The sequence below is a fragment of the Mesorhizobium sp. WSM4828 genome (assembly GCF_055811175.1).
In genome coordinates this window covers 1-55,852 of sequence record NZ_JBVVQK010000031.1, presented here as the reverse complement: position 1 = coordinate 55,852, position 55,852 = coordinate 1, and the positions used below count along the sequence as shown (strand labels likewise).

Below are 55,852 nucleotides of genomic sequence, written 5' to 3'. Positions count from 1 at the left end.
GACCATGGTCAGCACGTCCTTGACATATTGCACCGAGCGCTCGCGCTGGCCCTGATCCTTGGCGGCGAGATTGCGCTCGCCCAGCATCAGCGTCACCGCTCCCCAGCAGCGAATGCCGTACTCGTTCAACAGCGCGCGCGTCTCCTTGGGCTTGTACTGTTCGGGTTCGCCGGAGATCTCGATCGACTCGTAGCCGAATTTCTTGATGCGCTTGAGCGTCGTTTCCAGCGGCTCCGCCCGCATCCAATTGTGCGTCGAAAGATGCATGGTCTATCCTTCCCAGAATCGCCTGTACCAGTTCGCCTGCGGCGCACTCTGCCGAAGCGTGCCGCATGATTCCTCCCCAAGGCGTCCCAGCATTTTTGTCAAACTGGTTCGACCAATTGGGCCTGATGGGAGGTCTACAGTAATTTCATCTGGACGGCAAGAACTGCTGAAATCAAGCGTTTGTTCCTGGCTAGTTCATTGATTCTGCTTAAACATGTGGCCTAACTCGGTATGGTTGCAGGACTGCGGCAGCGCGTCAAATGGCTTGACCAGATTTCGGCATTTGGTAATACCAGAATAGCGGCGCCAAGCGCGCTGTGCAAAGAGACCAAAGCGGCTGGCCCTGTTTTCAATCGGCGCTATGCTTGGTCGTGAAACATAGGGAGATGCCGATGCCGACGACGATGAAGGGGCCTGGTCTGTTTCTGGCGCAGTTTGCGGGCGACGCCGCTCCGTTCAATTCGCTGGGCTCGATCACCAAATGGGCGGCCGGTCTGGGCTACAAGGGCGTGCAGATCCCGACATGGGACGCTCGACTGTTCGATCTCGAGAAGGCAGCCTCCTCCAAGGCCTATTGCGACGAGGTGAAGGGCATCTGCGCCGATGCCGGCGTCGAGATCACCGAACTGTCGACGCATCTGCAGGGGCAACTGGTGGCGGTGCATCCCGCCTATGACGCGCAGTTCGACGGCTTTGCGCCGGCTGCGGTGCACAACAATCCAAAAGCCAGGCAACAATGGGCGGTCGAACAGATGAAGTTCGCCGCCAAGGCGTCGAAGAATCTCGGGCTCAAGGCGTCGGTGTCGTTTTGCGGCGCCCTGGCCTTCCCATACCTCTACCCCTGGCCGCAGCGGCCGGCGGGATTGATCGAGGAAGCATTTGCCGAACTCGGCAAGCGCTGGAAGCCGATCCTCGACGTCTATGACGAGAACGGCGTCGATGTCGGCTACGAAATCCATCCGGGCGAGGACGTGTTCGACGGCGCGACGTTCGAGATGTTCCTCGAGGCGGTCGGCGGCCACAAGCGCTGCAACATCAACTACGACCCGTCGCATTTCCTGCTGCAGCAGCTCGATTATCTCGAATTCATCGACATCTACCACGAGCGGATCAAGGCGTTCCACGTCAAGGACGCCGAGTTCAATCCGACCGGGCGGCAAGGCGTCTATTCCGGCTACCAGAGCTGGACCAACCGCGCCGGGCGTTTCCGCTCGCTTGGCGACGGGCAGGTGGATTTCGGCGGCATTTTCTCCAAGCTCACCCAATACAATTACGACTCATGGGCGGTGCTGGAATGGGAATGCTGCCTCAAGCACCCGGAGGATGGTGCGGCCGAAGGCGCTCCCTTCATCCAGCACCACATCATCAGGGTGACGGAAAAAGCGTTCGACGATTTCGCCGGCGGCACGACCGATAAAAAGGTGCTGCGCGGCATGATGGGGATCTAGCACAGATATCCCTCCCCCTCGAGGGGAGGGTGGCCCGGAGGGCCGGGTGGGGTCGGTCCATGCCGAGCTTCATGGCCGCCAACCCCACCCCGACGCTACGCGTCGACCCTCCCCTCGAGGGGAGGGGTATCTCAGATAACGAGGGAGAAAATCATGGTTGGCGCATCGAAGACGGAAACGGGAGGCGGTCCGATCCGCTACGGCATGGTTGGCGGCGGACAAGGCGCCTTTATCGGCGCGGTGCACCGCATCGCGGCGCGCATGGATAACGAGTTCGTGCTGGTTGCCGGCGCCTTGTCGTCGAATCCGGAGCGCGCCAAGGCCTCGGCGGCCGAGCTTGGGCTCGATCCGGCACGCAGCTACGGCTCCTATGCCGAGATGGCCAAGGCGGAGGCCAAGCGGCCGGACGGCATCGAGGTGGTGGCCATCGTCACGCCGAACAATGTGCACGTGCCGGCCGCCAAGGCTTTTCTCGAGGCAGGCATCCACGTCATCTGCGACAAGCCGCTGGCGACGACGCTGGCCGAGGCAAGGAAGCTGGCGGCGCTGGTCGACAAGACCGGCAAGGTGTTCGTGCTGACGCATAACTACACCGCCTATCCGATGGTGCGGCAGGCACGCGAGATGGTGGCCAAGGGGCAGCTCGGCGACATCCGCATCGTGCAGTCGGAATATCCGCAGGACTGGCTGACCGAAGATCTGGCCGCCACCGGCCAGAAGCAGGCTGCGTGGCGCTCAGACCCCAAGCAGGCCGGTGCCGGCGGTGCGCTGGGCGACATCGGCACGCATGCCTACAACCTTGCCCGTTTCGTCTCCGGGCTGGAGCTCGATTCGCTGTCGGCCGATCTTGATGCCTTCGTGCCGGGGAGGCTGCTCGACGACAACATCAATGTGCTGCTGCGCTTCAAGCCGATCGGCGGGTCGCACCCGGCCAAGGGCATGATCTGGGCAAGCCAGGTGGCGCCCGGCCACGAGAACGGGCTGAAATTGCGCATCTACGGCTCGAAGGGCGGGCTCGAATGGGTGCAGGCCGATCCGAACTATCTCTGGTACACGCCGTTCGGCCAGCCGAAGCAGTTGATTACCCGAAACGGCGCCGGCGCACTTCCCGTCGCCGGTCGCGTCAGCCGCGTTCCGCCAGGGCATCCGGAAGGCTATCTCGAAGGTTTCGCCAACATCTACCAGGAAGCCGCGCGGGCTATTCGTGCGGCGCGCCGGAAGGGCGGCAAGCCGGCTAAGGATGTCGTCTTCCCGACCGTTCAGGACGGCGTCGAGGGCATGGCCTTCATCGAGGCCTGCGTGAAGTCTTCGAAGAAGAACGGGGCGTGGACAAGCCTCTAAACAAGCCTGCAGGCGAATTCATGCGGAGGGGCGTCGATGAAAATCGGCATGTGCATGCTGTTGTGGACGACCAGTGTCTCGAAAAAGCACGAGCCGTTGTTGAGGGACATCAAGGCGACCGGCTTCGACGGCGTCGAAATACCGGTCTTCTCCGGCACGCCGGACGACTACAGGAAACTCGGCGAGCTGCTCGACCATATCGGGCTGCAACGCACCGCCGTTTCTGCCATGGGCGATCCGGCGATGAATTTGATCTCGGCCGACGCCTCGACGCGCAAGGCCGGTATCGACTACATGAAATCGGCGATCGACTGCGCTCAGGCGCTTGGCGCGAACACGTTGAGCGGCCCGCTGCATTCGACACTTGGCGCCTTTTCCGGCAGCGGGCCGACGGCGGCCGAGAAGAAGCGCTCGGTAGCCTCGCAACGCGCCATCGGCGATCATGCCGGCAGCAAGAATGTCACCATCGGGCTCGAGGCGCTCAACCGCTTCGAATGCTATCTGCTCAACACGATGGACGATTTGTCGGAGCATATCGACGCGATCGACCGGCCGCACATCAAGGCGATGTACGACACCTTCCACGCCAACATCGAAGAGGCCGACCCGATCGGCGCCTATACGCGCAACCGCAAGAACATCGTCCATATCCATATTTCGGAGAACGACCGCGGCGTGCCGGGCCGCGGCCACGTCCCCTGGAAGGAGACATTCTCCGCCATCCGCAAGAGCGGCTATGACGATTGGCTGACGATCGAGGCGTTCGGCCGCTCGCTGAAGGAGCTGGCCGCGGCCACCAAGGTGTGGCGCGACTTTTCCGAAGGCCCGGAAGCGGTTTATCGGGAGGGATACAAGCATATCAAGGACGGCTGGAAGAGGGCGGCCACCTAGGCCGCGGTAGGCGCCTTTCGGCCGACGAGCGTCGGCGATCCTTCGCCCGCCCTTTGTCCTGCCGGACATCTCCCCCACGAGGGGGGAGATTGGTCGTCATCTCCTCTTTCGCCAATCTCGAACGGCGCAAAAGAGGGTGCCGAGGACCAAGCTGCCAATCTCCCCCCTCGTGGGGGAGATGTCCGGCAGGACAGAGGGGGCGCTGTCCCGCCGGCTTCTGGCGAGGGGATCACCCCTGCTCGGCCTGGATCCTGTTATAGTCGTGGATCGTCCTGCTCAAGCGGCGGCGCAGGAAATTGGAAATGTTGTCGAAGATGAAAACGACGAGCAGGACCAAGAGCACCATATAGAAGACATTGGCCCAGTTGGAATTGGTGCGCATCGCCTCCCAGAGCTTAAGGCCGATGCCACCGGCACCGACGGCGCCGATGATCGTCGCGCCCCTGGTGTTGGATTCCCACTGATAGAGTGTCTGGCTGATGAAGACTGGGATCACTTCCGGCAGCACGCCATAGCGCTGCACCAGCAAGCCGTTGGCGCCGGTCGACTGGATGCCCTCGCGTGGCTTGTCGTCGATGTTCTCGAGGCCTTCCGAATAGACTTTGCCGAGCGTGCCGATCTCGGTGAAGAAAATCGCGGCGCTGCCGGCAAGCGGGCCTGGGCCGAAGGCACGGGTGAAGAACAGCGCCCAGATCAGCATGTCGACCGAACGCATGAAATCGAAGAACCGCTTTAGCACCTGGCTGAGCAGGCCGCTCGGGGTGATGTTGCGGGCGGCGAAGAAGGCGAGCGGGAAGGCGGCCATGCCGCCGAGCAAGGTGCCGAGAAATGCCATGACGATGGTCTGGAACAGCTTCGTCCAGACATCGCCATGCTGCCATTGGGCGTTGTTCCAGATATTGTCGGCGGCCAGCGCAATGTTCGATGTGCCCGGCTTGAGCTGGGGCCCGGACACCAGCAACGAGACCACCTCGCCGGGCGATTTGCCGAAGAAGGGCGAGCGTGTGTCGAAGACGAAATTCGCCCAGCCGAGAAAGCGCTTGCGGACCTTGACGCGATCGACGGTGATGCGCACTTCGCCGGCAAAACCCATCCTGGCGACGATTTCGTCGTCATGCGCGGTGATCCAGTCCGGCACCGGGCCGGATATCACCGGCTTGCCGCTGGCCAACGACACCGGCACCGTCTGGCCATTGGCAACAAGGGTCGCCTCGGCCTTGTCGAAGGTGACGGATTTGGCCCGGCCGTCGATCAGGATGGTGTAGGAGCCGTTGGCATTGGTGATGACCCAATCGGGATGCGGATCTTCGCCGAGCGCCGAAAAACGCGGGTATTTGGGTGTGATCTGAGGCTGGTCGAGCCGGAATTCCGGCTGCAGGTCGTAGCTGATCCATTGCGTCAGGAAGAGCGGCAGCCGCTCCCAGTGCGATTCCCTCAGCACTTGCGGCAGGCTGAAGAACCACAAGGCGTAGACGAGGTAGAGCAGGATGCCGGCGAACAGGACCAGAGGGCCGAAGCGTTTGTACAGGGGCCGCCGGAACACTTGGGGAAAGCGCTCCTCGATCGCCTGCATCTCATCCGTCGTCAACGCGGCCATGGGCAGTCTTCTTGTCGATTTGCCATGATCTTTTCCAAAAACCGGAATCCACCCTCGGGTCAGGCCCGAGGGCATGCTTTTTGGGATCATGGTCAGGCACCCATCATGAATGCCTGCTCGCCGACGAGCTTGCGGCGAAGCCAGGCGGAGAACTGGTCGACGAGGAAGATCGTCGTGAACAGCAGCAGCACCAATGCCAGCGTCTTGGCGCCGAAGCCGCGCGAGATGGAGAGCTTCAGTTCCTCGCCGATGCCGCCACCGCCGACCGCGCCGATAATGGTCGAGATACGCACATTGATCTCGATCCTGAGCAGCGTGTAGGACATGAAATTGGGCAGCACCTGCGGCAGGCCGGCGAAGCGCACGCGCTCGAACCAGTTCGCGCCGACGGCGCGCAGGCCTTCTTCGGCGCGCATGTCGATGTTTTCGTTGATCTCGTAGAAGAGCTTGCCGAGCGCGCCGATCGAATGCAGGCCGATGGCGATGATGGCTGCGACCGGGCCGGTCGAGAGGATGGCTGCGAACAGGCCGGCAATGACGATCTCGGGGAAGGCGCGAAGCAGTTCCATGAAGCGCTTGACGACGAGCCTGAGCGCCGGACTGGGCGTCAAATTGCGCGCGGCGATGAAGGAAAAGGGCACCGCAAAGACAAAGCCGATGAAAGTGGAAACCAGCGCCACGTTAAGCGTGGTGAGCATCAGCTCGAAATATTCGGGTAGATAAAAGCCGCCCCAGAGATAGACGCGGCCAAGCGGGAAGTTGAACTCCTGGCTGCCCTTGTCGTGCGGCGATGCGATGTCGAACAGCGCCCGCCAGACGTCGTTCCAGTCCTTGGGAACAAGCCAGCTAAGAAAATCCAGTATGTGGGGCAGCCGATCGAAGAAATGTCCGGCATTGGCCTCGTCGGCGAACCACATGGCTGTGCACATGGCAATAAGCAGCAGGCCGATGCCGAGCGCCGTGTAGAACCGGCGCAAGGACGTCTGGCGTCGCCAGGCGTCTGCTGCCTGCCGGACCGCGTCTGAACGAATTGTAGCGGCGAAGGTCATACGGGGTCACGAGCGGACACGCAAAAAGGGCGGCGCTGCAGGACGCCGCCCTTTCCGCAATTGTCGTCAGCCGCCGATCGCGGCTTTGCGGGCTTCGACGATGACGCTGTAGAAGTCCGGCTTCACCGGAACGTAGCCGGTGAAATCGCCGCCTTCGATGGCCTCGAAGCAAGGCTTGTCCTTGGCCGGAAGGCTGGTGAAGAAGTTGGCGAGCTTGGCGGTCATATCGCCGCCGAGCGCGGTGCGCACGACCAGCGGGCCGTTCGGGATCAAGCCGGAGCGCCAGACTTCGACGAAGTCGTTGGGGTCGACGGCGCCCTTGGCGACTTCTTTGTGGAAGGTGCCGGAGGTGTAGCCGTTCTTGAAGTCGCCGATGCCCGAGGAGTCGTCAACCGCCACGTCGACCTTGCCGTCGCGGACGGCGAGGAGGTTGTTCTCGTGGCCGCCATTGAACTGCGTCGAGGCGAAGAAGGTTTCGTTCGAAGCGCCGGTGTCCTTCGGGATCTGGGTCAGCGGGATCAGATAGCCGGAGGTCGAATCCGGGTCGGCATAGCCGAGCTTCTTGCCCTTCGCCGACTTGATGTCGGTGATGCCGGACGACTTCAGCGCCAGGCCGATCGAATAATAGCCGGTCGCGCCGTCGGTCTGCTGGGTGGTGAGGATCGGGGTCACGGCGTTCGGATCCTTGAGGTAGACGCCGGCATAGCCTGACGCGCCAAGCTCTGCGAAATCGAGCGTGCCGCCGAGCAGGCCCTGGATGACGCCGTCGTAGTCGGCAGCCGGGAACAGCGAGACCTTTTCGAAACCGAATTCGGTCTTCAGATGATCGGCGAGGCACTGAAAGTTGCGCAGCCGGTCCGCTTCGTTTTCACCGCCGAGGATGCCGACGCGGAATTCCTTGATATTCTGGGCGTGAGCAGTACTTGCCGCGATGGCGAGCAATGAAACCGCGCCGAAAACCATCTTCCTGAACATTATCTCTCTCCTGTTGGTCCCGGCCTCGCGCCGGTAGCGTTCGAATTTTTGACGAGTGCCTTTGACGCGGGCGAGCGATCAGGCCGTTCTCAGTAACCAGGAAACGCGGGCTCGAGCGGTCCGGCGGATGCTGCGATTTTCTGTTTGATGGCGACACTGGTCGAGGTGATGGCCTCGGAGATTTCGTCGCCATTGCTGTCGGCGCCGTAGACCATGCGCACCGCCTCGCGGTTGAGGGCTTCGGGCGGGCCGTCGAAGACCACCTTGCCGGCGGCCATGCCGATGATGCGGTTGCAGTAGTTGCGCGCCGTGTCGAGCGTGTGCAGATTGGTGATGACGGTTATGCCTTCCCGCAAATTGATGTCCTGCAGCGAATCCATCACCACCTTGGCGTTGAGCGGGTCGAGCGAGGCAATCGGCTCGTCGGCCAGCAGCACCTTCGGCTGCTGCATCATGGCACGGGCAATCGCGACGCGCTGCTGCTGGCCGCCGGAAAGCGTGCCGGCAGGCTGCAGCGCGGTGCGGGCGATGTCGAGGCGCTCGAGTGCCGCAACCGCCTCGGCGCATTCGTTGCGGGAGAACATGCCGAACAGGTTGGACAGGGTCGAGCGGTGGTTGAGCCGGCCGAGCAGCACATTGGTTAGCACGTCGAGGCGCGGTACCAGATTGAACTGCTGGAAGATCATGGCGCAGTCGCGCTGCCAGCGCCGGAGTGGCGAGCCGCGCAACGCGGAGACCTCGACGCCGTCGAACAGGATGGATCCCTGGCTGGGGTCGATGAGGCGGTTGATCATGCGCAGAAGCGTCGATTTGCCGGCGCCGGAGCGGCCGATGATGCCGACCATCTGGCCTTGCGGAATCGAGATATGAACATTGCTGACGGCAGTGTTCTTGCCGAACCGGCGGGTGACGCCGCGGATTTCGAGCGTAGCTGACATGGTGCAGGCTCCAGTCCAGTCGCAAGTGAAGGTCTGTTAACCCTCGCTAGCGCAGCCACGTGAACCTGCGGTGTCGGAATGATGTCAGTTTTGTTACCGCCCACAGGCTGGCGCGGGGCGGAAATCAACTCGGAGCGAGAAGCTCGAATGGTGAATGGTGAATGGTGAATGGTGAATGGTGAATGGTGAATGGTGAATGGTGATAAGAAAGGCTTTCCTGAGCCTCGAAACCTATCCGCTGCCCCCATTCACTATTCACCATTTCACGACCCTCAGCCGCCATACTTCTCCAGGAAAGCCTCCGCCGGCAGCTCCCGAAAATCGTCGAGGGCGGCGCGCAGCCTTGCATGGTCCCAGTCCCACCAGGCGAGCGCCTGGTAGCGCTCCGCGGTGCGGCGGTCGAAGCGTTCGCGGATCGGCCTGGCCGGCACGCCGCCGACGATGGTGTAGGGCGCGACGTCCTTCGAGACGACCGCCCCGGCACCGACCGCCGCGCCATCGCCGACGGTAACACCGGGCAGGATGGTCGAGCCATGGCCGAGCCAGGTGTCATGACCGATGGTGACGCGTTTGGCGCGGCGCTGGGCGAAAAACTCGCTCTCGTGTTCGGCGTCGTCCCAATAGTCCGAAGCGCGATAGGTGAAATGGTGCAGCGTCGGCCGCCAGGTTGGATGGTTGGTAGCGTTGATGCGGACGCTTGCGGCGATGTTGGCGAATTTGCCGATCGTCGCGCACCAGACGCCGCAGTCCTGCATCATGTAGGAATAGTCGCCGAGCGTGCTTTCGGAAACCCGGCAGCGCTCGGCGATCTCGGTCCAGCGGCCAAGCGTCGAGTTCTCGACTTCCGCCGTCTCGTGGATCAGCGGCGCCTCCGACAGTTTCCTCGTCATGCGGCGATTTTCCCGGCGGCGAAGGCGGTCACGTCGATGACGCGGTCGGCCACCGTCTCGCGCACGTCGTGATCGTGGAAGATGCCGAGCAAAGCGACGCCCGCTGTCTTCTTGGCGGCGATCAGCGTTATCACCACGTCGCGGTTCCTGGCGTCGAGCGAAGCGGTCGGCTCGTCGAGCAGCAGGATCGGGTGCTCGGTGATGAAGCCGCGCGCGATGTTGACGCGCTGCTGTTCGCCGCCGGAAAACGTCGCCGGGGGCAGCGCCCAAAGCTTCTCCGGCAGGTTCAACTGCGCCAGCAAGGCGCGCGCCTTGTCGCGCGCGACCTCGCGCTCCTCGCCGCGCTCGACCAGCGGTTCGGCGACGACATCGAGCGCCGAGACACGCGGCACGGTGCGCAGGAACTGGCTGACATAGCCGATAGTAAGCCGGCGCACCGCAAGCACCGTCCGCGGGCTGGCCGTTGCGAGATCGATCAGCCCGCCCTCGTGCTGGACGATGATCTGGCCTGCGTCGGCGGCATAATTGCCGTAGAGCATTTTCAGGATCGAACTCTTGCCGGCGCCGGACGGGCCGCCGAGCACGGCGCATTCGCCGGCCCTGATCGCGAACGAGACACCGGCGACGACCGGCAGTTTGATACCGTCGCGCAGATGCATGGTGAAGCTCTTGGCGACATCGGAGACAACGAGCGGGGTTGCCACGGTCACACCTGCAATATCGAAGAAACAAGGAGCTGGGTGTAGGGCGCGCGCGGATCGTCGAGGACGCGGTCGGTGAGGCCGCTTTCGACGACGCGGCCGTCCTTCATCACCATCATGCGCTGCGACAACAGCCGCGCCACGGCGAGATCGTGGGTGACGACGATGGCCGCCAGGCCAAGGTCGGTGACGAGGCCGCGCAACAGGTCGAGCAGGCGCGCCTGCACCGAGACGTCGAGGCCACCGGTCGGCTCGTCCATGAACACCAGCCGCGGCCCGGTAACGAGGTTGCGGGCGATCTGCAGGCGCTGGCGCATGCCGCCGGAAAAGGCGCGCGGCTCGTCGTCGATGCGGTCCTCATCAATCTCGACACGCGACAGCCAGTCGACCGCCGTGGCGCGGATTTTTCCATAGTGACGGTCGCCGACCGCCATCAGCCGTTCGCCGACATTGGCGCCGGCCGATACCGTCATGCGCAGCCCGTCGGCGGGGTTCTGATGGACAAAGCCCCAATCGGTGCGCATCAGAAAGCGGCGCTCGGCCTCGCTCATGCGGTAAAGCTCGCGGAACTGGCCGTCGCGCATGCGGTAGCTGGCGGTGCCGGAGCTGGGCAACAGCCTTGTCGACAGGCAGTTGAGCAAAGTCGTCTTGCCGGAACCGGATTCGCCGACCACCGCCAACACCTCGCCCGGCCAGAGGTCAAAGGTGACGTTCTCGCAGCCGACGCGCGAGCCATAGAATTTGGACAGCGCCGAAACGCGCAGCAGCGGTTCGTCGGTCATTGCGCCGGCTCCGTTTTTTCTGGGGCAAGATGGGTTTCGGGCGCAAGATGGCCGCGGTGGCCTTCCGCGCGCCGCTTCTCGCAATGATCGGTGTCGGAGCAGACGAACATGTGGCCGCCATGGTCGTCGAGGATAACTTCGTCGAGATAGACGTTCTCGGCCGCGCACAGCGCGCATGGCTGGTCGAAGGTCTGCACCTCGAACGGATGGTCCTCGAAGTCGAGGCTGACGACATCGGTGAAGGGCGGCAGTGCATAGATGCGCTTTTCGCGGCCGGCGCCGAACAATTGCAAAGCCGGCGAACGGTGCATCTTCGGATTGTCGAACTTCGGTGTCGGCGACGGGTCCATCACATAGCGGCCCTCCACCTTGACCGGATAGGCATAGGTGGTGGCGATGCGGCCGTGCCTGGCGATGTCCTCGTAGAGCTTCACATGCATGAGGCCATATTCCTCCAGCGCATGCATTTTGCGCGTCTCCGTTTCGCGCGGCTCGAGGAAGCGCAGCGGCTCGGGGATCGGCACCTGGTAGACCAGCACCTGGCCGGCACTCAGCGGATACTCGGGGATGCGGTGACGCGTCTGGATGATGGTCGCCTTGGCCGTCTCGGTGGTGACGGCGACATTGGCGACCTTCTTGAAGAAGGCGCGGATCGAAACCGCATTGGTGGTGTCGTCGGCGCCCTGGTCAATGACCTTGAGCACATCGTCCGGGCCGATGATCGAAGCGGTGACCTGCACGCCGCCGGTGCCCCAGCCATAGGGCATCGGCATTTCGCGCGAGGCAAACGGCACCTGGTAGCCGGGGATGGCAATGCCCTTGAGGATGGCGCGGCGGATCATCCGCTTGGTCTGCTCGTCGAGATAGGCGAAGTTGTAGGTGGCGATGTCCGCTGGTTGTGCACTCATTCCGCTGCCTCCCTCTTTTCTTCGGCCTTGCCGGCATTTTCGCGGGCATCATGCTCGGCGCGCATGCGGCGCACGAGGTCGAGTTCGGCCTGGAAGTCGACATAATGCGGCAGCTTCAGATGCTCGACGAAACCGGTCGCCTGGACATTGTCGGAATGCGAGATAACGAATTCCTCGTCCTGCGCGGCGGCGACGACGTCTTCGCCGAGTTCCGAGGCGCGCAGCGCGCGGTCGCATAGCGCCATGGCCATTGCCTTGCGCTCGCTCTGGCCGAAGACAAGGCCGTAGCCGCGGGTGAATTGCGGCGGCGCCTTGGCCGAGCCCTTGAACTGGTTGACCATCTGGCATTCGGTGACGCGGATGCTGCCGAGCGGCACGGCAAAGGGCAGTTCCGGCACGTCCAGTTCCAGTTCGACCTCGCCGATGCGAACCTCGCCGACGAAGGGATGGTTGCGCGCATAGCCGCGCTGGGTGGAATAGCCGAGCGCCAGCAGAAACCCCTCGTCGCCGCGTGACAGCGCCTGCAGGCGGATGTCACGCGCCATCGGGAATTCGAGCGGCTCACGGGTGATGTCGCCGGGAACATGATCCCCAGGCATGTCGCCGTCGGGCTCGATCAGGTCTTCGCGGGCGAGGATGGCCGAGACGCGCGGCATCGCCTCCGCGTCGCTTGCACGCTGTTCCGGTTCGGCGACATCGCCGCCGGCGGCAAGCTCGGGATCGAGCAGCCGGTGGGTGTAGTCGAAGGTCGGGCCGAGCAACTGGCCGCCGGGCAGGTCCTTGTAGGTCGCCGACACCCGTCGCTCGACCAGCATCGTGCCGGTGTCGATCGCCCCGGTGTAGCCGAAGCGCGGCAGCGTGGTGCGATAGGCGCGAACCAGGAAGATCGCCTCGATCATGTCGCCGCGCGCCTGGACGATGGCGAGTGCCGCCAATTCCCTGTCGTAGAGCGAACCTTCGCTCATCACCCGGTCGACGCCGAGCGCCAGCTGCTCGACGATCTGGTCGAGGCGAAGTGCGGGCACCGAACGGTCGCCGCGCCGGCGGTCGGCGAGCAGTTTGTGAGCATTGCGAATGGCCGCTTCGCCACCCTTTACCGCAACGTACATGCTACGCCTCCATCGTCTTGATGCGCGTCGTGCGCGGCAGGCACGCAATCGCGTCGGACGTGGCGAGGATGATGTCGACGCCACGCGGAAAGCGCTGGTTGTTCTGCTTCCATTGCTCGACGAAATGACGCGGCATTTGCGCCGGCGCGATCGTCGCCGTCGTCTCGATGCCGGGGCCTTCGAGCAGCAGCGGAGCGCCGGAGACGAAATCGCCGACCTCGAGGATCAGCGTCGTCGAACGATCGGGATAATCCTGGGTGCCTTGCGAAAACCCGTCGAGCGCCATCATCTCCGCCGGCGTGGCGATCAGCGCAAAATGCGCGTCGGCCGGGGTGTTGGCCAGCGGTGCGCCGGTATGGAAGCCAAGCCAGGATTTCACCGCTGCCGATCCCTGCAAGACCGGGTCGAGCCAGAGCGGCGTGTCGTTATCGCACAGCGCCAGCGCAATGGCGCCGGCGGTGGCCGACAGCGGCGCCGGCGGGTGGGCGAGGGCCGGCAAGGGCTGCACGCTGCCCGGCCGCGCCATCGCGTCCATGACGGCGCGGAATACGGTCTGCGCGTTGAATACCGGATCGGCGAAGCCGCCTTCGATCGATTGCACAGCAGCGTCCATCAGTCTTCTCCGCGCACCATGGTGAAGAAATCGACCTTGGTCGCCGCCGTCTCGGCGCGGCGCTGGTCACGCGCCTTGGCCAGCGCCGCCTGCAAGGGCGCGACGAGCCTGGTCTCGACCTCGTTGCGGTGGGCCGGGTCCTGCCACAGCGCATCGGCGATTGCCGCCAGCCTTGCCTTCTGCTTGTCGCGGCCAAGCGCGTAGCAGTGGCCGACATGGCCGGACGCAAGCCGCACCGTGGCGCGCGTGACCGTCGCCTCGCCAACATTGAAGGGCGCGCCGCCGCCGCCAATGCGGCCGCGCACGGTAACCAGGCCGGTTTCGGGGCCACGCAGAAGCTCCGCTTCGGAAGGCAGGCCGGCTTCGTCCCACAGGCGGACGATATCGTCGCCGGCCGATTGTGCCAGCGTCGCCATCACGGCCTTGCGCTCGGCCTGCTCTCGCGCTTCCCGTCCTCGCATAGTTAACAGTCCCTTGTCACCAAAAACTTGTCTATTGATATAGACAACTATACAAATTATATCTATTTTCTAATGCGTGTCCATGACGAGTGCATGACACGAGGAAAATGTCTGGGGCAAAAAGATCGGGGGCGGAAATGATCGGGCAGCCCAGCAGCATCGAGCGGCGCAGCGGTGTCGCGCTGTGGCGACAGATCGCCGACCAGATCCTGCATTCAATCGCCGTCGGCGATTTTCCCGAGAATGCCGCGCTGCCGCCCGAGATCGCGTTGGCCGGACGCTATGGCGTCAACCGCCACACAGTGCGCAGCGCTATCGCAGCGCTGGTGCAGGAGGGCGTGCTCAGGGCGGAGCAGGGGCGCGGCACCTTCGTGCTGTCGCGCAGGCGGCTGTCCTATCCGATCGGTGCCCGCACACGCTTTTCCGAGGGATTGCAAGGACAGGCGTCCGAGCGGCATATCACTTTGCTGGCGTCGTCGGTCGAGCCGGCCAACCGTCGTGTCGCAGAGGGCTTGGGCCTTGCGACGGGGGCCGAGGTGATACGCCTGGAAACGCGCGGCGAAGCCGATGGAATGCCGGTGTCCCGCGCGGCCGGCTGGTTCGATGCCAGGCGCTTTGCCGGCATCGATGCCGCCATGGAGGAAACCGGTTCGATCACAGCATCGCTGGCACGTTTCGGCATTGACGACTATCTCAGGCAATCGACCGTGCTGTCGGCGCGCCATGCCGATGCCGCCGACCTTGCCGACCTCGACCTGCAACCCGGCGCCATCGTGCTGGTGACCGTCGCCGTCAACGTCACGCCCGACGGTCAGCCGATCCAGTTTTCGGAGTCGCGCTTCCCGGCCGAGCGGATCGAGCTCAATCTGTCGGCGCTGTAGGTAGTGCCGGCCGGTACGAGACCGTGATTTATCTGACTCACGCTGATATCATACCGGCTCGGTCGCGCTTACTTATCAGCGGCTTGGCGTTTGAGGACCGCCTTCCCCCACTCCGTCTCGGCTTCGCCGAGCCACCTCTCCCCCTCCGGAGGGAGAGGAAGGGAGCCCGCTGACGGCGGGAGAAGGAGGGAGTCTGGTTGAGGAGCGTTGGCTGCAATAGGCTCGCAGCCTTCCTCTACCCCGTCGATCGGGGGAGAGGTGGCTCGGCGAAGCCGAGGCGGAGTGGGGGTCGACCTGCGCGGGGCGTCGTCAATTCGGGCCGGGTTCACCGCCTGCCATGTTATGACCCCACCTCGATCACAGCCTTGATCAGGCCGGACTTCTCATGCGCCCAGCGGGCGAGGTCGTGCGGCGTTTCGCCAAGCGTAGTGCGATGGGTGACGAGCTTCGCCAAGGGCACCGCGCCGTTGCGGATCGAGGCAGCGACATGGTCGAAATCGGCGCGCAGGGCGTTGCGGCTGCCGATCAGCATCATCTCGCGCTTGTGGAATTCGGGATCGGAAAAGGCGATGTCGTCCTTGACGACGCTGACCAGGACCAGCGCTCCGCCATGCGCGACATGGGCGAAGGCCGACTGCACCGACTGGGTGTTGCCGGTGGCATCGAAAACCACGTCGAAGCCGTCGCCGCCGGTTGCGTCCCGCACCAGGTCGGCAGCGGTGCCTCGCGAGCCGTCGAGGGTCGCGAAGCCGAGTTCGCTTTCGGCGAAACCCAGCCTCTCCGCACTCATGTCGAGCAGCGTCACGTCGAGCCCGGCGATGCGGGCGAACAGCGCCGTGCCGAGCCCGATCGGGCCGGCGCCGATGACCAGCGCGCGCGCACCTGGATCAGCCAGCGAGCGCCGCACGGCATGGGCGCCGATCGCCAGGAATTCGATGGCGGCGGCATCGGCCAGCGACAGGCCGTTTGCCGGATAAAGATTTTGCGCCGGCACCAGGATCTGCTCGCACATGGCGCCGTCGCGGTGGACGCCGAGCACCTCGATCCTGACGCAGCAATTGGGCTTGCCTTGCCGGCAGGCGATGCATTTGCCGCAGGCGAGATAGGGATTGACGATCACCGCTTCGCCGACGGCGAGATCGACGCCCTCGCCAATCTCGATCACGGTGCCGGAAACCTCGTGGCCCATGATGCGGGGGTAGGCGAGGAACGGGTGCTTGCCTTCGAAGATGTGATAGTCGGTGCCGCAGATGCCGACATGGCTGACGGCGACCAGCGCCCAGCCGGCGGGGGGCGCGCCAGGCGCCGGACGATCTTCGAGGACAAGTTCGCCGGGCGAGCGGCAGACGACGGCTTTCATGCTTCAATCCAGTCGGTTCATGGCACCGCCGGCTCTGCTGTCGCGAGGCCGGCGGTTGTTGGGAGGCGGTCTATTTGCCGCGGCGGCGCAGCCCGTCGAAATAGACGATGACGATGATCAGCACGCCGGTGATGATGCGCTGCCAGAAGGCGTTGACGTTGAGCAGATTGGCGCCGTTGTTGATGGTGGCAAGGATGAAGGCGCCGAGCAGCGGCCCGTGCACGGAGCCGACAGCGCCGAACAGCGAGGTGCCGCCGATCACCGAAGAGGCGATCGCCTGCAATTCCCAGCCCTCGGCCTGCGTCGGATTGCCGATGCCGATGCGCGAGGCAAGCAGCACACCGACGAAGGCCGCGCACAGCCCGGATAGCGTGTAGGCCATGTAGATGGTGCGCTGGACGTTGACGCCCGACAGACGCGACGCCTCGGCGTTGGAGCCGACCGAGAACAGATAGCGGCCCCAGCGGCTGTGGTGCAGGAAGATGTAGGCCGGGATGCCGACCAGGATCACCATCCAGAACAGATTGGGGACGCCGACGAAGGAACTGCGCGAGAATGTCTGGAAGGCGTCGTTGTTGATCGAGATCGAGTTGCCGTTGGTCATCAACAGACCGATGCCGCGCAGCGAGGTCAGCGTTGCCAAGGTGATGATGAAGGGCGGCAGGCCCATCTTGACGATGCCGAAGCCGTGGAACATGCCGATGGCGACGCCGACCAGCAAGGTGATCAGGATGGCGAGGAAAACCGGTGTGCCGGCGTTGATCAGCATCGCGACGATGACGGTGGCGAAGCCAACCACGGCGCCGACGGAAAGGTCGATGCCGCCGGTGATGATGACGAAGGTCTGGCCGACCGCCAGGATGGCGATCATCGACCCTTGCCGCAACAGGTTCGAGATGTTGTTCGCCGAGGCGAAGCTCGGCGTCGCCACCGACAGGATGACCCACAAAAGAACCAGCAGCGCCAGCAGTGTCAGCCCGAACAGGGCGTTGTAGTTGCGTTTCGGCCTTTCGACAGCGATCGCCTCGGTGCTCATATCCGTCCTCCCGGTCTTTCTTGTTTCTCGGCCAGCGCCTGGGTGAGGATCTCCTCGTGATCAGCGGTACGAAACCCATGCGTGGCCACCAGCTTGCCGCGCCGGAACACGTGCAGCGTGTCGGCGAGCTCATAGACCTCAGGCAGGTAGGACGAGATCAGGATGATGCCGGCTCCCTTGGACAGCAGCGCGCCAAACAGGCGGTAGATCTCGGCCTTGGTGCCGACATCGACGCCGACAGTCGGCTCGTCGAAGATGAACAGCTTGGCGCCATGGGCGAGCCATTTGCCGATGACGATCTTCTGCTGGTTGCCGCCGGACAGGCTGGAGGCCAGGGCGCTGCGCGTCGGCGTCTTGATACGCAGGTCGGCGATCTGGCGATCGGCCTGCGCCTTTTCCTGCGCGCGGGAGATCAGCAGATTGCTCGAGATGCGCTTGTAGATCGGCAGATTGAGGTTGAGTCCGACCGGCAGGTTGAGGCAGAGGCCCTGGTCGCGGCGGCTTTCCGGGGCCAGCGCCATGCCGAGCCTGATCGCGTCATGTTCGGAATTGACCTTGACCTCCTTGCCCTCCCACAGGATCTGGCCGGCCGATTTGCGGTGCCGGCCATAGAGCGTGGTGACGAACTCGCTGCGCCCGGCGCCGATCAGGCCATAGAGGCCGACGATCTCGCCGGCGCGGACGGACATCGAGACATTTTCGAAACCCTTGCCGGACAGGTTCCTGGTTTCTACAAGCATCGCGCCGGGGGTGAAATGCTCCTTGTGGTAGACCTGCTCGATCGAGCGGTTGATCATCATCTTGACCAGCTCGGCGTCATTGGTCTCGGCAATGTTCCTGGTGCCGACCAGCGTGCCGTCGCGCAGCACCGAGACGCGGTCGGCGAGCTCGAACACTTCTTCCATGCGATGGCTGATGTAGATGATGGTGACGCCTTCGCCCTTCAGCCGGCGGATCAGCGTGAACAGCTGGTCGGCCTCCTTGCGGGTGAGGTAGGCGGTCGGTTCGTCGAAGATCAGGAATTTGGTGCCGCGCACGGTGGCGCGGGCGGCGGCGATCAGCTGCTGCTGGCCGATGGTCAGGTCACCCAGCATGACATGCGCCGGCAGGTCGAAGCCGAGATCGTCGATGATCTTCTGCGCCTGCCTGACCATCGCCCGCTGCTGCAGGATGCCGAAACGTGCATCCTCCTCGCCGAGGAACATGTTGGCGGCGACGGTGAGATGGCGGCACAGGACGACTTCCTGATGCACGGCATTGATGCCGAGCGCCATCGCTTCATGCGGCGTCGCCAATGCGGCAGGCTTGCCCTCCCAGATGACGTCGCCGGAGGTGCGCGGCATGACGCCGGTCAGAAGCTTGATCAGGGTGGATTTGCCGGCGCCGTTCTCGCCGACGATGGCGTGGATCTCGCCGGCCTTGAAGGCGAGGTCGACCGGCTTCAGCGCGTGGGTGCCGGGATAGCGCTTTTCCAGTCCGCGGAGTTCGAGGATGGTCCTGCCCGGTTCAAGCGTTGGGGCCGGATGGAGTTCCTGCGCCGTCGACATCATGACAATCCTCCCAGATTGGCCCCCAAAGATTGGCCTCGCGATTGGCACGAGTGGGATGTTTCCGGGGCGAAAAGGCCCCGGAAACAGTTCACTTGCGGCTATACTCAGTCGAGCTTGGGGTTGAGCAGCGCGTCGATCTTCGGATCCTTCATGTTGGCCTTGGTCACCAAATTGGCGCCGGTGTCGACATTGGCCTCGACCTTCTCGCCCTTCGAGGCGGCGAGCGCCGTCTTGATGCCGTCATAGCCCATCCGGTACGGATCCTGGACGACGAGAGCCGAAATGACGCCGTCATTGAGGAACTTGATCAGCTTCTCGTCGCTGTCGAAGCCGACCAGCCCGACCTTGCCTGCGAGGCTGTTCTCGGCGATCGCCTGACCGACGCCCTGCGCCATGATCAGGTTGGAGGCGAAGATGCCCTTGAGGTTGGGGTTGGCGGTGATCAGGTCGGTGGCGATGTTGAGGCCGGTGGTGGCCTGGCCGTCGGCGTATTTGTCGGCGACCAGCTTGAGGCCGGGATATTTGGCGGCGAGCTGTTCCTTAAAACCCTGGGCGCGCTGCTCGAGCGAGCCGGCGCCCGGAAGCGCGGTGATCAGGGCGACGTCGCCCTCGACCTTGCCGCCATTGGCTTCGCCGATGGCTGCGGCAAGGCCGTCAGCGGCGACGCGGCCGCCCTGGATGTTGTCGGTGGTCAGGAACGAGGTGAAGGCCTTGGAGTCGGCGCCGGAGTCGATACCGATGATCTTGACCTTGGTGGCGGCCTCGTCGATCGGCTTGCCGAGCGCCTTGGCTTCGGTCGGCGCGATGACGACGGCGGCCGGGTTGCCGGCGACAGCATTTTCGAGGATCGAGATCTGGCCGTTGACGTCGGTCTCTGCCTGGGCGCCGAGTTCCGGCACGTTGACGCCGAGATCCTTGCCGGCCTTGCGGGCTCCGGCCAGGACGATCTGCCAGTAGAAGGACGTGGTGTCCTTGACGATGATCGGAATGGTCGCGTCGGCCGCGGATGCCGGGGCCGAATGCATCACGCCGGCAAGCATCGAGGCGGCTGCAAGTGCCACGAAGGCGCGGCGATTGAGAATGCTGGTCACGAATTTCATTAGGAGTCCTCCCTAAGTCGCCCGGTGAATGTTACGGAAGCTCCATTCGGATGGCGCGGCCCAAACGGAACTTTATCAATAAAAAACATTTACCGCATTTTGATAGTGCATCAACTCGGTCGGCGCAAGCGATGTTTGATGGCCGCTTCGAATGGCTGGGCGGAAGGGTTTTCTCCGTCGGAACTCCGTTGCCAATCTCCTCCAATATCCAGCATGGAATATTAATTCCATCGACCAGTCAATATAGAATGTTCATTCTTTTTTGACTGGAGCAACTGGGAAACCTGGCGACCGCATCGTGTTCGCGACTGCAGCGGGCGTCCGGCTTAGAGCGTCGCTCCGAGGTGCCATGGCACGAACTCGTTATCGCCGTAGCCGAACTCCTCGCTCTTGGTCTTGCGGCCCGAAGCCGTCTCGACGATCAGTTCGAAGATCTCGCGGCCCATGCCGGCGATGGTCTTTTCGCCGGAGGCGATGACGCCGCAATTCACGTCCATGTCCTCTTCCATGGTGTGATACATGGTCGAGTTGCTGGCGACCTTGATCGACGGCGTCGGCCGGCAGCCGAAGCAGGAGCCGCGGCCGGTGGTGAACACGATGACGTTGGCGCCGCCCGCCACCTGGCCGGTGGCCGAGACCGGGTCGTAGCCGGGCGTGTCCATGAACACCAGCCCGTGCCCGGTGACTTTTTCGGCATAGCCGAAGACGCCGTTGAGCGGCGTCTGGCCGCCCTTGGCAACCGCGCCGAGCGACTTTTCCAGGATGGTGGTCAGGCCGCCGCGCTTGTTGCCCGGCGAGGGATTATTGTCGATGGATGCGCCATGCTTGGCGACGTGGTCTTCCCACCATTTGACGTAGCCGTCGAGCTTGGCGGCGATCTCGGGGGTTGCGGCGCGATAGGCAAGCAGGTGCTCGGCGCCGTAGATCTCCGTCGTTTCGGAGAGGATGCCGATGCCGCCGACGCCGGCCAGGATGTCGACCGCGGCACCCAGCGCCGGATTGGCGGTGATGCCGGACATGCCGTCGGAGCCGCCGCATTGCAGGCCGACGACGATCTCGCTGACCGGGATCGGCTCACGCTGAAGCTTGCCGACCTCTTCGGCGATCTCGGCCAGCACGACCAGCGCCTTCTCGACCGATTTGCGCGAGCCGCCGGCTTCCTGGATGTTGAAATGGCGTTTTCCCGCGGCGACGCCCTTCTGGCCGTAGAGGGTGAGCTGGTTGACCTCGCAGCCGAGCCCGACCATCAGCACACCACCGAAATTCGGATGACGGGCATAGCCGGCCAGCGTGCGGTGCAGCACCATCATGCCGTCGCCGGTGGCGCTCATGCCGCAGCCCTGGCCGTGGACGATCGGGACGAAGCCGTCGATGCCGGGATATTGCGGCAGAAGCGTGCGGTTCGCCGCGTCAGCGATGGCGTGGCAGACGGTGGCCGAGCAATTGACGCTGGCGAGAATGCCGATGAAGTTGCGCGTGCCGGCGCGGCCGTCGGCGCGGCGGTAGCCCATGAAGGTGCGGGCGCGGTCGGCCTCGGTCGCATGCACCGCTTCGCTCGGCGGCACCACCGGCAAACGCCCGCTTTCGAAAACCAGATTGTGCGAATGGACATGCTCGCCGGGCGCGATGTCCTGCGTGGCGCGGCCAATCGCCTGCGCGTATTTGACCACGGCTTCGCCGGCCGCAATCAGCTTGATCGCCACCTTGTGGCCCGGCTCGATCACTGCGGCGGCGACGGCGCCGCCCGGCAGCACGGTGCCGATCTCGATGCGGCCATTGGCGACCGCGACATTGTCGGCGGGAGACAGAAGAATGCTGTTTGCGGCGTTCACGGGAGCTTCCTGGGTGTGTTCCTGGGTGCGCGAGCGGATTGACACGCGGCTCTTAACATATAATGTCTTTTATCGTGAAAAAACATTTTTGCGTCAATTGTTTTTTCGCGAGAGCGCGACGCGTCTTTTGGATGCGCGAAGTAGGCTCTACAACCAAAACCAGCGTTGCGCATGATGTTTTCCGAAGCGGTACCGGTCATGCGCGAGAAACGCTTCACGTCGGACGCAAACGCCGGCGCGCCACGGGGCAGGGGATGTCGAAGAGCAACAACGTTTACAAGGATGCCTATAATCGCGGTCTGAGGCTGCTCGACGAAACCAGGAGCCTGCCTTCGGAGCCGGAGCTGGGCACGCTGCTCGGCGTCAGCCGCACGACGGTCCGCACCATTCTTGCGCGCATGGAAGAGACCGGGCTGATCGACTGGAACAAGCGCAGCAAGACGGTTCTGCGCGAACCGCGGCCGGACGATTTCTTCCCCGAGGAAGAAACCGACACGCTGGCCGAGATCATCGAGCGCTCCTTCATGCGGCGGCTGCTTGCCAGCGGAGCCGAAGCCGGCATGCAGATCAACGAGCTCGAACTGGCGCGCGAGATCGGCGTCGGCACCACCAGCGTGCGCGAATTCCTGATCCGCTTCTCGCGCTTTGGGCTGATCGAGAAGCGCCGCAACAGCCATTGGGTGCTGAAAGGCTTTACCCGCGCCTTCGCGCTGGAGCTGACCGAAATCCGCGAGATGTTCGAACTGCGCTCGGCCGCAGCCTTTGCCGCTCTGCCCGAGGACAGCCCGGTGTGGGCCGACCTCGACGGCCTGGAAGACGAGCATCACCGGCTGGCACGCGAGATCGCCGTGCGTTTCAACGAATTCTCCGAGCTTGACGAGCGCTTTCACCGGCTGATCCACCGGGCGTCGCACAACCGCTTCATCGTCGATTTCTACGACGTCATCGCCATGATCTTCCACTACCACTACCAGTGGAACAAGGCCCAGGAGCGCGAGCGCAACGAAGTCGCGGTCCAGGAGCATCTCGCCTATATCGCCGCGCTCAAATCGCGCGATCTCGCCAAGGTCGACGCCGCCTGCCGCAAGCACCTGAAATCGGCTCGCCACACGCTGCTGACATCGATTCCCGAGGGCAGGCAGCCGCTGCGCGCGTGATTGTGTTGCGTTGCCGCAGCAACGTTTTGGCGATTTTCCGGCCGCCGGCTCCGTGCTAGAGAGAGCTGACGTTGCTGCGTGAAGAGGCTGGTTCTTGACCATACGCCGGAGACGATGGAGCATGCCGGTCGCGTTCGCCGCGGCGTGGCTTTTCGTGCTCCAGTCGATGTTCGGCGCGTTTGCTTCCGGCGTCGCGCCGAACGCCTCGCAATTCGATGCTTTCGGCAACACGATCTGCACCCATGACGGTGCGGCGCAACTCCCCGCCGGCGATCCGCATCAGCAGCACATGCCGGCTTGCTGCATGCTTGGCTGCAACCTGGTCTCGGCGATCTACGCGCCGCCCGGTGCCGCCGGCAGCCTGTCTCGCGGCCTTTCCGTCGAAACCATCGCCTTTGTCCTGCCGGCCTTCCGGCATCGCGATTTCGCCCGCGCCCGCACTCCGTCCAATCCGCGCGCACCACCGGCGACGGCCTGATCCGTTCTGGTTCGCGCCGCGCAACGCTTTGCCGGCGCGTTTATCGACATCGTTCGCGACCGGCCATCGGCGCGATCCCCCATTAAAGTCCACGGAGCAATCATGTCTCACTCTTTTCGCGCTGCCGCATCCAGCCGCAGGCGCTTCGCACTGGGTGGTTTCGAGCAGCGTCTCGGCGTCGCCCTTTGCGTTCTTGCCCTCCTGTTCGCCAGCGCCCAGACGGTGTTGGCACATGAGTTCAAGCTTGGCGATCTCGAGATCGGGCACCCCTGGTCGCGCGCCACACCATCCGGTGCCAAGGTAGCCGGCGGCTACTTCACCATCACCAACACCGGCAGTGCGGCGGATCGCCTGCTGTCGATCACCTCCGACATCTCGGCCAAGGCCGAACTGCATGAGATGAGCGTCAGCAATGGCGTCATGACCATGCGGCCGGTCACCGGCGGCCTTGAAATCCCGGCCGGTGGCAAGGTCGCATTGGCGCCCAACGGCTATCATTTGATGTTCATGGATTTGAAGCGGCAGCCCAAGGAGGGCGAAATGTTCTCCGCCACGTTGACCTTCGAGAAAGCCGGGCCCGTGCAGATTGAATTCGCCGTGCAAGGCATCGGCAGCGCGGCGCCCCAGGACGACGACTGACTTGGCCGCTTCGAGAGGTACCGTCATGAAGAAATCTCTTTTGCCCGGCTGCGTGCTTCTTGTCCTCGGGACCAGCGCGGCCTTTGCCCACATTACGCTCGAAACGCCGGAGGCGGCGGTCGGCTCGACCTACAAGGCGGTTCTTCGGGTGCCGCATGGCTGCGAGGGCAAGGCGACGACCGCGCTGCGCGTGCAGATCCCGGAAGGGGTGCTTTCGGTCAAACCGATGCCGAAGCCGGGTTGGACGCTGCAGGTCAAGAACGGCAAATACGAGAAGTCCTACCAGCTTTACGGCCAGGCAGTGACCAGCGGCGTCAAGGAGATCGACTGGAGCGCCGGCAGCCTGCCGGACGAGTTCTACGACGAATTCGTCTTTCGCGCGACACTGGCGTCCGACCTGCCGGCAAGTCAAACGCTCTATTTCCCGGTGGTGCAGGAATGTGACGGCGTCGCCGATCGCTGGATCGAGATTCCGGCGGTCGGGCAGGCTGAGGATGCGCTGGAATTTCCGGCGCCTGGCCTCAAGCTGCTGCCGAAGAAGTGAGCTCCAGCGGCGCGCTTTGGCGGATGAGCGCGCCGCTGCTCTTGGCGGTGAGATGAGCGCGGCATCCTTCCTGCGGCAAGCTTGCATGGCCGGCAACTATTCTGGCCGGCTTGCGGCTGGCCTGCTGGCCGCCATCGTGCTGCTCGCCGCAATTGCCATGCCTGGTCCGGCCTTCGCCCATGCGGCGCTGATCAAGGCCGAGCCGGCTGACGGTGCGGTGCTGGCGCAGAGCCCGTCTCAGATGTCGCTGACCTTCAGCGAGCCGGTTTCGCCGCTGGTGCTGACTGTGGTGCGGCCCGACGGCACGTCGATCCCGCTGAGCTCCTTCCGGCTCAGCGGCCAGACCGTCGAGATCGACAATCCGCAGGCGCTGAAATCCGGCACGCATGTGCTGAGCTGGCGGGTCATCTCCGCCGACGGGCATCCGGTCGGCGGCTCGGTGCTGTTCTCGGTCGGTGCGCCGAGTGCTGCGCCGGCCACCTCCGAAGCCGTCGACCTGGGGCTTCGAACGGCGATCTGGATCGGCAAGATATTCCTCTATATCGGCCTGTTTTTCGGCGTCGGCGGCGCCTTTGCGCTGGCCTGGCTGGCGCAAGGCGGCCGATCCGGCCAGCGCCTGATCGTCGCTGCAATCCTGTGCGGGCTGGCCGCCGCACCCCTGTCGCTCGGCTTCCAGGGGCTGGATGCGCTTGGCGCGCCGCTTGCCAGGCTGGCGCAGCCGGTCATCTGGCAGACCGGGCTCGGCACCAGCTTCGGCTGGACGGTGCTGATCGCGCTGATGGCGCTCGGCCTTGGCCTGTTATCGCTGGTCGTCTCGCCCGCCGACGCAAAGCCGCTGGCCTTGGCCGGACTGGTTGGTGTCGGCGCAGCGCTTGCCGCCAGCGGGCATGCCAGTGCCGCCGAGCCGCAATGGCTGACCCGGCCGATGGTGTTTCTGCACGCCACCGGTATCGCGATCTGGGCCGGCGCGCTGGCGCCGCTCGGTCTTGCCTTGAAACGGCAGCTGGCCAAAGCCGGGCCGTTGCTGCGACGGTTTTCGCGAGCGATCCTGCTCGTCGTGGCCGTACTTGCGGCAGCCGGCATCGTGCTCGCCGTCATCCAGGTGCAAACGCCGTCGGCGCTGGTCCATACCGCTTACGGCCGGCTGCTGCTGATCAAGCTGGTGCTGCTCGGCTTTCTGTTCACGCTCGCCGCCGTCAATCGCTTCAAGCTTACGGCCCCGGCTGATGCGGGCGAAACGGAAGTCCAGCGGCGGCTGGCCCGCTCGATCGCCATCGAGGTGCTGATCGTGCTGGCGATCTTCGGCGTTGCCGCCGGCTGGCGCTTCACGCCGCCGCCGCGCGCGCTGGCGATCGCCGCGGCGCAGCCGGTATCGGTGCATATCCACACGCTGCAAGCGATGGCCGATCTCAGCATTGCGCCCGGCCATGCCGGGACTGTTGCCGCTTCGATGTTCATCATGACCGGCGATTTCGGCCCGCTCGACGCCAAGCAGGTGACGCTGGTGCTGTCAAAGCCCGATTCCGGTATCGAGCCGATAAAACGCCCGGCAACGAAGCTTGGCGACGGCACCTGGCGGGTCGACGATCTCGTCATTCCGGTCGCCGGCCGATGGACGGCGCGGCTCGATATCCTGGTTTCGGATTTCGAGATGGTGAAGATCGACGCGCCGATCGACATCAGGCCGTGACGAGAGCGCTGGTCCACGCAACTCAATTCGGCGAGACGGTTGACGCGGCCTTGAAGGCCCGTCAATCATCGCCATCAAGAATGGGCGTCCAACCCAATCGCGGCTCAAAGCAACAAGATCCGAAAGCAGGGAAGAAACAATGGAAAAAGCCGAAATCGGCCTGATCGGCCTTGGCACGATGGGCTCCAACCTGGCGCTCAACATCGCCGAGAAGAGGCACCGCATCGCCGTCTTCAACCGCACGGCGGCGCGCACCGATGCCTTTGTCGAAAATGCCGGCGCGCTCAGGGATAGGGTGGTGCCTTGCTACAGCCTCGAGGAACTGGCCGCCGCGATCCGGCCGCCGCGGCCGATCGTCATCATGGTGCTGGCCGGCAAGCCGGTCGACGAGCAGATCGCGGCATTGCGTGGCGTGCTGTCGGCCAACGACATCGTCATCGACGCCGGCAACGCCAATTTCCGCGATACGATGCGGCGCTTCTCGGAGCTTACCGATTCGGGCCTGACCTTCATCGGCATGGGCGTGTCGGGCGGCGAGGAGGGCGCTCGCCACGGTCCCTCGATCATGGTCGGCGGCACCGAAGAGTCCTGGAAGCGCGTCGAAAAGGTGCTGACCGCGATCTCGGCCAAATTCAAGGGCGAGCCTTGCGCGGCGTGGCTTGGCACCGACGGCGCCGGCCATTTCGTCAAGACCATCCACAACGGCATCGAATATGCCGACATGCAGATGATCGCCGAGATTTACGGCATATTGCGCGACGGGCTTGGCATGGGGCCGAAAGAGATCGCCGAGGTGTTTTCCCAGTGGAACACGGGCCGGCTCAACTCGTACCTGATCGAGATCACCGCCAAAGTGCTGGCCGCCGACGATCCCAAGACCGGCAAACCGGTGGTCGACATCATCCTCGACCGCGCCGGCCAGAAAGGCACCGGCAAATGGTCGGTGATCGAGGCGCAGCAGCTCGGTATCCCGGCCACCGCGATCGAGGCGGCTGTGGCGGCCCGCGTGCTGTCGTCGATCAAGGACGAGCGGCTTGCCGCCGAAAAGGTCTATGGCGGCGGCGTGAGCAAGATCTCCGGAGACAGGGACGCCCTGCTCGGCGACCTCGAGCTGGCGCTGTTTGCCGGCAAGATCGCCGCTTACGCGCAGGGCTTCGCGGTGATGAGCGGCGCGTCGAAGGAATTCAACTGGAACCTGCCGATGCCGGTGATCGCCAAGATCTGGCGGGCCGGCTGCATCATCCGCTCGCAATTGCTGGATACGATGGCGGAGGCCTTCGGCGCCGGCGGCGCAGCCACCAACCTGTTGATGGCGCCGGCTTTCGTCTCGTTGATGCAGGAGGCACATCCGTCGCTTCGCCGTGTCGTGGCAAGGGCGGCCGAAGCCGGCTCGCCGGTGCCGGCCCTGTCATCCGCGCTTGCCTATTTCGACAGCTACCGGCAGGGCCGCGGCACTTCGAACCTGATCCAGGCGCAGCGCGATTTCTTCGGCGCACACGGCTTCGAGCGCATCGATGGGCAGGGCGCTTTCCATGGCCCATGGGGAAGCGGCGCCGCGGGTTAGCGCCGCGACTTGGACCTAGAGTCCAATTTTGCGGTTGCCAGAAAGCAGACATCTCCAGCGACCAACTGAGGTGTCGGGTCGCGCCGGGAACCTGCTATGCCGGTAGAGACGATTGACGGTCTAATCGGTATCGGCGGAGCCGCGAATCTGTGGTAAGCCGCCGCTCAACCAACCAAAGGACGACACCTGTGAGCGAACCGACCGTGGCCCAGGCGACCGAAAGTATCTATGCCTCCCTCCGGGCGGACAATGCCAACATCGACGCACATATCGCGACGCTTAAAGCGGCGCTGACACGAGAAGGAATAAAACAGGCGGTGTTCGATCCGACCAAGTTGGCGCAGAACAACCGCTCGGGCCGCAAGTTGATGCAGGCCTATTTTCGGCAGCGTGGCGTGAGCGTGAGGTTTTCGGATTAGTAGAGCCGCGCGCGGGTGATCTCAAGCGCGCCGTTGGGAGTTCTCGGGCCGGTCCGGCGGTTCGCCATCTGGACGTCGGGACTGCGCCGCATATCGGCCATTGAGGTGACTGTTGTCACTACCTGAGATCAGACATTGTTGGCGACCATTTTGGAGGTCGCGGTTGCGCCATCTGCGGAAGTTCGAGGCATCGCCGATGAACCGCAGCCGTCGGCCCCGTTCCAGAAGTTGGGGTGCGAGCGCACTATGGCGCAAGTCGGTCCATTGCCATTGCCGACGTTCCCGCATCCAATATTCTTGCGAAGGATGATCCTGCTTTGAGGGCAACCAGCGCCCACAACACAAAGGCTTCAACGGTTTTTTGCGGCCAATTGGCTTCTGCCGGGCCGCATACGGTCAGCCGTCACTCCGGCAAGCCCGCGAACCGCATGTGTCCGATCCAGCGCTCGAGGGGTCCGGGGGCGGTCCAGTTCTTCTCCCACTGCTTGCGTTGTTTGCTGATGGAGTCGCCGGGCGAGTCTTTGAGGAAAACCGCAAGCGCTTCCTTTGCCTCCCGCTGGTTTCCCAGACAAGCGTAGATCCCCGCAAGCATTCGGTGTGCGCCGATCGGGATTGGGGACATTTTCCGCATCGCCGTTAGCGCAGCCCCGCAATCGTTCTTTTCATAGAGCGCCCAGCCCATGTCCCAGTTGTACCAGTCGGGGTAGAAGGGATCGATGCCTTTGGCCTGCTCGATCCGATCGATCGCTTCGTCGGTGCGGCCGGCAAAGAGCAGCGGGGCCGCACTGCCCTCGAGGATATTCGAGGCGCTGGGGTTCAGGGCGATCGCCTGATCGAACTGCGCAATGGCCTGCTCGATCTCGCCGGCTTCACTATGGATTTGGGCGCGGATTTGATGCGCGTTGGCATCGTCCGGAGCGAGCAGGATGGCCTTGTCGGCGTACTCTGCGGCCCGCTTCAACGCCTCGTCGGGATTGTTTTCCTGCTTGTGCCAGAATACCGAATCAAAGCGATAGGACCAGGCCAGCCCAATATAGCCGAATTGGGAGTTCGGATCCGCTTCAATCGCCTTGAGGCTGAACTGCCGCAGCAGTTCGTTCCCCGCGGCAGAAAAATCCTTTTTGTTCGCGGCAGACCCCATCATGAGATAACTGAGCGCGCTAACCCGGGCGGCGTCGCTCTGTGGCAAGGGTCGCTCGATCCTTTGCCCGACCCGAGCCGCAAGCGTGCGGATGATCTCCTCCTGGACGACGAAAAGATCGCCGATCTCCCGGTTGTAGGTGTTGGCCCAGACATGCGATCCGTCATGCGCATTCAGCAACTGGGCGGTCACTTTCAGCCGGTCTCCGGCCTTCTGCTGGCTGCCTTCGAGCAGGTAGTCGACGCCGAGTTCATCTCCGATCTGCCTGGTGTCGATGGGCTTATCGCGGTACCTGAAGCTCGAGTTCCGCGCGATGACGGCATAAGTCTTGCTCCGCGCCAGCTCGGTGATGATCCCCTCGGCAACGGCATCGCTGAGATATCCCTTATCCGCACCGGCACTCATGTCGTCGAAGGGAAGGACTGCAATCCTGGGCATGTCGCTCGAACGAACGGTAGCGGCTCGCCATGCTTCCGCGCCGTAGTATGCGCCGATCGCTGCCGCAAGGAGAGCGAGTGCAGCAAGAATGAAGCCGCGCTGCGAGAATCGTGTCCTGGCACGTTCCGTGCCGGCTGCTCCGTTTGGGTCTGCCGCGTCCGATAGATCGGCGTTCAATCGGTAGCCTCTCCGAGGCACGGTTTCCACGATCACGTGCGCGTCGTCCGCCAATGCGCGGCGAATATCGGCAATGCATTGAGTAAGGCTGTCTTCGGTCACGAAGGTATCGGGCCAAACCGCCTGCATCATCGCATCCTTGGACACGATTTCGCCTGGTCGCGCCGCGAGCACGGAGAGCACTTCGACGGACTGGCTGCGAAGATTGACCGCTTTGCCTTCCACGGTTCGGAGTTCGTTGCTGTTCGCAAGAAAAACAAAACCGCGGAACGTGACCGTTTCAGCAGATTTCAGGTCAATTTCAGGGGCCGTTCGGGACATTTCACCCTCTTGGCGCGCCTCCTAGCATAGCCCATTCGGCCGTCGCCTCCAAGCGATCCTGGCGGCACCGGATGAAAGGGAGGACGACATGAATCGCACCAAGCTCATCATCGCTCTGGCTCTTTTCCTGACAGTGTCAACGGCTGCGAAAGCAGATCCTCAATCTCTAAATGCAACCGCGCATATAATTTCTCTTGTATTTGTCGATGGCCGCTTCGATGAACGCCGAGAACAAAAATCTTTCGACACGATCAAAATCTGCTTCGCATGGAAGCACCAGGGGGAATTTCTTCCGCCGCAACCGGGTTCTTTTGCTTCTTCCACGTTCTGTGAGCTGACTAACTTTGATCCTACTCCAACGGCTAGTATCTCCCAAGTTGCTCAGGAGGGTCAGTGAGGGTGATCCTCGATCGCCCCTCGACAGCTTCATCTCGCATGCGACCGACCACGGTCCGTATATTGAAGACTTGCAGTCTTAACCTGCAGGTCCGCTCTCGGCGCCAAGGCTGACTGTCAGCAACGGGCCGCCAAATCGACCGTTCACCTACGACCCCTTGCCGCGTGAAAGCCGACATCCCTGTTGAGGACGTTAGGCGTTCCGGAACTACGGCAAGAGATCCGTCACAGCGCGCCCACTTCCGTCCATTGCCATAGGGAAGACAGTTAGATGGAGCCCAGTTCAATCTGAACGTATCCCGCTCTGGTCGGGGCGGCGATAGGCCTGGACTTCGCCCGGTTCGCTCAGGCTTTGCAGGGTGCCGGGTGCGGCGCCGCCGATCCAGCCCAGCACCGAGCGGGCGAGTTCGGCGCCGGCCAGCCGGAAGTTCTCGTTGACGACCAGCAATTCGCTGCGAAACAGGTGCAGAAGCTCCGACGATTGTTTGGATACCACATCGACATCGCGGCCGAGCTTGAGGCCGGCGTCTTCGATGCCGGCGACGATGGCGAGCGTCGCGGCGGCGGCGCTGCTGATGAAACCGTCCGGCCTGACATCGCGGCGCATCAGCTGCGCCGTCCGCATTCTGATCTGCTCGATCGAATGATCGATCGAAACGGTGTTGAACGGGATCTCGCTGGCGCCGACCTCGCTCAGCGCATCGGCAAAGCCGGCGAGCGTGTGGCCGTGATAGGTCAGCTCGACCGGCGGCGCCAGCAGCGCCAGGCGGCGGCGGCCGAGGCCGGCCAGATGGCGCACTGCTTCGGCTGCGAAAGCGTAATTGTCGAAATCATGATAGGGATGGATCAGCCCCATATCGGTGCGGCCATGCGTGGCAAAGGGGATGCCGCGCTCCAGCATATAGCGGGCCCTCGGATCGTTCGGCTGCGTGCGCGAAATGATGACGCCGTCGGCTGAACCGGTTTCCACGAGGTAGCGGATCGGGTCGAGCGGATCCTGCGAGCGCGAGTAGGGCGTCACGATCAAATGATAGGGCGTGTCGGCAATGACTTCGGAAACGCCGTAGATGATATCCGAGACAAAGCTCATGATCTCGTGCTCGGTGTTGAGCACCAGGCTGATGACATTGGTCTTGCCGGTGCGCAGGCGTACGCCGGCACGGTTGGGCCGATAACCGATCTGCTTGGCGACAAGCTGGACACGCCGCCTGGTCTCGGCGCCGATCTCGGGCGCGTCCTTCAGCGCACGCGACACGGTGGTGACGCCCAGCCCGGTCATGAAGGCGAGCGTCTTCAGTGTCGGCCGGCCCTGGCCCGACGCTTCGTCGGCCTTCTCTTTTTGATGCCTGTTCATTCATCCCGCCCCGTCAGGCGCATACCAGTTGCCGGACAGGCCGGCAATCGGCCGGCCGCGGGTTCGCCGCGGGCCTTCACCGAATGAGACCGCTATATACTGAAACGTTACAGATTGTCACGACCATCGCCATATCACTGGTGACAGGCGCAAAACGAGTGGTGCTGCAATAGGCGCGCAAAACCGTGATTGAAACGGGCTTTTCCGGTTTTTTGGCGTCGCAGCATTCCATTTTGCAGTGCAACCCCTCTTGTTGCGGTGCGGTAGTCCGGCGAGCCGAGCGATTTTATTCGTGCTTCGAAAAAACTTGATGCCACCTTCGCCTGAGGGGTTGCGCGCCTCAAGCAATTGCCGTATCGAAAATCTGTAACGTTTCAGATTCTGGGAGGAACGAAATGCGATACCAACTCATGACTGCTGCGCTGGCTGCGACGGTCGCGCTGCAATTCGCCGGCCCGGCGGCCGCGACGGATCTGGAAGTCACCCATTGGTGGACCTCCGGCGGCGAGGCGGCAGCGGTCGCCGAACTCGCCAAGGCTTTCGACGCAACCGGCAATCATTGGGTGGACGGCGCTATCGCCGGTTCCGGCGGCACGGCGCGGCCGATCATGATCAGCCGCATCACCGGCGGCGACCCGATGGGCGCGACCCAGTTCAATCACGGCCGCCAGGCGGAAGAATTGGTGCAGGCCGGGCTGATGCGCGACCTCACCGATCTCGCCACCAAGGAAAAGTGGACGGAAATCGTGCAGCCGAAGAGCCTGCTCGACGGCTGTACCCTCGACGGCAAGATCTATTGCGTGCCGGTCAATATCCACTCCTGGCAGTGGCTGTGGCTGTCGAACGCAGCTTTCGAAAAAGCCGGCGTGCCGGTGCCGAAGAACTGGAATGAATATGTCGCTGCGGCGCCCGCGCTGGAAAAAGCAGGCATCCAGCCGCTCGCGGTCGGCGGCCAGCCTTGGCAAGCCTCCGGCGCTTTCGACGTGCTGCTTGCGGCGGTCGGCGGCACCGACGCCTTCCTCAAGGTCTACAAGGACAAGGACGCGGAATTCGCCGCCGGGCCTGAAGTGGCCAAGGTCTTCAAGGCCGCGGACGACGCCCGCAAGATGGCCAAGAACACCAATGTGCAGGACTGGAACCAGGCCACCAACCTGGTCATCACCGGCAAGGCCGGCGGCCAGATCATGGGTGATTGGGCGCAGGGCGAGTTCCAGGTTGCCGGTCAGGTCGCCGGCAAGGACTATACTTGCCTTCCGGGCCTCGGTCTCAACGAGATGATCGCCACCGGCGGCGACGCTTTCTACTTCCCGCTGCTGAAGGATCCTGAAAAATCGAAGGCGCAGGAAGTGCTGGCCCACACGCTGCTCGATCCCAAGACGCAGGTCGCCTTCAATCTCAAGAAAGGTTCGCTGCCGGTGCGCGGCGACGTCGACCTCAAGGCGGCGAACGACTGCATGAAGAAGGGCCTCGAAATCCTCGCCAAGGGCAATGTCATGCCTTGGACCGACCAGCTGCTTTCGCAGGATACGCAGAAGCAGAAGGAGGATCTGTTCTCCGAGTTCTTCGCCAAGCAGGACATGACCGTGGAAGATGCGCAGAAGCGCTTCGCCGCCATTGTCGGTTCGGCCGATTGAGCGATCGACCAACCGCCTCACTCCCGACCCTGCGAGCGCAGGGTCGGGAGCTCGGGTCAAGGCCTCTTGACCCTCCGGCCCTTACCCGATCCAGCGCGGCTGTGCAGATGAGCAAGAGCGAACGCCCCAGCCAACTCTTTCGCAACCTCAATGCGAAAATCGCCTCGATCCCAATGATCTTCACCGCGCTGGTGATCTTTGTCGGCGGCACCGTCTGGACGGTGCTGTATTCCTTCACCAATTCCAAGCTGCTGCCGCGGCTGCACTTCGTCGGGATCGACCAGTATTACCGGCTGTGGGCGACGCCGCGCTGGCTGATCTCGATCGAGAACCTGCTGATCTACGGCGTGCTGTCGTTGGTGTTCTCGCTGGTAATCGGTTTCCTGCTTGCTGCCCTGCTCGACCAGAAGATCCGGTTCGAGGACACGTTCCGGACCATTTTCCTCTATCCCTTCGCCCTGTCCTTCATCGTCACCGGTCTCGTCTGGCAGTGGCTGCTCAACCCCGAATTCGGTGTCCAGGCAGTGGTGCGCAGCCTCGGCTGGACGAGCTTCAGCTTCAATCCGCTCTACGATTCCAGCATCGTCATCTACGGCATATTGATCGCCGCTCTCTGGCAAGGCACCGGGCTCATCATGTGCCTGATGCTTGCCGGCCTGCGCGGCATCGACGAGGATATCTGGAAGGCCGCGCGGGTCGACGGGATACCGACGTGGAAGACCTATCTGTTCATCATCATACCGATGATGCGGCCCGTCTTCATCACCACGCTCGTCATCGTCGCCTCCAACATCGTTCGCGTCTACGACCTTGTCGTCGCCCAGACCAGCGGCGGGCCCGGCATCGCCTCCGAAGTTCCGGCCAAATATGTCTATGATTACATGTTCTTCGCCCAGAACCTCGGCCAGGGGTTCGCCGCCTCGACGATGATGCTGCTGTCGGTGATCATCGTCATCGTGCCGTGGGCCTATCTCGAGTTCGGAGGCAAGAAGCGTGTCTGACCAAGCCGTTTCATCGCCTGCCATTGCCGGCGCCGGCGGCCTCGAAGCCTACGGGCCGAGCGGACCGAAGCCGCGCCACACATTCTCGCGCCGTAACATCTTCCTCTACGGCACACTGATCGTGGTGGCGCTCTACTATCTTTTGCCGCTCTACGTGATGGTGGTGACATCGCTCAAAGGCATGCCCGAGATACGCCTCGGCAACATCTTCTCGCCGCCGATGGAAATCACCTTCGAGCCGTGGGTCAAGGCCTGGTCGAGCGCCTGCACCGGGCTCAACTGCGACGGGCTGTCGCGTGGCTTCTGGAATTCGGTGCGCATCACCATCCCGTCGGTGATCCTGTCGATCGCGCTCGCCTCGGTGAACGGCTATGCGCTTGCCAACTGGCGCTTCAAAGGCGCCGACACTTTCTTTATCATCCTGATCGTCGGCGCCTTCATCCCCTATCAGGTGATGATCTATCCGATCGTCATCATCCTGCGCGAGGTCGGCCTTTACGGCAGCCTCAGCGGCCTGGTGATCGTCCATTCCATCTTCGGCATGCCGATCCTCACACTGTTGTTCCGCAACTATTTTACCTCCATGCCGGAGGAGCTGTTCCGGGCAGCGCGTGTCGATGGCGCCGGCTTCTGGGGCATTTATTTCCGCATCATGCTGCCGATGTCGCTGCCGATCTTCGTCGTCGCCATCATCCTGCAGGTGACCGGCATCTGGAACGACTTCCTGTTCGGCGTCGTCTACACCCGCCCCGACACCTATCCGATGACGGTGCAGCTCAACAACATCGTCAACTCGGTGCAAGGCGTGAAGGAATACAACGTCAACATGGCAGCCACCATCCTGACCGGCCTGGTGCCGCTGATCGTCTATTTCCTGTCCGGAAAATTGTTTGTGCGCGGCATCGCCGCCGGCGCGGTGAAAGGGTGATGGCGATGAACGCAAACGGCAGCATTGCGGTAAACGGCAGCAAGGGGGCAAACGGCACCAGCGTCTCGATCCAGAACCTGTCGCTGAATTTCGGTGCGATATCGGTGCTGCAGACGCTCAACCTCGATGTCGCGGAAGGCGAGTTCATCGTGCTGCTCGGCCCGTCCGGCTGCGGCAAGTCGACCCTGCTCAACTGCATTGCCGGGCTGCTCGACGTTTCCGAAGGCCGCATCTTCATCAAGGGCAAGAACGTCACCTGGGAAGAGCCCAAGGATCGCGGCATCGGCATGGTGTTCCAATCCTATGCGCTCTATCCGCAGATGACGGTGGAGAAGAACCTGTCGTTTGGGCTGCGCGTTGCCGGCCTCGCCAAGGACGAGATCGCCAAGCGCATCGCCCGGGCCGCCGAGATCCTGCAGATCGAACCGCTCTTGCACCGCAAGCCGGCGGCTCTGTCCGGCGGCCAGCGCCAGCGCGTGGCGATCGGGCGCGCACTTGTCCGCGACGTCGATGTCTTTCTGTTCGACGAACCGCTCTCCAACCTCGACGCCAAGCTGCGCGCGGAATTGCGCGTCGAAATCAAGCTGCTGCATCGCAAGCTCGAGAACACCATGATCTACGTCACCCACGACCAGATCGAGGCGATGACGCTGGCCGACCGCATCGCGGTGATGAAGGGCGGCGTCATCCAGCAGCTCGATGCGCCGCAGACAATCTATAACCGGCCGGTCAACCGGTTTGTCGCCGGCTTCCTCGGCTCGCCGGCAATGAACTTCCTCGACGGCAGGCTGGAGCAGGCGGCAGGCGACTGGCACTTTGTCGCCGAGGATGTGCGGATACCGCTTGCTACCTATACTTTCGAAAAGGACCCGGTGCCGGGGCCGGCCGTGTTCGGAATCCGCCCCGAGCACGTGGCGTTCAACAGCGGCACGGGATGGCCGTTCGCAGCCACGGCAAGTGTCGAGGTCGTCGAGCCCATGGGTTCCGACACGCTGGTCTGGCTGAAGCTCGGCGGCCAGAATTTCACGGTGCGGGTGACAGCCGAGCGCACGCCAAACAACGCCGAGGCCGTTGGCATCGGCTTCGACCCGATGCGCGCCTCGATTTTCGACGCCGCCACAGGTAACCGCCTCTAGAGCATGATTTAGCCTCCCAAGACTCTTCCATTCCCCCCAAGACTCATCCCCCAAGACTTACTCATCCCCCCAAAACTAACCATCCACAAGAAAACGGACAGAGACGATGAACTGGTCATTCCAACTTTACAGCGCCCGCAATTTCCAGCCCTGGGAGGGCGTGCTCAAAATGCTGGGCGAGCTTGGTTACAGCCAAGTCGAAGGGTTCGGCGGCGTCTATGACGATCCCAAGGCGTTCCGTGCCGAGCTCGACAAGAACGGCCTTGCCATGCCGACCGGGCATTTCTCGATCGACGCGCTCGAGAAGGATTTCGACGGCGTGCGCAGGACGGCCGACGCGCTCGGCATCACGCTGCTCATCTGCCCCTTCCTGAACGCCGAGTTCAGGCCGGCCGACGCGGCCGGCTGGCGCGGCTTCGGCGAACGCCTGGCCAAGGTCGGCGAGACGGCCAAGAAAGCCGGCTATGGTTTTGCCTGGCACAACCATGATTTCGAGTTCAAGGCGCTTGCCGACGGCTCGGTGCCGCAGGATCATATCCTGTCTTCCGCGCCCGATATCGGCTGGGAGATGGACGTCGCCTGGGTGGTGCGCGGCGGCGTCGATCCGCTGCCCTGGATCGAGAAGCACGGCAAGCGCATCGTCGCCGTCCATGTCAAGGACTTGGCCAAGCCGGGCGAGGGCCTCGACGAGGACGGCTGGTCGGACGTCGGCCACGGCACTATCGACTGGCCCGGCCTGATCAAGGCGCTGCGCGCCAAAAGCGCCGCAAAATACTACGTCATGGAACAGGACAATCCCAACGACATCGAGCGCTTCGCCCGCCGCTCGATCGCAGCCGCCAAGACCTATTAGGAGCACACTAGCATGGCAACAAAACTTGGGATCGGCGTCATCGGCTGCGGCAACATCTCGAAGGCGTATTTCTCACTGGCGCCGCTGTTTCGCGGCATCGAGATGCGCGCCTGCGCCGACATCAACATGGAAGCGGCGAAAGCGCGGGCAAAAGAGTTCAAGCTGCGCGCGGAGACCGTCGAGGGGCTGCTCAAGGCCGACGATATCGACATCATCGTCAACCTGACCATTCCGGCGGTGCATTATGAGGTGTCGAAGCAGATCCTCGACGCCGGCAAGCACGTCTATTCGGAGAAGCCCTTCGTGCTGTCGGTCAAGGAAGGGCTCGACCTGAAGAAACGGGCGGAAAACAAGGGGCTGCGCATCGGCTCTGCCCCCGACACCTTCCTCGGCGGCGCGCACCAGCTTGTCCGCGACCTGATCGACACCGGCAGGCTCGGCAGGATCACCAGCGGCACCTGTCATGTGATGAGCCATGGCATGGAGCACTGGCACCCCAATCCGGACTTCTTCTTCCAGCCGGGCGCCGGGCCGGTGCTCGATATCGGACCCTATTACATCACCAACCTGATCCAGTTGATCGGGCCGGTAAAGCAGGTCGCGGCTTTTGCTTCGATCCCGATGACGGAACGCATCATCAGCTCGAAGCCGCGCGCCGGCGAAAAGATCCCGGTCTCCACGCCAACGACGATCCATGGCGTGCTGGAATTCGAGAACGGCGCCGTGGTGACGCTCAACACCAGCTGGGATGTCTGGAGCCACGGCCACGCGCCGATGGAGCTCTATGGCGAGGCAGGCACGGTGTTCGTGCCGGATCCGAACTTCTTCGGTGGCGAGGTGCGCTACACCGAAGCCGCCAAGCCGGTAAAGAAGCTGCCGAAATGGCGGCATCCGTTCGGCGTGCCCAACGAGATGCATTCGCATGGCATGATGGCCAACTACCGCACCGCCGGTTTGGCCGACATGGCGATCGCGATCAGGGAAGGCCGGCCGCACCGCTGCTCGATGGAACTGGCGCTGCATGCCGTCGACGTCATGACCGGCCTGTTGCGCTCGGGCGAGACGGGAAAGTTCGTCGCCATGCAGACCAGCTGCGAGCGGCCCGCGGCACTCGGCGTCAAGGCGGCGAAGGAGCTGCTGGCGAAGAAGAAAACCAAGTAGGCGGCGCACCTCCCAAGCACCGCAAAAAGCCTCTCCCCGTTTGCGCGGGGAGAGGCTAAGGGTGGCAGGCTCGACTGCCCCACTGTCGCGGCGGCAGCCGTCGGGCTCGTTTCGATTTGAGGATTTCCCATGCCCTATGTTCCCGCCGAAAACCGCTACGAAAAGATGGTCTACAATCGCTGCGGGCGGTCCGGCCTGAAGCTGCCGGCGATCTCGCTCGGGCTGTGGCACAATTTCGGCGACGACACGCCGCATAGAACCAAGCAGGCGATCACGCGCAAGGCGTTCGATCTCGGCATCACGCATTTCGACCTCGCCAACAATTACGGCCCGCCGCCCGGCTCGGCGGAGCGGGCTTTCGGCGAGATCCTGCGGACGGACTTTGCCGGCTATCGCGACGAGCTCATCATCTCGACCAAGGCCGGCTACGAAATGTGGGCAGGACCTTACGGCGAATGGGGCGGCCGCAAATATGTCCTGGCCAGCCTCGACCAGAGCCTGAAGCGGATGGGGCTCGACTATGTCGACATCTTCTATTCGCACCGCTTCGACCCCGACACCCCGCTGGAAGAGACGATGGGCGCGCTCGATCACGCGGTGCGCTCGGGCAAGGCGCTCTATGCCGGCATTTCCTCCTATAATTCGCAGCGTACCCGCGAAGCCGCCGATATTTTGAAGCAGCTCGGCACGCCTTGCGTGATCCATCAGCCGAGCTATTCGATGCTCAACCGCTGGGTCGAGGATGATGGTCTGCTCGATACGCTGGAGGGGCTTGGCGTCGGCTCGATCGTGTTCTCGCCGCTGGCGCAAGGCATGCTGACCGACAAATATCTCGGCGGCATCCCCGATGGCAGCCGCGCCAGCCAGGGCAAGTCGCTTCGCCCGGCATTCATCAATGACAAATCGATCGCCAATATCGAGGCGCTGAACGTCATCGCCCGTCGCCGCGGTCAGACGCTGGCGCAGATGGCGCTGGCCTGGGTGTTGCGCCGGGGCAGGGTGACGTCAGCGCTGATCGGCGCCAGCCGGCCGGAACAGGTCGTGGATTGCGTCGGCGCGCTTGAGGCGCTCGACTTCAGCGATGCCGAGCTCGCCGAGATCGACACCTTTGCCCGCGAGTCGGACATCAACCTCTGGGCGGCATCGGCCGAACGCAAGGGGCCGCCACGGAAGTAGGCGACTCCGGCATCCGGTCGCCAAACAGCGACGGCTTCCGCGATGCTGAGCATGGAATGGCCGGGCAGCTGGATGGGTATTGCAAGAAGGTCGTTTCGTCCGATTCGGGGTTAGGCGATGAATCAGGAAATCCGGCTTTTTGGCGCTATTGCGGTCCGCCCCGCCATCCTAGCTCTCGTACCCCAGTTCGAAACCGCCACGGGATTCACTGTTGCGGTCAGGTGGGAGCTCAATCCGACAGTAAAGAAGCAGATTGAAGCTGGGGAAGCTTTTGACCTCGTCATCGCCAATCCGGACCTGGTTCAGGATCTGACTGCCTCGGGAAAGGTCAAGGCGGGGAGCCAGGTGGCGTTTGGCCGGATAGCAATGGGGGTGGCGGCCAAGGCAGGCAATCGACCGCTCGACATCGGGTCCGTGGAAGCATTCGAACAGGCATTGAAGAGCGCCAAATCGATCGCCTACGCCAGCGAAGGAACCAGCGGTGGCTACTTCTCCGGTTTGCTGGAACGCTTGGGGATAGCGGATGAGGTGAAGCACAAGCTGGTGGCTATACCGGGAGGGCAGACAGCGCCGGCCGTGGGCCGTGGGGAAGCCGAGTTGGGGGTCGTTCCCGTGACTTCGATTCTCGCGGCCGCTCCCGAGGTCGTGCTTATCGGTCGGTTTCCTGCAGAACTCCAAAGTTACGTCGACTTCGCCATTGGCATCAGCGCCGATTCGACGGACGCAGAAGCGGCCAACCAGCTGTCGGCATTTCTGATGTCGGCAGCCGTTGATGACATGCTGGCGGCAAGGGGTGTCGAGCGCCGCTAAGAGCGTGCGATGAAGTACGCCGGAGCTACGCTGGAAATCCCTTCTCAAACACGCTCTAACTTTCGGCTGCCTTGAGGTTCCGCGCGGCTTCCTCGAGCGTCGCCCTGTCGTTGCCAAGCCTGTCGATCAGCTCTTGCGCCTGATCACCGGTTATCCCGGTGCGCATCGCCAGTGCCTCGACCGTCAGAACGTCGGAACTGGCGATCGTTCCAGCCGGACCGTGCCTGGCCGCGTCATCATCAGCCTGGCCGGTCGTCTCATCGTAGCCAAGCTCTTGCTTCGCCTGCTGCCAATGACGCTCGTGCGCGCCATCCGGACGGCCCTCGCGCATCCAGATTTCATAGGCTCGTTGCCGAATCTTTTCATGCCGATCGTAGTCCATGACGGTTCCTCCCTTGTGGCGTTTTCACCAACGCGGGGAGCGCCGGAACGATCCTATGTTCAAGCCGATTTTGCAGGCAAAGCCGCGCTTCCAACGAACAAACACCGGACAGAGTCGTTTTGCCGAGGAACCTGCACAGCGGGCACGCCGTTGATCCTCACCTGAGCAAAGGAGATTGCCATGGCCGACGAACCAAACGAATCCGCAGCACCCAAGATGACTCAACGTGAAGCTCAGGAAGCCCTGGAGAAGCAGGTCGCGCAGCTGAGGCGCGAGATCAGCAAGATCAATCGGACCTTAGCCGAACGCGCGGAAGAGGCGATCGAAGACGCCGGCGGCTGGTATGACAACGCTGCTGAGCGCGCCTCCCGGACTGCACAAGCCCTCCGCAACAGGGCGCAGACGGTGTCCGGGGTGGTCCAGGAGAATCCCGGCACAATATCGTCCGCGTTCATATTCGGAGCGGCAGTAGGGGCGCTTCTGGGCCTCACCTTGGCCGCCACAGACCAGCGCCGCGATCGCTGGTTCTAGTCCCGATCTAAAACGCGCTGCGTTTGCCGACAAAGTTTTTGACCAAGACGGCGGGATTACTCCAGTCCAGAAGGTGGAAGATCATCTGATGGGACCGACCGTCCTCGGTTATTGGCAACTGGCTCGTCTGGCCTGACCACTATAGATGATCGGGAACCCGGACCACTGGATGGCTCGTCGCGGTCGGGTGCCTCCGGGCTACCTGTCTTGGCTCTTCTTGAGAGCTCTGATCACCCTGTGCCGTGGTTCCATACGCTCATGAAGCACTCGAACGACAATGACGCCGATCGTATCGTCCGTAAGCCGATGCTTCATGTAATAAAGGCAATGTGCGGCACCTCCGCGCCTTCCCGCAGCGATCTCGAGGTGCAGCAGTCGAACGCCCGCAGCGAGTTCGGCGCGCTCGACGGAACCTGGTCGATCCGGATCTTCCGCGACTAGCTGGATACCAAGCTCGATGATGCGGGCGTAGGCCTGGACTTGTCGGGGACCGAACATCTGCATCGTATTTCGCAAGATGTCCCTGACATCGCGCTCCGCGGGTTCGGTAAGCTCGTATCTCATCTCCTGGGCGATTCGAGCATCACCTCATCGAGAATGTCACTGACGCTTTTCTTCGAGACGCGTCCTGCGTTGGCGGCTTCCACCCCAATAGTGATTTCGCGCCGAAGGATGGCGAGTTTCTCCGCCTGCTGGGCCTTTTCGTGCCGCAGCAAGCGCAGCGCTTCTCTGACCACTTCGCTCGAGGAACCGTATCCGCCTTGAGAGACTTCATGCTCCACGAATTCGATCATATCGCCCGGAAGGCTTACGTTCATCGTTGCCATGTCGTTTCCTCTATCTCAGGGCCTCACTCGATAAATGATAGTTTGGCAAACTTTGTCAATGCAACGATTTCCGAATTGGGGAACGACGATACCTTAAACTTGCTAAGGCGTGGCCGGCTTCTGGGCCGTGCCGAGGGCTTTGGATGCTGCGGGTACGGGCGCTGCCGTTTTCATCTTTTCCTCGATCCAGCCGGTGTAATTGGCCAGCCGCGTGTAGATGCCGTAGGCGTTCTTGTGGCCGCAGGCGGTGCCGCCGTCGGCCGGACCTTCGCCCCAGCTGACGACGCCGACCTGCACCGGACCATCGGCGCCGGTCATGAACAGCGGTCCGCCGCTGTCGCCATTGCAGGCGTCGCGCTCGCCGCTGGCCGTGCCGGCGCAGATCATGTTGCCGGTCAACGGATCGGCCATGTCAGCAGCAATCGCGTTGGCGGCCGCCTCGATGCCCCGTTCCGAATAACGCATGCGGCGGGCGAGCTCGCCGAGCGCTGCTTTCAAATCATGCGCATAAATCGCCTTGATGCCGCTGTTGCAGGTTGCGTTCGGCTGGAGGTCCAGGTCGGCGACCATCAGCGCGGTGGGAAATGTTCCGTCCTGCATCTTGCCCCAGCCGGTGACCGTCGTCTTGCCGGCGTCGGGGGTCGGCTCACGGGCAATTTTGATGGTCGGGTCATCGGCCGGCTCGGCCAGCCGGATCAGGCCGAGATCGTTGTCCAGCGTCTGCTCGCTATAGCCCTCGTTGACGATGATCTCCACCGCCTTGTAGCGCTTGCCCTCGCTGAGATCGGTGGCGCCGGTGAGCACGGTGACCACATCAGGCGAAATCGGCTCGCCGTCGTCATTGAGGCAGTGCGCCGCCGTCAGCACCCATTGCGGCGCGATCAGGCTGCCGCCGCAGAACTGCGCATTCGCCTGCGAGGCCGGGCTTTTGTCCAGTTTGCCGGTGGTCAGCAATGCCACCTGGAACGGGTAAGCGCCCTTCTCGGCCTCTTTGCCGCCGTAGACGCGATCGGCGCCGTCGGGGTCCTCCGCCCTGGCCTTGGCCCTCGCCTCGGCCACGCGTTTCATCGGCGAGATCGCCGCCTCCGGCCGGGCGGCCGCGTCCGTAGCATGAACGGAATTGACGGCCGGCACGGCCGCCGCGATGCCGAGCAGCGCGGCGGCAATCGGTCTGAACCTATGGATGATCTTCACCTCGAACCCCCTGAGACGATGTTCCGACAGGTCAGTCGCCGACGCATGATCCACTGAAATGGAACCGGCCGGTGAGATCCTGCTCCACGGCGAAGCACGATCCGTCACAAAGCCGAGCACCATTTCTGCCAGTCGTGCTGTCGAGCCAAACCCGCCCAAAATCCTATAGCCCCCCACGGGCTATGTGGAAGCAATTTGTCGTTGCCAATGTTGGATTATTTTAGGCAGTATACCGTTGCAGGTATTTTTGGCGGGGACCTAAACTGGCTGCACTGAATAATGGCCCGGTAAAGGCACCGGTAACCAATTTCATTTTTCTGCGCCACCACGATCTCGACAATATTTCTGTATCTTGATCCAGTCCTTGCTGACTTTTGGGAGAGTCTCACCATGACAAAACTGACATATAGCATTATTGCGTCCGCGTTGCTTTCCACCGCAATGTGGGCGGTTCCTGCCTTGGCTGCCGATCCAGGTTCCGCCAATGCCGGCAACGGCGAAAGCATGCGGGACGTAACGTCGGGCGATTACAAGCCCGGCCGGGCGAAACCGATCGCCCCGCCGAAACTGACCAACGACGAGGCCAACCGCGCCGCGCCGCTCACCGACGAAGCAACGGCCGTCAAATCCTATGGCATCGTCGGCCGCTCCGCCGATGGCAAGGACATCAAGATCGACCCGAACGAGACGCTGAAGGACCTTGTCATCAAGGAAATGAACGCGCCCGCCGACGGGCAGAAGTCCGATAATTCCGGGCTGAACGGAGGCGAAGAGGCCGGCCGCCAGGTGTTCGGCACGGACGACCGCGAGCAGATCAAGAATACCAAGACCTACCCGTTCACCGCGATCGGCTATCTCGAAGGCAAATCGAAGAGCGGCAGTTATGGCAGCTGCTCGGCGACACTGATCGGCCCGCGCACGGTGCTCACCGCGGCGCACTGCCTCTACAGCCACGAAGACAAGGCCTGGCTCGACGATATCCTGTTCGTGCCGGCCCTCAATGGCAAAACCGCCGACGACGCACCGTTCGGCGCCTTCACCTATGAAAGCGCCTATGTCATCCAGGGTTTCATCGACAATTACCAGGGCTTTTACGGCTCGGTCGTGCCGTGGGATCTCGGTATCGTCACCCTGAAACAGGATGTCGGCACCAATCTCGGCTGGTTGGGCTATGCCAATTACGTGGATCTCGGCGATTTCACCGCCAACATCATCGGCTATCCCGGCGACAAGCCGATGGGCACGATGTGGAAGGCGACCTGCGAAGTGCATGCCGAAAACATCGCCACCGAGTATTTCCAGTACGACTGCGACACTTTTCCAGGATCGAGCGGCAGCTCGGTCTATGCCTATGACAATGGCTCCAAGCAGCGCGTCATCACCGGCGTGAACGTGGCCGAGAGCCCGGATGCCAATACCGCCGTGCGCCTGAACGCCATCAACGTCCAGTGGATCAACAGCCTGTACAAATAGGCCTGCAGAGTTCCCGCCGCGATCATCGCGGAGAATTAGCCGGCGGCGGAGCATTTCCCTCGCCGGCTTTCGCATTTTGGGGGACTATCTGGACTGGGCCGAGGCTGGCGCCTGGCGCACATAGTTCTCGATCGGCAGGGCGAAGGTCGGCGAGCCGGCCTTGCGCTCCTTGTCGATATAGCCGGCAAAATAGCTCCAGAACGAAGCGGCGTAGTCGCGGAAATAGGAGTCGGCGACCTCGCGCGAGCACAGCCTGCCTTCGACGCAGAAGGAAAGGCGGTTGAGAAAATAGACGATGCGGTCGAAATTATCGCTGAACTCGGCAAGCGGCATGTCGCCGCCAGTAGCGCTCATCGCTTCGATGCCGATGCGCTGTCTGAACACCTGTTCCTCGGTTGGCGTCGGATTGGCACTGAGCAGATTGCCGTATTTGGCGTTGAGCGCCGCCAGGCGTTGCTTGAGGGCCCGTTGTGCCTGCTGGTAATCCTTGCTTTCCCAGAGCTCGACCAGCGACATCGTCTGTTCGACGCGCTTCTGCTCCTGGTTTGCCAGGAACTGGTAGACCGAAAAGATCAAGGTGAAAATGATCGCCAGGCGTACCAGCAATCCGGACCAGGCATAGACGAGCATGCGCCAGTCGCGATCGGTGAACGGGTTCGCCTCCTTCTTGACCTCGTGATTGCTCACCCACGGCAGGCCTTCGACAGTTTCCGGCAGGGACACCGGCTTCTTTTCCAATGTCGGCGCTGACACTGCCTGCTGCGTTGCGCTGCCCCCTGCTTTCGTCATCCGCAGCTGTCCAGTTCTATGGTGGCGGACGGGTCGAGCACGATGCCCGGCGTCTCCAGCTTCTTCTTCAGGCAATCCAGCTGCGTGCGCGAAACGATGAACTGCACGTCAGGCGCCACCTGCGCCTTGCCTGGCGACGGCAACGCTTCGACCACGCCGCGTGAGGTACAGCTGCTGAGATCGACGACGACGGCGGTGTTGCCGGTTTTGGCGATCTGGTCGTACTGGTCGAGAAAGCAACTCGCCAGTTCGGAGTTGATGACGACCTCCTTGGCGCAGAGGCCGCAGGCCTCGTCGGCCGAGGCATTGCCGGCCAGCAACAGCCCGGCGGCAAGGCCGGCGATTGTTGCGCGCCACGAAAATACGATCCCGTTCACGAACGCCCTCATCCGTTCCGTTCGGCCGCCGACAGCGGCGGTCGAAGAATGTTCATTATCAGCCGATCAGGCAAGAGGCCCGGCCGGGCGCCGACCCCGCCTCAGGCGCGCGGCACCGTCTCCATCGGGAAGATCATCACGGCGCCCTTCGACCCCTTGTCGTCGGTAAGCCGCATGGCCGACCGCGTCGCCGGCGCCATGCCGATATCGGCCAGCATATCGGAGAAACTTGGCTGTCCCAGTCCGCGCGTTACCGAGACAACCCCCTCTTGCGCCAGGAAGCCCAGGTCCTGCTTCTCGCTCTGCGGCGGCGCTTCGGTCAAGACGGCGATCATCCGCTCCATGCCGAAGCTGGTATCGGTGAATTTGAACAGGCCTTCCTCGAGCACGGCGCCTTCGGTCAGGCGCTCGGCAAGAAAATGCTGGATGGAATAGTCGGAGCCGACATAGAGCACGTTGATGTCGACCAGGTTGGTCGAGCTGTTCGTGGCCAGCACGTGCACCTGATCGTCGGGCGAAACACGCGGCACCGTCGACGGTTCGATCGGCTGCAGCGTGTCACTGTCAAAACGCTTGATCCGGAACTCGACACTGACTTCTTCCGGCCGATAATCGGAAGCAGCGGCCAGCCTCGACAGGCCGATGGCGCGGAAGATTTTCGTCAGAGTCCCTGCCGCGGCGTCGATCAACTTTTCGCGGCCATCCGGATGAATGACGATCATCGGCGGCTTGCTGCCGTCCTTGAGAGTCATGTCGCCCGAAGCCGGCAGGAACCACAGGGCCGGCGCGTCGGTGGCATCTTCCGTGGCGCCGGCAATGGCGTTCTCGCGCAGCACTGCGAGACGCAGATCTGCGCTCTTGCCCGGCTCGACCAGCGCGATGTGGAATCCTGAGTTCTGCCTGGCCGCCAGTTCGTCGAGAACCGAGTTCGCCAGCGCGGCCTCCTTCTCCAAGCCTTTGGCCGCCGCCGGCCGCGCGACCACGAGCTTGTAGTCGACGGCGAGTTCGGCGAGCCGGGCATAGGCATTGGCGGGGATGTCGGCCAGCTTGAGCGCCGGTTTACCGCCGAACTCGACCGGCTGGACGCGGCTTTCCAGGTTCTTCGCCGACTGCACCTGGAGATAGCCAAGCGCCTCGGACAGCGGCGACAGCGCCGACGGCAATATTGCGAGCCTGCTGCCTGGAGTGAGGCGATGCAGCAGTCCGGCGCCGATCGTGGCTTTGTCGCTCTCGATGATGATCGGCCATTGCATGACCGCGTCGGTCTTGTCGGTGCCGAAGACGCGTGCGTCGAGTTCTCCCTCGAACAGCGGCGTTGGCCGGGTGCGGCCGTCCGCCGAATATTGCTGCAGCACCGCCTGGCCGAGCTGGCGGTAAGTGATGTTGGGGTTCTCGGCCAGTTTCGACAGGATGGTGAAGGTGAACAGCCCGAAACGCGGCGCATCCGCCGTGCCCTTGGGCAGCGGCATCTCGGGCGTCGTCTCGACCGTCTGCGCCGCGTAGAAGGCGACCAATTTACCCTTGGTGGTCGGCTCGGCGCCGGTCGGCGTCAGCTTGAAAGCCGGCTTGCGCTGCCCGTCCTCGTCAAAGCCGCGCGGCGCGGCCGACGCAATCCCGTCATAGGCTTTCACCGCAGCCGCCCTGGCAGCGTCGTCGCCCCCGACCAGATCGGCGAACTCGACCTTGCGTTCCAGCTCGTCGTCGACCTCGGCGGCGCGCGTCGCCGTGCCGGAATGGCAGCAGTCGAACACGGCCCAGATAAAGGCGCCCTTGTCGCGAATGGCGTCGAGCGCGGTGCCGAACTCGTTGTCGACCAGCGCATTGGGCACGCCCTGTTCGCGGTTCACCCATTTGTCGATGTCGGACGGCAAGAAAATCTCGTCGAGGCCGTCGGTCTCGTCGCCCTTGTTCGCCGCCGGCTGTTGCGCGCCATGACCGGACAGATGCAGGTAGACGAAATCGTCGCGCTGGACCTTGGCGGCAAGGTCGGCCAACGCCGCCTTGATCGCCGCATGTGTCGGCGGTCCGTTGGCGCCTTCGACATCCTTGGCGAGCAGCGTGACGTTTTCGGCTGAAAACTTCACCGGCGCGGGCGTGTTCTTCAGGAGGTAATCGCGCACCAGGCCGGCATCGTTCTTCGGTCCGATCAGCCAGTTTTTCTTCGGCAGGTTCGGGTAATCGGTGCAGGCAACAAGCAGCGCATGGTAGGTGCGCGCCGCTGCGAATGCCCGAAACGGCACCAGGCCGGCAGCGGCCAGCGCGGACGTGCCGGCAAGCAGCGTCCGCCGCGTCACTTTGATCATGATTGCTTCCCCAAGCCCGATCGAATTTCCAAGCACGGCCAGCCTGGCCGAGGATTTTGTCAGTATTTTGAATATGGCGCCGCCGGCCAGCCGACCACCGGCTGCGAATAGAAACAGTAGCAAAAATGGCAGTTCGTCGCTATCTCAATGGAAGAGGTCCGATTGCATGCGAACTGGCAGTGATTGGCATGGAGCGGCTTGGAACGGGATCATGGCGGCAAGGGATGTACTGACGAAGAACCAGCTTTGCGTTCTCGAGAAGCTCGAGGCCGCCAGCGGGCCGCTCAGCGCCTATACGTTGCTCGACCAACTGCGCGAGCGCGGTTTTCGCGCTCCGTTGCAGGTCTACCGGGCGCTCGACACGCTGGTGAAGTCCGGCTTCGTGCACAGGCTCGAAAGCCTCAATTCCTTCGTCGCCTGCGCCGAGCCGCACGACCACAGCCATTCGATGACGGCGTTTGCCATCTGCGACACCTGCGGCCAGGTGACCGAGTTCTCCGACCACGATGTCGGACACCGGCTCGACGAATGGGTGCGTTCGACCGGCTTCGCCGCCAAGAAGGCGGTGATCGAGTTTCGTGGGACATGTGCAAAGTGTTTGGCCGAGGCGGCTTAGCAAGCCCGAAGGCAACACTTCGAAGGTGGCGAGGCAGTATTCACGCCTCGCGGGTGGGCTCACGATGGTTCCTATGCTTTGGCGATAGCCTCCATGAGGCGGAAGCCGCCAGTCGACAAACGACCCGTTGCAGACATTCGGCTATGAAAGTGCAGTCCAAACTACCCTCTCAAGATCGGGAGAGTAGCGCGCGATGATAGCCTCTTGATCATTTTCCTGCGTGAGAATTATCTGCTTCCCAGTAGCGTCACCGAGCAATCGCATAAAGCGGTCAAGGTGCTCAACCTCGGTTTTTCCAGTGACTTGCCTTGGATCGAAGTCGAACTCAATTTCGTCAGCGCTGAAGAAGTGACATGCAAGCTGAATTGGCCCGACGTAAAAAGACAGTAAGCTGCCTGTTTCGCTTTCCAGGGCCGCTTCGACGCCCAATGGCATCGACTCGATCTTGCCGGAGACACTGAAATCAGGAGGCGGGGTCCATTCGAGGAGGATGTTCCAGACGCCCTGCCAATCTGCCTCAGACGTGTTCAGAATGTAGATGTCTCGCCATGAGCCGTCCCAAGCGAAATCCGATGCTATCTGTTCCCAATTCATGCATGAACCATTCTCGTAAATCGGGACCTTCATAGCCCGCGGCGAGTGTCGGACGCGCGAACGGTATCCTCATCTACGAAAGTGCCGCGATCGGCCTCTGCTAGCCCCGCTGTGACCGCGCTGCGCTCTGATTCCGACGTCGCATACACGCCGGTCTGCCGCGCCTCGATGACGCGGGCATAGTCGGCAAGCTCCTCCTGGTCTTCGCGAGGCCAAGCTTCCGCGTGCCTTACCAGATTCTCAAGTGCCTTGGTGATCATGCGGGCATTATAGCATACCGCTGCTGCTCGTGAACCTTGAACCGAAATATGGCTCAGCGTCCCCGCCTAATGCGCTTCTTCCCAGTTGTTGGCGGCGCGGGCGTCGACGTGCAGCGGCACCGACATCGATACCGCCGGCATGGCGGCGTTCTCCATGACGTGGCAGACGACCGGGATCGTCGCCTCGACCTCGGCTTCGACGGTCTCGAAAACCAGTTCGTCATGCACCTGCAGCAGCATGCGGGCGGAAAGCCTGGCCTTTTCCAGCGCCTCGTCCATGCGGATCATGGCGCGGCGGATGATGTCGGCGGCGGTGCCCTGCAGGCGTGCGTTGATCGAGGCGCGCTCGTTGAACGCCCGGACCGAGGGGTTTGACGAGCGTATCTCGGGATAGTGGATGCGGCGGCCGAAAATGGTCTCGACGAAGCCATGCTCGCGGGCATAGGCCTTGGTCGCGTCGATATAGTCGCGGATGCCGGGGAAGCGCTCGAAATATTTCTTGATGTAGTCGCCGGCTTCCTCGCGCGCAATCGACAGCTGGTTGGCGAGGCCAAAGGCCGAAATGCCGTAGATGATGCCGAAATTGATCGCCTTGGCACGGCGGCGCACTTCCGAAGGCATGCCCTCGACCGGCACGTTGAACATTTCAGACGCGGTGATGGCGTGGATGTCGGCACCGTCGGCGAAGGCCTGCTTGAGCTGCGGGATTTCGGCGACGTGGGCCAGCACGCGCAATTCGATCTGGCTGTAGTCGGCGGATACCAGCTTGTTGCCCTTGTCGGCGATGAAGGCCGTCCTGATCTTTCGGCCCTCGACGGTGCGCACCGGAATGTTCTGCAGATTGGGGTCCGACGACGACAGCCGGCCGGTCGTCGTTGCGGCAAGCGCGTAGGAGGTGTGGACGCGTTTGGTGTCGGGATGGATGAAGCCGGGCAGCGCATCGGTATAGGTCGATTTCAGCTTGGTCAGCTGGCGCCAGTCGACGATCTTGCGCGGCAATTCGTGGCCTTCGGCGGCGAGGTCTTCGAGAAGCTGCGCCGAGGTCGACCACTGGCCGGTCTTGGTTTTAGAACCGCCGGGCAGGCCCATCCTGCCGAACAGGATGTCGCCGAGCTGTTTTGGCGAGCCGATGTTGATGCGTTCGCCGACCAGCTGGTAGATCTCGTCCTCGAGCCGTGCGGCACCCTGTGCCAGTTCGCCGGAGAGCCGCGACAGGATCTGCCGGTCGACCGAGATGCCGCGCTGTTCCATCCGCGCCAGTACCGGCACCAGCGGCCGTTCCAGCCGTTCATAGACCGAGACCAGGCCCTTGGCGGCAAGCCGTGGCTTCAGCACCTGCCAGAGCCTGAGCGCGACGTCGGCGTGCTCGGCGCCGTAAGCGGTCGCCTTGCCGAGGTCGGCCTGATCGAGGCCGACGAAGCTTCTTCCCGAACCGGCCAGTTCCTTCAGCGGAATCGTCGCGTGGCCGAGCCATTTATCGGCCAGCGCCTCCAGGCCATGGCCACCATGGGTGCCGGCCTCGAGCACGTAGGAGATCAGCATGGTGTCGTCATAGGGTCCGATCTCGATACCGTGACGGCTCATGACGACAAGGCGGTATTTCATATCGTGCACGATCTTGAGGACGGATTTGTCCTCGAGCAGCGGCTTGAGCAACGCCAGTGCGTCGCGGATCGGGATCTGGTTTTCGACCGCGCCGCCGCCGAGCAGGTCGCCATTGCCGTTCTTATGGGCAAGCGGCACATAGGCGGCATGGCCGGGCGCGACGGCCATGGCAAGGCCGATCAGTTCGGCCCGCATCGGATCGGGCGAGGAGGCCTTAACGTCGAAGGCGACGATGCCTCTCTCCATCGCCTCGGCGATCCAGGCCTTCAGCGTCGCGGCGTCGCGGATGCAGGTGTAGGCGCTGGTGTCGATCTTGCGGGCGGTGGCAGCCTCCAGGCGAAGCGCCGAAAGCAGCGATGGGGTGTCGCCTTGCTTGGCTGCGGCCGGGGCTTCGAGTGCCGCTTCGTCCGACGGCGGTGCGCTCTCGGCGGCAGCTGGCACGCCAAAACCCATATCGGGGCCATGCGCGGTATCGGCACGCTCTATCGTGACGGGGGTGGCTGGAACGTCGCCCGCGTCGGTTCCGGTCGCTTCGGCGACGCGGCGGGTCAGCGTCGAAAATTCCATGGTCTTGAGAAAGCCGATCAGCCTAGGGCCGTCCGGCGCGTGCAATACGAACTCGTCGAGCCCCTCGGTCACCGGCACGTCGTTCTTCAGCGTCACCAGGTCACGTGAGATGCGCGCCTTGTCGGCGTTGGCGATGATCGATTCGCGCCGCTTGTCCTGCTTGATCTCGCCGGCGCGGGCGAGCAGCGTGTCGAGGTCGCCGAACTGTTCGAGCAATTGCGCCGCCGTCTTCGGCCCGATGCCGGGCACGCCCGGCACATTGTCGACCGAATCGCCGGTCAGCGCCTGCAGGTCGATCATTTTCTGCGGCGGCACGCCCCATTTCTCGATCACCTCGGGAACGCCGATCTGGCGGTCCTTCATCGGGTCGTACATGGCAACCGTTGGGCCGACCAGTTGCATCAGATCCTTGTCGGAAGAGATGATGGTGGTGTCGGCGCCGGCTTCGCAGGCAAGCCGGCAATAGGTGGCGATCAAATCGTCGGCTTCGTAGCCTTCCGTCTCAAGGCACGGCAGGTTGAAGGCTCTGGTCGCCTGGCGGATCAGGCCGAATTGCGGGATCAAATCTTCCGGCGGCGCCGAGCGGTTGGCCTTGTATTCGGGGTAGAGGTCGTTGCGGAAGGTCTTCGACGAATAATCGAAAATCACGGCGAAATGCGTCGGCACGATGCCGACATCGGTGTTGCGGGCGTCCTGCGTCAGCTTCCAGACCATGTTGCAGAAGCCGAGCACGGCACTGGTCGGCAGCCCGTCGGACTTGCGCGACAGTGGCGGGAGCGCGTGATAGGCACGGAAGATGTAGCCGGAACCGTCGACAAGGAAGAGATGATCGCCTTTTTTCATGGCACGAGGGATAGCGCGGCGCAGCGCCGCGGTCCATGCCAAAGGCGGCTTGCGCCAAGCGTTCCGGCAACACCCTGACAAATGGCGTGCGAGCCTGGCCGCCCATTGCGGCTTGCTCGGAGCTTTGTTCGCTCACGCCTATGTTACAAAAGTGTAATTTTTGTGCCCTTGAATCGCCACGTTCGCAGACACAGATAAACGCCATCGGCAGTTTTCGCCGAAGTCCGGAGCAAGGCCCGTCCCCCGCCTATCCCGGACACTTGCGGCAGCCTATCCCCCCTCTCCGGGCTGCCGCATCGTTTCGAGTAAGGCCGCCGTGGTTCCCCTCCACCACGGCGGCATTTTTTTGCCTTTCGACAGGAAGCTGTGGCCCAACGGTCGCGGGCTTTCCGTTTCGCCGCATGGGCTCTAGATTCGCCGCCAGAATCGAAAGGCCCCCAGATGTCCGCAGTTTCCCCTGTTCTCGACCGCCTCGACAAGAACTTCGACCAGAGCCTGGAACGCCTGTTCGGCCTGCTCGCCATCAAGTCGATCTCGACCGATCCGGACTACGCCGCCGACTGCCGCAAGGCCGCCGAATGGCTGGTCGCCGAGCTCAAGCTGATCGGCTTCGACGCCAGCGTGCGCGACACGCCGGGGCATCCGATGGTGGTCGCGCATCACGATGGGCCGGCGGGCGCGCCGCATCTGTTGTTTTACGGCCATTACGACGTCCAGCCGGTCGATCCGATCGAATTGTGGGAAAGCGACCCGTTCGCGCCGGCGGTCAAGGAGATCGAGCCCGGCCATAAGGTGATCACCGGTCGCGGCGCGGCCGACGACAAGGGTCAGCTGATGACGTTCGTCGAGGCCTGCCGCGCATGGAAGCAGGTGCATGGCGGATTGCCGTGCCGCATCACGATCCTGTTCGAGGGCGAGGAGGAGTCCGGATCGCCGTCGCTGAAGCCGTTTCTCGAAGCGAATGCTGACGAGCTCAAGGCCGATTTCGCGCTGGTCTGCGACACCGGCATGTGGGACCGCGATACGCCGTCGATCTGCGTGTCGCTGCGCGGGCTGGTCGGCGAGGAGATCACGGTGACGGCCGCCGACCGCGACCTGCATTCCGGGCTCTATGGCGGTGCGGCCGCCAATCCGATCCGCATCCTGGCAAAAATCCTGGCCGACATCCACGACGCGGATAGCCACGTCACCATTCCGGGTTTCTATGACGGCGTCGAGGAAACCCCGTCGCAGATATTGCAGTCGTGGCTGTCGCTCGGCGAGACCGCCGAGACCTTCCTCGGCCCGATCGGCCTGTCGATCCCGTCCGGCGAAAAGGGCCGCTCGGTGCTCGAACTGACCTGGGCGCGGCCGACGGCCGAGTTCAACGGCATTATCGGCGGCTATACCGGCAAGGGCTTCAAGACGGTGATCGCAGCACAAGCCTCGACGAAAGTCTCCTTCCGCCTCGTTCACAAACAGGATCCGGAAAAAATCCGCGCCGCCTTCCATGCATTCGTCAGGCAGCGCGTTCCGGCCGACTGCTCGGTCGAATTCCACCCGCATGGCGGCTCGCCGGCAATCCAGCTTTCCTACGACTCGCCCTTCCTCGCCAAGGCCAAGCAGGCGCTGTCCGACGAATGGCCGAAGCCGGCGGTGGTGACCGGCAGCGGCGGCTCGATCCCGGTGGTCGGCGATTTCCAGACGTATCTCGGCATGGAATCGCTGCTGGTCGGTTTCGGCCTCGACGACGACCGCATCCACTCGCCGAACGAGAAGTACGAGATGAGCTCCTTCCACAAGGGCCAGCGCTCCTGGGCGCGCATTCTCGAGGCCCTGACACGCTGAAATTGCGCCAGACTCAAGTTTTTGTTGATTTTTCGCCGGATCGCGGCAAGGACGGGCAAGGTCCGTCGCGCAGCGCTGCACGGGGCCGCGACCGGAGAAGACGATGAGCGACATACGTTTCCACAAGAACGATCTGCCCGGCCTGCTGCATTACGATGTCGGGGCGGTCGCCATCGATACCGAGACGCTGGGGCTGAACCCGCATCGCGACAGGCTCTGCGTCGTGCAGATCTCGCCGGGCGACGGCTCGGCCGACGTCATCCAGATCGCGCCCGGCCAGAAGAAGGCGCCGAACCTCGTCAGCCTGCTCAAGAACCGCAGCATCACCAAGCTCTTCCATTACGGCCGCTTCGACCTCGCCGTGCTCTACAACGCCTTCGGCGTCATGCCGGAGCCGGTGTTCTGCACCAAGATCGCGTCGCGGCTGACGCGCACCTACACCGACCGGCACGGGCTGAAGGACATCTGCTTCGAGCTTCTCGGCGTCGGCCTGTCGAAGGCGCAGCAATCGTCCGATTGGGCCGCCGAGACGCTGTCGCCCGAGCAGCTCGAATATGCCGCCTCCGACGTGCTCTATTTGCACCGGCTGCGCGACGTGCTGAGCGCGCGGCTGGCGCGCGACAACCGGACCAGGGAGGCCGATGCCTGCTTCCGCTTCCTGCCGACGCGTGCGAAACTCGACCTGATGGGCTGGGATGAGGAGGATATCTTCGCCCACAGCTAATGGCCTTCATGATAATTCTACTCCGGCGGCCATCTGGCGCAGTTTTCTCCGCTTCCGGCCTTCGCCGGCCGAAGCATCCTGAGCGGTCGTGGCAGTTAAGGCTATGGCCTGCGTAGGCCGGTGCTCATATGTGGACGGCCCCCTGCTTGCAAGCATTGGTTCGGATAGTTTGATCGGATCGCTTGCGCTCATAT

Annotated in this window: 54 protein-coding genes (1 of these 54 cut by a window edge); 25 read left to right on the top strand and 29 right to left on the bottom strand. The window is 63.0% G+C overall.

The window, feature by feature from the left end; genetic code table 11:
• A protein-coding gene (locus tag AC0L2X_RS27060) for a sugar phosphate isomerase/epimerase family protein (RefSeq protein WP_023675190.1) crosses the window boundary here: on the bottom strand, window positions 1-267 show its beginning. It extends 621 nt beyond the left edge of the window; only the first 267 of its 888 coding nucleotides appear in the window; its start codon is at window positions 265-267; its stop codon lies beyond the left edge, outside the window.
• Window positions 268-659: 392 nt separating this feature from the next.
• On the opposite strand from AC0L2X_RS27060, the gene AC0L2X_RS27055 reads away from it, so the two are divergent.
• The 3 genes from AC0L2X_RS27055 (at window position 660) to AC0L2X_RS27045 (ending at window position 3,947) form a co-directional block, all read left to right on the top strand.
• The gene (locus AC0L2X_RS27055) at window positions 660-1,715 is read left to right on the top strand and encodes a sugar phosphate isomerase/epimerase family protein (protein WP_352491776.1); all 1,056 of its coding nucleotides are present in this window, start codon (window positions 660-662) and stop codon (window positions 1,713-1,715) included.
• Between the two features lie 153 nt (window positions 1,716-1,868).
• Window positions 1,869-3,056 carry a Gfo/Idh/MocA family protein gene (locus AC0L2X_RS27050; protein ID WP_352491775.1) on the top strand — a complete coding sequence of 396 codons (1,188 nt, stop codon included), beginning with the start codon at window positions 1,869-1,871 and terminating at the stop codon, window positions 3,054-3,056.
• Window positions 3,057-3,092: 36 nt separating this feature from the next.
• Window positions 3,093-3,947, top strand: coding sequence for a sugar phosphate isomerase/epimerase family protein (locus AC0L2X_RS27045; protein ID WP_352491774.1), 855 nt, complete (start codon window positions 3,093-3,095; stop codon window positions 3,945-3,947).
• Window positions 3,948-4,176: 229 nt separating this feature from the next.
• Here AC0L2X_RS27045 and phnE (AC0L2X_RS27040) read toward each other — a convergent pair whose 3' ends face one another.
• The 11 genes from phnE (AC0L2X_RS27040) to phnG all read right to left on the bottom strand — a co-directional run bounded on the left by phnE (AC0L2X_RS27040) (window position 4,177) and on the right by phnG (window position 13,970).
• Complete coding sequence (gene phnE / locus AC0L2X_RS27040; protein ID WP_473600670.1) at window positions 4,177-5,544, bottom strand: phosphonate ABC transporter, permease protein PhnE; 1,368 nt, start codon at window positions 5,542-5,544, stop codon at window positions 4,177-4,179.
• Between the two features lie 92 nt (window positions 5,545-5,636).
• Window positions 5,637-6,593 (bottom strand): phosphonate ABC transporter, permease protein PhnE, encoded by a 957-nt coding sequence (gene phnE, locus AC0L2X_RS27035; RefSeq protein ID WP_473600669.1) that lies wholly within the window; start codon window positions 6,591-6,593, stop codon window positions 5,637-5,639.
• 66 nt (window positions 6,594-6,659) lie between these two features.
• Window positions 6,660-7,568, bottom strand: coding sequence for a phosphonate ABC transporter substrate-binding protein (gene phnD / locus AC0L2X_RS27030; RefSeq protein ID WP_473600668.1), 909 nt, complete (start codon window positions 7,566-7,568; stop codon window positions 6,660-6,662).
• A gap of 89 nt (window positions 7,569-7,657) precedes the next feature.
• Entirely contained in the window at window positions 7,658-8,506 is an 849-nt protein-coding gene (phnC, locus tag AC0L2X_RS27025; protein ID WP_473600667.1) for a phosphonate ABC transporter ATP-binding protein, read from the bottom strand.
• A 272-nt stretch (window positions 8,507-8,778) separates the two neighbouring features.
• Window positions 8,779-9,396 carry a DapH/DapD/GlmU-related protein gene (locus AC0L2X_RS27020; protein WP_473600666.1) on the bottom strand — a complete coding sequence of 206 codons (618 nt, stop codon included), beginning with the start codon at window positions 9,394-9,396 and terminating at the stop codon, window positions 8,779-8,781.
• Entirely contained in the window at window positions 9,393-10,100 is a 708-nt protein-coding gene (gene phnL / locus AC0L2X_RS27015; protein ID WP_473600665.1) for a phosphonate C-P lyase system protein PhnL, read from the bottom strand. The genes AC0L2X_RS27020 and phnL overlap by 4 nt, the downstream gene beginning before the upstream one ends.
• Before the next feature lie 2 nt (window positions 10,101-10,102).
• Window positions 10,103-10,879, bottom strand: a complete 777-nt coding sequence (phnK, locus tag AC0L2X_RS27010; RefSeq protein WP_065009749.1) for a phosphonate C-P lyase system protein PhnK — start codon at window positions 10,877-10,879, stop codon at window positions 10,103-10,105.
• Window positions 10,876-11,787 (bottom strand): alpha-D-ribose 1-methylphosphonate 5-phosphate C-P-lyase PhnJ, encoded by a 912-nt coding sequence (locus AC0L2X_RS27005; RefSeq protein ID WP_352469194.1) that lies wholly within the window; start codon window positions 11,785-11,787, stop codon window positions 10,876-10,878. The genes phnK and AC0L2X_RS27005 overlap by 4 nt, the downstream gene beginning before the upstream one ends.
• Window positions 11,784-12,896 carry a carbon-phosphorus lyase complex subunit gene (locus tag AC0L2X_RS27000; protein WP_352491766.1) on the bottom strand — a complete coding sequence of 371 codons (1,113 nt, stop codon included), beginning with the start codon at window positions 12,894-12,896 and terminating at the stop codon, window positions 11,784-11,786. The genes AC0L2X_RS27005 and AC0L2X_RS27000 overlap by 4 nt, the downstream gene beginning before the upstream one ends.
• Window position 12,897: 1 nt before the next feature.
• Window positions 12,898-13,509, bottom strand: a complete 612-nt coding sequence (gene phnH / locus AC0L2X_RS26995; protein WP_352491765.1) for a phosphonate C-P lyase system protein PhnH — start codon at window positions 13,507-13,509, stop codon at window positions 12,898-12,900.
• Window positions 13,509-13,970, bottom strand: coding sequence for a phosphonate C-P lyase system protein PhnG (gene phnG, locus AC0L2X_RS26990; protein ID WP_352491764.1), 462 nt, complete (start codon window positions 13,968-13,970; stop codon window positions 13,509-13,511). Before phnG ends, phnH begins: the two co-directional genes overlap by 1 nt.
• Window positions 13,971-14,107: 137 nt before the next feature.
• On the opposite strand from phnG, the gene phnF reads away from it, so the two are divergent.
• A complete protein-coding gene (phnF, locus tag AC0L2X_RS26985; protein WP_352491763.1) occupies window positions 14,108-14,851 on the top strand; it encodes a phosphonate metabolism transcriptional regulator PhnF in 744 nt (247 codons plus the stop codon).
• Window positions 14,852-15,191: 340 nt separating this feature from the next.
• Here phnF and AC0L2X_RS26980 read toward each other — a convergent pair whose 3' ends face one another.
• The 5 genes from AC0L2X_RS26980 to AC0L2X_RS26960 all read right to left on the bottom strand — a co-directional run bounded on the left by AC0L2X_RS26980 (window position 15,192) and on the right by AC0L2X_RS26960 (window position 21,729).
• Entirely contained in the window at window positions 15,192-16,211 is a 1,020-nt protein-coding gene (locus tag AC0L2X_RS26980; protein ID WP_352491762.1) for a zinc-binding alcohol dehydrogenase family protein, read from the bottom strand.
• A gap of 70 nt (window positions 16,212-16,281) precedes the next feature.
• Window positions 16,282-17,247, bottom strand: coding sequence for an ABC transporter permease (locus AC0L2X_RS26975; protein WP_292664616.1), 966 nt, complete (start codon window positions 17,245-17,247; stop codon window positions 16,282-16,284).
• Complete coding sequence (locus AC0L2X_RS26970; RefSeq protein WP_473600664.1) at window positions 17,244-18,797, bottom strand: sugar ABC transporter ATP-binding protein; 1,554 nt, start codon at window positions 18,795-18,797, stop codon at window positions 17,244-17,246. The genes AC0L2X_RS26975 and AC0L2X_RS26970 overlap by 4 nt, the downstream gene beginning before the upstream one ends.
• Before the next feature lie 104 nt (window positions 18,798-18,901).
• Window positions 18,902-19,897: an ABC transporter substrate-binding protein gene (locus tag AC0L2X_RS26965; protein ID WP_023675208.1), complete on the bottom strand. Its 996-nt coding sequence runs from the start codon at window positions 19,895-19,897 to the stop codon at window positions 18,902-18,904.
• Window positions 19,898-20,223: 326 nt separating this feature from the next.
• The gene (locus AC0L2X_RS26960; RefSeq protein ID WP_473600663.1) at window positions 20,224-21,729 is read right to left on the bottom strand and encodes a UxaA family hydrolase; all 1,506 of its coding nucleotides are present in this window, start codon (window positions 21,727-21,729) and stop codon (window positions 20,224-20,226) included.
• Between the two features lie 254 nt (window positions 21,730-21,983).
• On the opposite strand from AC0L2X_RS26960, the gene AC0L2X_RS26955 reads away from it, so the two are divergent.
• From AC0L2X_RS26955 to AC0L2X_RS26925, 7 genes are all read left to right on the top strand, one after another.
• Window positions 21,984-22,886 (top strand): GntR family transcriptional regulator, encoded by a 903-nt coding sequence (locus tag AC0L2X_RS26955; protein WP_352491758.1) that lies wholly within the window; start codon window positions 21,984-21,986, stop codon window positions 22,884-22,886.
• Between the two features lie 121 nt (window positions 22,887-23,007).
• Complete coding sequence (locus AC0L2X_RS26950; RefSeq protein WP_352491757.1) at window positions 23,008-23,364, top strand: DUF2946 family protein; 357 nt, start codon at window positions 23,008-23,010, stop codon at window positions 23,362-23,364.
• A 102-nt stretch (window positions 23,365-23,466) separates the two neighbouring features.
• Complete coding sequence (locus AC0L2X_RS26945) at window positions 23,467-24,003, top strand: copper chaperone PCu(A)C (RefSeq protein WP_352491756.1); 537 nt, start codon at window positions 23,467-23,469, stop codon at window positions 24,001-24,003.
• A gap of 25 nt (window positions 24,004-24,028) precedes the next feature.
• A complete protein-coding gene (locus tag AC0L2X_RS26940; protein ID WP_473600662.1) occupies window positions 24,029-24,547 on the top strand; it encodes a YcnI family copper-binding membrane protein in 519 nt (172 codons plus the stop codon).
• A gap of 52 nt (window positions 24,548-24,599) precedes the next feature.
• Window positions 24,600-26,237 (top strand): copper resistance CopC/CopD family protein, encoded by a 1,638-nt coding sequence (locus AC0L2X_RS26935; RefSeq protein WP_473600661.1) that lies wholly within the window; start codon window positions 24,600-24,602, stop codon window positions 26,235-26,237.
• Window positions 26,238-26,376: 139 nt separating this feature from the next.
• Entirely contained in the window at window positions 26,377-27,801 is a 1,425-nt protein-coding gene (gene gndA / locus AC0L2X_RS26930) for an NADP-dependent phosphogluconate dehydrogenase (RefSeq protein ID WP_473600660.1), read from the top strand.
• 188 nt (window positions 27,802-27,989) lie between these two features.
• Entirely contained in the window at window positions 27,990-28,220 is a 231-nt protein-coding gene (locus AC0L2X_RS26925) for a hypothetical protein (RefSeq protein WP_352491753.1), read from the top strand.
• 403 nt (window positions 28,221-28,623) lie between these two features.
• Here AC0L2X_RS26925 and AC0L2X_RS26920 read toward each other — a convergent pair whose 3' ends face one another.
• Complete coding sequence (locus tag AC0L2X_RS26920) at window positions 28,624-30,297, bottom strand: winged helix-turn-helix domain-containing tetratricopeptide repeat protein (RefSeq protein WP_473600659.1); 1,674 nt, start codon at window positions 30,295-30,297, stop codon at window positions 28,624-28,626.
• 88 nt (window positions 30,298-30,385) lie between these two features.
• Here AC0L2X_RS26920 and AC0L2X_RS26915 point away from each other — a divergent pair, with 88 nt between their 5' ends.
• On the top strand, window positions 30,386-30,694 hold the full coding sequence (locus AC0L2X_RS26915) for a hypothetical protein (RefSeq protein WP_352491751.1): 309 nt from the start codon (window positions 30,386-30,388) through the stop codon (window positions 30,692-30,694).
• A gap of 282 nt (window positions 30,695-30,976) precedes the next feature.
• Here AC0L2X_RS26915 and AC0L2X_RS26910 read toward each other — a convergent pair whose 3' ends face one another.
• Entirely contained in the window at window positions 30,977-32,047 is a 1,071-nt protein-coding gene (locus AC0L2X_RS26910; protein ID WP_473600658.1) for a LacI family transcriptional regulator, read from the bottom strand.
• A 395-nt stretch (window positions 32,048-32,442) separates the two neighbouring features.
• Here AC0L2X_RS26910 and AC0L2X_RS26905 point away from each other — a divergent pair, with 395 nt between their 5' ends.
• The 8 genes from AC0L2X_RS26905 (at window position 32,443) to AC0L2X_RS26870 (ending at window position 40,746) form a co-directional block, all read left to right on the top strand.
• Entirely contained in the window at window positions 32,443-33,681 is a 1,239-nt protein-coding gene (locus AC0L2X_RS26905) for an ABC transporter substrate-binding protein (RefSeq protein WP_292663281.1), read from the top strand.
• Window positions 33,682-33,788: 107 nt separating this feature from the next.
• A complete protein-coding gene (locus tag AC0L2X_RS26900; protein WP_352495504.1) occupies window positions 33,789-34,682 on the top strand; it encodes a carbohydrate ABC transporter permease in 894 nt (297 codons plus the stop codon).
• Window positions 34,675-35,610 carry a carbohydrate ABC transporter permease gene (locus AC0L2X_RS26895; RefSeq protein ID WP_254816777.1) on the top strand — a complete coding sequence of 312 codons (936 nt, stop codon included), beginning with the start codon at window positions 34,675-34,677 and terminating at the stop codon, window positions 35,608-35,610. Before AC0L2X_RS26900 ends, AC0L2X_RS26895 begins: the two co-directional genes overlap by 8 nt.
• Window positions 35,610-36,746, top strand: a complete 1,137-nt coding sequence (locus AC0L2X_RS26890; protein WP_473600657.1) for an ABC transporter ATP-binding protein — start codon at window positions 35,610-35,612, stop codon at window positions 36,744-36,746. Before AC0L2X_RS26895 ends, AC0L2X_RS26890 begins: the two co-directional genes overlap by 1 nt.
• A 106-nt stretch (window positions 36,747-36,852) precedes the next feature.
• Window positions 36,853-37,599 (top strand): sugar phosphate isomerase/epimerase family protein, encoded by a 747-nt coding sequence (locus AC0L2X_RS26885; RefSeq protein WP_292664725.1) that lies wholly within the window; start codon window positions 36,853-36,855, stop codon window positions 37,597-37,599.
• 12 nt (window positions 37,600-37,611) lie between these two features.
• Complete coding sequence (locus AC0L2X_RS26880; protein WP_473600656.1) at window positions 37,612-38,760, top strand: Gfo/Idh/MocA family protein; 1,149 nt, start codon at window positions 37,612-37,614, stop codon at window positions 38,758-38,760.
• Between the two features lie 129 nt (window positions 38,761-38,889).
• Window positions 38,890-39,936: an L-glyceraldehyde 3-phosphate reductase gene (gene mgrA, locus AC0L2X_RS26875; RefSeq protein ID WP_473600655.1), complete on the top strand. Its 1,047-nt coding sequence runs from the start codon at window positions 38,890-38,892 to the stop codon at window positions 39,934-39,936.
• Window positions 39,937-40,053: 117 nt separating this feature from the next.
• The gene (locus tag AC0L2X_RS26870) at window positions 40,054-40,746 is read left to right on the top strand and encodes a molybdate ABC transporter substrate-binding protein (RefSeq protein ID WP_473600654.1); all 693 of its coding nucleotides are present in this window, start codon (window positions 40,054-40,056) and stop codon (window positions 40,744-40,746) included.
• Between the two features lie 55 nt (window positions 40,747-40,801).
• Here AC0L2X_RS26870 and AC0L2X_RS26865 read toward each other — a convergent pair whose 3' ends face one another.
• Window positions 40,802-41,128, bottom strand: a complete 327-nt coding sequence (locus AC0L2X_RS26865; protein ID WP_473600653.1) for a DUF2934 domain-containing protein — start codon at window positions 41,126-41,128, stop codon at window positions 40,802-40,804.
• Window positions 41,129-41,308: 180 nt separating this feature from the next.
• Between AC0L2X_RS26865 and AC0L2X_RS26860 the strand changes: the two genes are divergently transcribed.
• On the top strand, window positions 41,309-41,659 hold the full coding sequence (locus AC0L2X_RS26860) for a hypothetical protein (RefSeq protein WP_473600652.1): 351 nt from the start codon (window positions 41,309-41,311) through the stop codon (window positions 41,657-41,659).
• A 198-nt stretch (window positions 41,660-41,857) separates the two neighbouring features.
• Here the strand turns inward: AC0L2X_RS26860 and AC0L2X_RS26855 are convergent, their stop codons facing one another.
• The 3 genes from AC0L2X_RS26855 to AC0L2X_RS26845 form a co-directional block, all read right to left on the bottom strand.
• Window positions 41,858-42,157, bottom strand: coding sequence for a hypothetical protein (locus AC0L2X_RS26855; RefSeq protein WP_473600679.1), 300 nt, complete (start codon window positions 42,155-42,157; stop codon window positions 41,858-41,860).
• A gap of 62 nt (window positions 42,158-42,219) precedes the next feature.
• Window positions 42,220-42,486 carry a type II toxin-antitoxin system ParD family antitoxin gene (locus AC0L2X_RS26850; protein WP_473560452.1) on the bottom strand — a complete coding sequence of 89 codons (267 nt, stop codon included), beginning with the start codon at window positions 42,484-42,486 and terminating at the stop codon, window positions 42,220-42,222.
• 102 nt (window positions 42,487-42,588) lie between these two features.
• A complete protein-coding gene (locus tag AC0L2X_RS26845) occupies window positions 42,589-43,680 on the bottom strand; it encodes a S1 family serine peptidase (RefSeq protein WP_473600651.1) in 1,092 nt (363 codons plus the stop codon).
• Window positions 43,681-44,070: 390 nt separating this feature from the next.
• Between AC0L2X_RS26845 and AC0L2X_RS26840 the strand changes: the two genes are divergently transcribed.
• Window positions 44,071-45,153, top strand: coding sequence for a trypsin-like serine peptidase (locus tag AC0L2X_RS26840; RefSeq protein ID WP_473600650.1), 1,083 nt, complete (start codon window positions 44,071-44,073; stop codon window positions 45,151-45,153).
• Window positions 45,154-45,237: 84 nt separating this feature from the next.
• Here the strand turns inward: AC0L2X_RS26840 and AC0L2X_RS26835 are convergent, their stop codons facing one another.
• From AC0L2X_RS26835 to AC0L2X_RS26825, 3 genes are all read right to left on the bottom strand, one after another.
• Window positions 45,238-45,942, bottom strand: a complete 705-nt coding sequence (locus AC0L2X_RS26835; protein WP_473560447.1) for a DUF4760 domain-containing protein — start codon at window positions 45,940-45,942, stop codon at window positions 45,238-45,240.
• The gene (locus AC0L2X_RS26830) at window positions 45,939-46,319 is read right to left on the bottom strand and encodes a hypothetical protein (protein WP_473560445.1); all 381 of its coding nucleotides are present in this window, start codon (window positions 46,317-46,319) and stop codon (window positions 45,939-45,941) included. The genes AC0L2X_RS26835 and AC0L2X_RS26830 overlap by 4 nt, the downstream gene beginning before the upstream one ends.
• A 101-nt stretch (window positions 46,320-46,420) precedes the next feature.
• Entirely contained in the window at window positions 46,421-48,622 is a 2,202-nt protein-coding gene (locus AC0L2X_RS26825; RefSeq protein WP_473600649.1) for a caspase family protein, read from the bottom strand.
• A gap of 211 nt (window positions 48,623-48,833) precedes the next feature.
• Between AC0L2X_RS26825 and AC0L2X_RS26820 the strand changes: the two genes are divergently transcribed.
• Window positions 48,834-49,238, top strand: a complete 405-nt coding sequence (locus AC0L2X_RS26820) for a Fur family transcriptional regulator (RefSeq protein ID WP_023675234.1) — start codon at window positions 48,834-48,836, stop codon at window positions 49,236-49,238.
• Window positions 49,239-49,379: 141 nt separating this feature from the next.
• On the opposite strand, the gene AC0L2X_RS26815 is transcribed toward AC0L2X_RS26820, so the two are convergent.
• The 3 genes from AC0L2X_RS26815 to polA all read right to left on the bottom strand — a co-directional run bounded on the left by AC0L2X_RS26815 (window position 49,380) and on the right by polA (window position 53,107).
• Window positions 49,380-49,832 carry a hypothetical protein gene (locus AC0L2X_RS26815; RefSeq protein ID WP_473600648.1) on the bottom strand — a complete coding sequence of 151 codons (453 nt, stop codon included), beginning with the start codon at window positions 49,830-49,832 and terminating at the stop codon, window positions 49,380-49,382.
• 29 nt (window positions 49,833-49,861) lie between these two features.
• A complete protein-coding gene (locus tag AC0L2X_RS26810) occupies window positions 49,862-50,092 on the bottom strand; it encodes a hypothetical protein (protein ID WP_473600647.1) in 231 nt (76 codons plus the stop codon).
• A 66-nt stretch (window positions 50,093-50,158) separates the two neighbouring features.
• On the bottom strand, window positions 50,159-53,107 hold the full coding sequence (polA, locus tag AC0L2X_RS26805) for a DNA polymerase I (RefSeq protein ID WP_473600646.1): 2,949 nt from the start codon (window positions 53,105-53,107) through the stop codon (window positions 50,159-50,161).
• 441 nt (window positions 53,108-53,548) lie between these two features.
• On the opposite strand from polA, the gene AC0L2X_RS26800 reads away from it, so the two are divergent.
• On the top strand, window positions 53,549-54,934 hold the full coding sequence (locus AC0L2X_RS26800) for a M20/M25/M40 family metallo-hydrolase (RefSeq protein WP_473600645.1): 1,386 nt from the start codon (window positions 53,549-53,551) through the stop codon (window positions 54,932-54,934).
• A gap of 103 nt (window positions 54,935-55,037) precedes the next feature.
• Complete coding sequence (locus tag AC0L2X_RS26795; RefSeq protein ID WP_023675237.1) at window positions 55,038-55,658, top strand: ribonuclease D; 621 nt, start codon at window positions 55,038-55,040, stop codon at window positions 55,656-55,658.
• Window positions 55,659-55,852: the final 194 nt, after the last annotated feature.

Excerpts from the sequence above, each read along its gene's own strand:
- AC0L2X_RS26840 (WP_473600650.1), top strand. The coding sequence starts at position 44,071 with ATGACAAAACTGACATATAGCATTATTGCGTCCGCGTTGCTTTCCACC.
- AC0L2X_RS26905 (WP_292663281.1), top strand. The coding sequence starts at position 32,443 with ATGCGATACCAACTCATGACTGCTGCGCTGGCTGCGACGGTCGCGCTG.
- AC0L2X_RS26850 (WP_473560452.1), bottom strand. The coding sequence starts at position 42,486 with ATGGCAACGATGAACGTAAGCCTTCCGGGCGATATGATCGAATTCGTG.
- phnE (WP_473600669.1), bottom strand. The coding sequence starts at position 6,593 with ATGACCTTCGCCGCTACAATTCGTTCAGACGCGGTCCGGCAGGCAGCA.
- phnC (WP_473600667.1), bottom strand. The coding sequence starts at position 8,506 with ATGTCAGCTACGCTCGAAATCCGCGGCGTCACCCGCCGGTTCGGCAAG.
- mgrA (WP_473600655.1), top strand. The coding sequence starts at position 38,890 with ATGCCCTATGTTCCCGCCGAAAACCGCTACGAAAAGATGGTCTACAAT.
- AC0L2X_RS26825 (WP_473600649.1), bottom strand. The coding sequence starts at position 48,622 with ATGATCAAAGTGACGCGGCGGACGCTGCTTGCCGGCACGTCCGCGCTG.
- phnF (WP_352491763.1), top strand. The coding sequence starts at position 14,108 with ATGATCGGGCAGCCCAGCAGCATCGAGCGGCGCAGCGGTGTCGCGCTG.
- AC0L2X_RS26935 (WP_473600661.1), top strand. The coding sequence starts at position 24,600 with ATGAGCGCGGCATCCTTCCTGCGGCAAGCTTGCATGGCCGGCAACTAT.
- AC0L2X_RS26835 (WP_473560447.1), bottom strand. The coding sequence starts at position 45,942 with ATGACGAAAGCAGGGGGCAGCGCAACGCAGCAGGCAGTGTCAGCGCCG.
- gndA (WP_473600660.1), top strand. The coding sequence starts at position 26,377 with ATGGAAAAAGCCGAAATCGGCCTGATCGGCCTTGGCACGATGGGCTCC.
- AC0L2X_RS27005 (WP_352469194.1), bottom strand. The coding sequence starts at position 11,787 with ATGAGTGCACAACCAGCGGACATCGCCACCTACAACTTCGCCTATCTC.
- AC0L2X_RS26865 (WP_473600653.1), bottom strand. The coding sequence starts at position 41,128 with ATGGACTACGATCGGCATGAAAAGATTCGGCAACGAGCCTATGAAATC.
- AC0L2X_RS26970 (WP_473600664.1), bottom strand. The coding sequence starts at position 18,797 with ATGATGTCGACGGCGCAGGAACTCCATCCGGCCCCAACGCTTGAACCG.
- AC0L2X_RS26975 (WP_292664616.1), bottom strand. The coding sequence starts at position 17,247 with ATGAGCACCGAGGCGATCGCTGTCGAAAGGCCGAAACGCAACTACAAC.
- AC0L2X_RS26870 (WP_473600654.1), top strand. The coding sequence starts at position 40,054 with ATGAATCAGGAAATCCGGCTTTTTGGCGCTATTGCGGTCCGCCCCGCC.
- phnE (WP_473600670.1), bottom strand. The coding sequence starts at position 5,544 with ATGGCCGCGTTGACGACGGATGAGATGCAGGCGATCGAGGAGCGCTTT.
- AC0L2X_RS27045 (WP_352491774.1), top strand. The coding sequence starts at position 3,093 with ATGAAAATCGGCATGTGCATGCTGTTGTGGACGACCAGTGTCTCGAAA.
- AC0L2X_RS27000 (WP_352491766.1), bottom strand. The coding sequence starts at position 12,896 with ATGTACGTTGCGGTAAAGGGTGGCGAAGCGGCCATTCGCAATGCTCAC.
- AC0L2X_RS26810 (WP_473600647.1), bottom strand. The coding sequence starts at position 50,092 with ATGATCACCAAGGCACTTGAGAATCTGGTAAGGCACGCGGAAGCTTGG.
- AC0L2X_RS27055 (WP_352491776.1), top strand. The coding sequence starts at position 660 with ATGCCGACGACGATGAAGGGGCCTGGTCTGTTTCTGGCGCAGTTTGCG.
- AC0L2X_RS27020 (WP_473600666.1), bottom strand. The coding sequence starts at position 9,396 with ATGACGAGGAAACTGTCGGAGGCGCCGCTGATCCACGAGACGGCGGAA.
- phnD (WP_473600668.1), bottom strand. The coding sequence starts at position 7,568 with ATGTTCAGGAAGATGGTTTTCGGCGCGGTTTCATTGCTCGCCATCGCG.
- AC0L2X_RS26820 (WP_023675234.1), top strand. The coding sequence starts at position 48,834 with ATGGCGGCAAGGGATGTACTGACGAAGAACCAGCTTTGCGTTCTCGAG.
- AC0L2X_RS26855 (WP_473600679.1), bottom strand. The coding sequence starts at position 42,157 with ATGTTCGGTCCCCGACAAGTCCAGGCCTACGCCCGCATCATCGAGCTT.
- AC0L2X_RS26965 (WP_023675208.1), bottom strand. The coding sequence starts at position 19,897 with ATGAAATTCGTGACCAGCATTCTCAATCGCCGCGCCTTCGTGGCACTT.
- AC0L2X_RS26915 (WP_352491751.1), top strand. The coding sequence starts at position 30,386 with ATGAATCGCACCAAGCTCATCATCGCTCTGGCTCTTTTCCTGACAGTG.
- AC0L2X_RS26860 (WP_473600652.1), top strand. The coding sequence starts at position 41,309 with ATGGCCGACGAACCAAACGAATCCGCAGCACCCAAGATGACTCAACGT.
- AC0L2X_RS26940 (WP_473600662.1), top strand. The coding sequence starts at position 24,029 with ATGAAGAAATCTCTTTTGCCCGGCTGCGTGCTTCTTGTCCTCGGGACC.
- AC0L2X_RS26795 (WP_023675237.1), top strand. The coding sequence starts at position 55,038 with ATGAGCGACATACGTTTCCACAAGAACGATCTGCCCGGCCTGCTGCAT.
- phnK (WP_065009749.1), bottom strand. The coding sequence starts at position 10,879 with ATGACCGACGAACCGCTGCTGCGCGTTTCGGCGCTGTCCAAATTCTAT.
- AC0L2X_RS26950 (WP_352491757.1), top strand. The coding sequence starts at position 23,008 with ATGCCGGTCGCGTTCGCCGCGGCGTGGCTTTTCGTGCTCCAGTCGATG.
- phnH (WP_352491765.1), bottom strand. The coding sequence starts at position 13,509 with ATGGACGCTGCTGTGCAATCGATCGAAGGCGGCTTCGCCGATCCGGTA.
- AC0L2X_RS26800 (WP_473600645.1), top strand. The coding sequence starts at position 53,549 with ATGTCCGCAGTTTCCCCTGTTCTCGACCGCCTCGACAAGAACTTCGAC.
- AC0L2X_RS26880 (WP_473600656.1), top strand. The coding sequence starts at position 37,612 with ATGGCAACAAAACTTGGGATCGGCGTCATCGGCTGCGGCAACATCTCG.
- AC0L2X_RS26815 (WP_473600648.1), bottom strand. The coding sequence starts at position 49,832 with ATGAATTGGGAACAGATAGCATCGGATTTCGCTTGGGACGGCTCATGG.
- AC0L2X_RS26900 (WP_352495504.1), top strand. The coding sequence starts at position 33,789 with ATGAGCAAGAGCGAACGCCCCAGCCAACTCTTTCGCAACCTCAATGCG.
- AC0L2X_RS26920 (WP_473600659.1), bottom strand. The coding sequence starts at position 30,297 with ATGTCCCGAACGGCCCCTGAAATTGACCTGAAATCTGCTGAAACGGTC.
- AC0L2X_RS26885 (WP_292664725.1), top strand. The coding sequence starts at position 36,853 with ATGAACTGGTCATTCCAACTTTACAGCGCCCGCAATTTCCAGCCCTGG.
- AC0L2X_RS26980 (WP_352491762.1), bottom strand. The coding sequence starts at position 16,211 with ATGAAAGCCGTCGTCTGCCGCTCGCCCGGCGAACTTGTCCTCGAAGAT.
- AC0L2X_RS26945 (WP_352491756.1), top strand. The coding sequence starts at position 23,467 with ATGTCTCACTCTTTTCGCGCTGCCGCATCCAGCCGCAGGCGCTTCGCA.
- AC0L2X_RS26955 (WP_352491758.1), top strand. The coding sequence starts at position 21,984 with ATGTCGAAGAGCAACAACGTTTACAAGGATGCCTATAATCGCGGTCTG.
- phnG (WP_352491764.1), bottom strand. The coding sequence starts at position 13,970 with ATGCGAGGACGGGAAGCGCGAGAGCAGGCCGAGCGCAAGGCCGTGATG.
- AC0L2X_RS27050 (WP_352491775.1), top strand. The coding sequence starts at position 1,869 with ATGGTTGGCGCATCGAAGACGGAAACGGGAGGCGGTCCGATCCGCTAC.
- AC0L2X_RS26890 (WP_473600657.1), top strand. The coding sequence starts at position 35,610 with ATGGCGATGAACGCAAACGGCAGCATTGCGGTAAACGGCAGCAAGGGG.
- polA (WP_473600646.1), bottom strand. The coding sequence starts at position 53,107 with ATGAAAAAAGGCGATCATCTCTTCCTTGTCGACGGTTCCGGCTACATC.
- AC0L2X_RS26910 (WP_473600658.1), bottom strand. The coding sequence starts at position 32,047 with ATGAACAGGCATCAAAAAGAGAAGGCCGACGAAGCGTCGGGCCAGGGC.